A 57671-nucleotide genomic window follows, 5' to 3' on the forward strand; every position below is an offset into this window, starting at 1 on the left:
TTTTAGTTAAATTATTAAAACCATGTAATTTTAGTTTTTGCAATTTAATTACTCTCCTATAAAAGGATTTTAACTTTTGTCTAATGCATTAAGAATATATTGAGGTAAACAAAAACTGCTTATATGAATTTTGGCATTATAGTAATTAAAAGCTAGTTTTGTATATTTTATGCGTGATTTTAGGTTTTCAAGACTATTTTTATATAATTCTATATTATTAGTACCCCAAGCAAACATCATGATTCCTCCATAATAACTAGGAATAGTAGCTTGATAAAATTTTACGTCATGAAAATATTTTTTAAGGTTTTTATAAGTAAGAATAGTTTCTTGTTTTTGAAGAAAAAAAACACCATTTTGCGCTACAAAAACACCATTTTCATTAAGACAGTTTTTACAATTAAAATAAAATTCTGAGCGAAATAAATTTTTTCCGTGATTAATAGGATCAGTGGAATCTGATATTATTAAATCGAATTTTTCTTTTGTTGTTTTTGTGAAATTAAAAGCATCATCGATAATTAATTCTAAACGAGAATCCTGATAAGCTTTGTTATTATGAAGAGGAAAATATTCTTGACATAAACGAATAATATTACTATCAATTTCAACCATTGTAATATGTTTGATATTTTTATGTTTACATACTTCTCTTAGTATACCTCCGTCACCTCCTCCTATGATTAAAACATTTTCTACTAGTCCATGAGCAAATATGGGAACATGAGTAAGCATTTCATGATATATAAATTCATCTTTTTCAGTTGTTTGTACAATATCATCTATGGCCATAACTTTACCAAATATAGAATTTTCAAAAATTATCACTTGATGATATTTAGTTTTTTTTTTATATAACAATTTATCAATTAAAAAATATTGTCCAATATGACAATAAAGTTTTTCATTCCATGTTTTTTGATCAGCCATGGTTGTATTTATGTATCCTATAAAAATATAACGTTATAGATTTTTTTGCGGTTGATAAAAAATTACGAATATATTGAAATAATAGATTTTTTTAGATTTTTTAAAAGAAGGAAAATAATTTTATAAAAATATATTACTTTTTTATAATTAATCTTATTTTTTCTAAAATAAATTTTTTAATGCGTATTTAAAAATATTATTTCTTATAATATATTTTTTTCATAAAAAAATTCTATTAAAAATAATATAGTTATTGATTAAATTCATTCTAGATCATTGATATTTTCTATAATTGTTTTTAAAAATCTCGCAGATTGCAAAGACGCAATTGAAATATTTTTATTAAAGTTTACAGTAGCATTTTGATCAGATAAATCAGATATAGATTTGACAATAAAAAGAGGAATTTTAAATTGATAACAAACTTGAGCAATTGCAGCAGATTCCATTTCAACAGCTATTGCAGAAGAAAAATTTTTTTTTAGTTTTTTTATTAACAATCCACCCCTTATAAATTTATCTCCACTAATAATCAGTCCTGTTGTAAATTTTAAATTATTTTGAATGTATTTTTTTTTAAAAAAACTAAAAATATTTTTATTAACTATAAATTTTTTTGGATATCTAGGTACTTGTCCTATAGCATATCCAAAATTTGTCAGATCTACATCGTAATAACATATTTCTTTAGGAAGAACAATATCTCCTATTTTTAACAATGAGTTTAAACTACCAGCAGAACCACTATTAATAATAATATCAGGTTTATATAAATTAATAAGAATCATAGTAGAAATACTAGCAGAAACTTTTCCAATTCCTGATTGTATTAAAAAAATATTATTTTTTCTAAATTTTCCTGTAGATAATATATAGTTTTTATGTTTTTTCTCTATGCATGTATGCATCATTGTTTTTATCATATTTACTTCTTCAAGCATTGCACCTATTATTCCAATTTTCATTTTGATATAATTTAAATTTAATTAGAGTACATGATAGAAAAAAATAATATAATTTATTATTGTTTAAATACTAAATGATGAACCGCATCCACATGTATTTTTTGCATTTGGATTAGATACTATAAATTTAGAACCTTCTAGATTTTCTAAATAATCTATCTGTCCACCATATAAATATTGTAAACTAATAGGATCAATAATTAATGAAACATCTGATTGAGTAATTATAATATCATCTTTATTTATTTTTTCGTCAAAAATAAATTGATATTGGAAACCACTACATCCACCACCAGTTATGTATATTCTTAATTTTAAATTATAATTATTTTTTATTATGATAAGATCTTTTATTTTTTTTGCTGCTGTATCTGTAAAATTAAGATAATTTTTAGATTTTTTTTTCATCTTTTTAAATTCTCAAAATATTTTTAAAAATAAATTTTTTCATTTTAATTTTATCATAAATAAATATTTTTGAAATATTTTATATCTATTTTATTTTATATACAATCTAGTCCGTGCGCCGATACATGATTTTATCTTTATTGGCGCAGGCTATTAAATTAAATACAATAATATTGTTAATGAGTATGTAATACACTAATATAAAATATATTAATAAATTTAAAAAATTAATCTGCTTTTTTACGTAGAAAAGATGGAATATCTAAATATTCTGGTTCTTTGTTTTTTTTGTTTTCTTTATCTATTATTTCTTTTTTTATATTTTTTGGATCGATTTTTTTCGGAGAAATATTTAAATATTGATAACGATAATCCATTAATATTTCTCTAGAAGATTTATTTTTTATTTTATTAATATCTTCTCCTAAGTTTTTTTCTATTCCAATACCCGTTGCGACAACAGTCACTCTAAGACTATCGTTCATATCTGGATCTAAAGAGGTTCCTATAACAACAGTCGCGTTATCGGAAGAAAAAGATCTAATAGTATTTCCAACTGTTTCAAATTCATCTAATCTTAAATCAAAACCTGCAGTAATATTGACTAATACACCACGCGCACCAGATAAATCTATATCTTCTAATAAAGGACTAGATATTGCTATTTCTGAAGCTTCTTCTGCACGATTTTCTCCTGAAGAAATACCAGTTCCCATCATAGCATAGCCCATTTCTACCATTACTGTGCGTACATCAGCGAAATCTACATTCATTAAACCAGGACGTGTAATTAATTCAGCAATCCCTTGTACGGCTCCTTTTAAAACATTATTAGCTGCACTAAAAGCATCAAGTAGAGATATTCCTCGACTAAGAACTTTTAATAATTTATCATTAGGAATAGTAATTAAAGAATCTACATATTTTGATAATTCAACAATACCTTGTTCAGCAACAATCATTCTTTTTTTGCCTTCAAAATTAAAAGGTTTTGTTACTACTGCTACTGTTAAAATTCCTAATTCTTTAGCAATTTCTGCTACTACAGGCGCAGCTCCCGTTCCTGTTCCTCCACCCATACCAGCCGCTATAAAAACCATATCAGAACCATCTAATGCAGATTTTAATAATTCTTTGTCTTCTTCTGCTGAAGTTCGTCCAATTTCGGGGTTAGCTCCAGCACCTAATCCTTTAGTGATATTATTACCTATTTGTATAGTTTGTTCTACTTCTATTTTTTTTAATGCTTGTGCATCAGTATTAACAGCAAAAAACTCAACACCTTCAATATGTTCTCTTACCATGTGTTCTACTGCATTTCCACCGCCACCCCCTACACCAATTACTTTTATTATTGCGTTATTACTTAATTCTACAGGTTCAAACATAATTTATTTCCGTAATAGATCTTTATTTTATAAGGTTTTAAGTAGAGTTTATTTTTAAAATTCTTTTTTAAACCAATAGTTAATTTTTTGAAACCATTTTTCAATAAAAGAATTTTCTTTTTGTTTTTTATTAACATTAATATAAAGTTCTTTTCCATAATGCAATAAACCGACTACGGTTGCATAATTTGGTTCCATTATATCTTCTATTAATCCTGATATGTTTAAAGGCTTGGCAATTCGTACTTTTTTATGAAATACTTTTTCTGCACATTCAGTCAGAAATGCAATATTTGACCCACCTCCAGTAAGTACTATACCACTTAATAAATCATGTTTTTCTCCATTTTTATAAAGTTTTTTTTGTATAGATAAAATATTATTTTTAACTAAAGATAACAATTCAATATATCTTGATTCAATTACTTCTATTAATGCATCTTGTTGTAAATTTTTTTGAAAATTTCCATTTATATGAGAACAATCAATATTTTTTGATTCACCTAAAATTGGCTTGATTGCAGATCCATATTTGATTTTCATATTTTCTGCATCAGTATAAGAAGTACTAAAAGCATATGAGATATCACGAGTTACAATATTACCTCCATATGGAATTACTTGACTATATTGTATAGCATCATCAATATAGACAGTGAAATCTATTGTTCCTCCACCGATATCAATCATACAAACACCAAGTTGACGTTCATCTTTAGTTAAAACAGCTTTACTAGAAGCCAGTCCTGAAAAAATAACTTGATCAACTTTTAAATCACATTTTTCTACTGCTTTAATGATATTTTTAGACATATTTTCATGACAAGTAATCAAATGAGCTTTTACTTGCATACGTACTCCGGATAAACCTATAGGATTTTTGATTCCAGATTGTTGGTCAATAGAATATTCTTTTGGAATGACATGTAAAATATGATGTTCATTGAGAATTTTAACAGATTTTGCAGTATGGATTACATTTTCTACATCTTCTTTTGTCACTTCATCTTCAGAAATTGGAACTATACCGATTTCATTTTGACAATTGATATATTTATTAGATAAAGATAAGTATACAGAAGTAATTTGACAATCAGCCATTATTTCAGCTTTATTAATTGATTCTTGTATACATGAAACTACTGTATTAAGATCATTGATTCTTCCTTTATTGATTCCTTTAGATATACAAGTTCCATATCCGATAATTTTAATTGTGCTATCTATTAATATTTCTCCTACCAAAGTGACAACTTTAGTAGTACCAATTTCTAATCCGACTACTAATTTTCTATCTTTTGATATAATCATTGTTCTTTGGCCTGTACTATATTACTTTAATTGTTTCTTTTTTAAATAAAATCTAATTTTATTTTTTGATACTTATTTTTATTTAAATGTTTTTTCTGTATCAAAAAATTAATTGCTCATCTTTAAAATTAATAATACCAATTCGTCAAATGATATTCCTACTTCTTTTGCTGCTATTGGTACTAAACTACGATTTGTCATTCCAGGTATAGTATTAACTTCTAATAACCAAAATTTTTTCTTTTGATCTAATATTACATCAATTCTACCACATCCACTACATCCTAATATTTTCCATGCAGAAATTGCTATTTCTTTTAATTTATTCTCTTCTATTATATTTAATCCACTTGGACAAAAATATTCGGTAGAAAGAGATTTGTATTTAGCATTGTAATCATAGAAATTATTTTTTGTTACAATATGAATAGAAGGTAATACTTGTTCTCCAAGAATAGAAATTGTATATTCTTGTCCTTTGACAAATTTTTCAATTAAAACATGATTATCATATTTAAAAGCTATATCGATAGCATCGTGAATATTTTTTATATTAGAAACAAATGTAATACCAATGCTAGATCCTTGATTATTTGGTTTAACTAAAACAGGGAAACCTAGTTGTGAGACTTTTTCCATTGCAAGAGAGTATGAAGATTCTTTCATATTATTTTTTATATAAACATCAGGTACTATTGGAAGATGGACAGACTTCCATAATAATTTAGTTCTAAATTTATCTATAGAGACTGATGAAGACATAATGCCACTTCCTGTATAAGGAATCTTTAAATATTCTAGAACACCTTGAATACTACCATCTTCACCACCTTTTCCATGTAATGCAATATATGCTTTATCAAAACCTTCTTTTGCTAGTTTTATCATTGAGTAATCAGATATATCAATTGGATATGCTTGAAAGCCAGATTTTAACAAACTTTCAAGAATAGCACGACCTGATTTTATTGATATTCTTCTTTCAGAAGAAGTTCCACCTAATAAAACTGCTATTTTTTTATTCATTTTATCACTTTTTATATTATTTTTTTTTAATTAATATTTTAGATATTATTTGATCTATATTTCCTGCTCCTTGTATTAAAATAATATTTTTTTTATTTAATTTAGAAACAAGAGTATCTAATATCAAGTTATTATCTACAATTAAAGTGGCATGAGTTGTCCTTTTTTTTTGTATGTCTCGACATAGTGACAAGCTATCTGCTCCAGGAATAAATTTTTCATTCGCAGAATATACATTTAATATTAAGAGAACGTCAACTTTAGATAAAGTATTAACAAAATCATTATATAAATGATATGTTCTTGTATACCGATGAGGTTGAAATATCATTATTAAATTTTTATTTGGCCAACTGATTCTAATTGTCTTAATAGTTTCGTGTAATTCTGTAGGATGATGTCCATAATCATTTATTAACATAACACTAGTGTTTTTTCTAATATTGTTTTTAATTTTAAAAGAACCAAGATATTCAAATCTTCTATAAGTACCTTGAAAGTTTTTTAATGCTTCAATAATATCTGAATTTTTTATACCTTGGCTAATGGCTAAAGCGGTAGCAGCTGCTGAATTTAGAGCATTATGTTTACCAGGAATGTTTAATTTGATATTTAATTGAGTTTTATTTTTTATAATTAATTGAAAATATCCAAAAAAAGAACGTTGTTGATATCGGAAAATACGAACATCTGCTTTTTCATTAAATCCATATGTTATGACTTGACATTTGATTTCATTTAAAATTTCACAAATAGTATGATCATCTATACATATTATAGCAATTCCATATAATGGAATTTTATTTAAAAAACTAAGAAAAGTTTGCTTTAATTTTTGAAAATTATTTTTGTAGTAATCCATATGATCAGCTTCAATATTAGTTATAATTCCTATTGTTGGATTTAAACATAAAAAAGAAGCATCACTTTCATCTGCTTCAACAATAAAGTAACAAGAGGTACCAAGTTCTGCAGAAGAGTTTGTAGATTTTATTAATCCTCCGTTAATAAAAGTTGGACTTAATCCACTTTTGTTGTATATATCTACGATCATGGAAGTAGTAGTAGTTTTTCCATGTGTTCCAGAAATAGCTATACCAAATTTAAATTGCATTAATATTTGTAGCATCTCAGCTCTTAATAATATAGGAATATTATATTTTTTAGCTGCAATTAACTCTTTATTATTTTCTTGAATAGCACTAGATTTAATTATAAAATCAGCATTTTTAATATTTTTTACAGAATGCTGGAAATATATAATTGCTCCTAATTGAATTAATTTTTTTGTAATTGAATTTTGTAATAAGTCAGAACCACTTATGTTATATCCTAATTTTAATAAAATTAAAGCAATTCCTCCCATTCCTATTCCGCCTATTCCAATAAAATGAATATTTTTATTTTTTTTTTATCAGGAATGAAAAAGTTTGTTTTTTTTATATTTTTAATACTCATGATTTCTTCTTTTTATTGAGGTTTTAATTTTTAAATTTTTATTTTTCACAGTATAGTATTCATTTTTTATTAATTATTTTTTTGATGATTTTAAATATTTTTAATGTGGAATTGCGAATTCCTAAAGAATATGCTTTTTCTGCCATAATTAAAAGCTGGTTTCGATTTAACGAATTAATAATTTTGACTATCAATTTTGTGTTAAAATCTGACTGATCAATTATTTTTGCAGCACCAATTTTTTCTAAATTTTGTGCATTTCGATATTGTTGTTCATCTTTGTGTGGATAAGGTATAAAAATAGCACCTAATCCTACTATAGATACTTCACTAACAGTTAAAGCTCCAGAACGACAAATAATAACGTCAGCCCATTCATATGCAGAAGCTATATTATTTATAAAATCAGTGATAATATAGTTTTTTAATCCTAAATTTTTATAATTTTTTTGTGTTTTTTCTAATTCTAAAGTACCAACTTGATGCCAAATAATAATTTTTTCTTGTAACAAAAATGATACTTTTGGTAAAATAGAATTTAAAATTGAAGCGCCTTGACTACCTCCAACTACTAGTACTCTCAAAGCTCCTTTTCTATTTTTAAAACGTTTTTTAGGTGAAGGAATATTGATAATATTTTCACAAACTGGATTTCCTACTACTTCTGCGTTTATTAAAACATTAGGAAAAGCTTGCATGTTTTTTGTAGATATTTTAGAAAGCCAACGATTTGTCAGACCTGCAATTTTATTTTGTTCGTGTAAAATAAGTGGAATTTTAGTCCGCCAAGCAGCAACGCCACCTGGACCAGATACATATCCTCCCATTCCTAAGATAATATCTGGTGACCAATTCTTGATTATTTTTTTAATTTGATAATAAGAACGTAATATATAAATTGGTGATGAAATTAAATTTTTAAAACTAGAATCACGTAATCCTTTAATTTTTATAAAATGTATTTTAATACCATGTTGTGGTATAATTTTAGATTCTAGATTATTTTCGGTTCCTATCCAATTAACAGACCATCCTTGTTTAATTAAATAATTAGCTATAGCTAGTCCTGGGAAAATATGACCACCGCTTCCACCTGCCATAATTATTATTTTTTTAGAAATCATTTAGAACCTCTAGGAAATGCTTGCGATTTTCTCAATCTTGTTTCAAAATCTATTCTTAAAAGAAAAAAAATAGCTATAAAGTTCATCACTAAACTTGAACCACCATAACTAATTAATGGTAAAGTTAATCCTTTAGTAGGCAAAATACCAGTAACAGCTCCTACATTTATAAATGTTTGAAAGCTGAACCAAATACCGATTGAACATGCTAAAAATCCTTCGAAAATTTTTTTTTTATCCAAAGCTTTTTTACCAATATTCATTGCACGTAAACATATAGAAAAAATAATTAATAATATTATAAAAGAACCTAGATAGCCTAGTTCTTCAGCGATAATAGAAAATATAAAGTCACTATGTGCATCAGGTAAATAGTTTAGTTTTTGTATTGAATTACCTAAACCTTGTCCTAAAAAATTACCGCGTCCTAATGCCATTAAAGATTGTGTTAGTTGATAACCATTACCAAATGGATCTTTCCAAGGATTCCAAAAAGATAATATTCTGTTCATTCGATAAGGTTCTAATAAAATTAATAAAATAACTGTTAATATACTAATAGAAATAATAACTAAAAACTGTCCTATTTTTGCGCCAGAAAGGAATAAAACTGATAAACTAGTAAAAAATAAAACGATAACAGTACCTAAATCAGGCTCTGCTAAGAGAAGAATAGATTCTACTATGATTATAGATATAGGTTTAAAAAAACCCCAAAAATTACTACGAACTTCATTAGATTTTCGTGATAAATAACTAGATATGTAACAAAAAGAAGAAATTTTGCATATTTCAGAGGGTTGTATATGTAGCAAACCTATATTTATCCATCGATAAGAACCATGTATCGAATGGCCAACTAGAAATACTAAAAAAAGCATTATAATTGAAATTATTAATATAATATTACTATTATTTTGCCAAAAAATTATTGGTGTACGTAAGAAGACAAAAGATAAAAAAAATATCAAAAAAAAATATAATATTTCTCTTTTTACAAAAAAAAATGCATCGTGATATAAACTTTGTCCTATAGGAATAGATGCAGAAATTACCATTATCAATCCAATAGAAGATAAAATTAAACTCAACCATACTAATGTACGATCATATAATATAATATAGTTTTTTTTTACATTGAATGGTACTTCGATATTTTTTTTTTGCAGATTTTTCAAGTGACTTCCTTTATTAATTTTATAAAAAAATTACCTCTTTCTTCAAAATTAGAAAATTGATCTAAACTACTGCAACCCGGAGATAAAAGTACTGTATCACCTGATACTGCTTCTTTTGATATTAATATTATTGCTTCTTTTAAAGTATTTACCAAAATAGATTTTTTTTTACATATATTTGATAAATAGATACGATCTTTTCCAAAACAATAAATTTTTATTTTTAATTTTTTAAAATAATTTTTTAATACATTAAAATTTGCAAATTTTCTATCACCGCCTAGTAACAATCTTATTGTACCTTTAGAATTTAAAGAATCTAAAGCTACTTTAGTACTATTTACATTTGTAGATTTAGAATCATTGATCCAACTGATTCCTCTACTATAATGTATAGTTTGTAATCGATGAGGTAAAGTTGAAAAATTTTTTAGTATATCTATAGTTTTATTTCTAGGAAATTTCATGATATCGCTGATAGCAAGAGATACTAATGCATTATCATAATTATGATGACCGTGTAAGAATGTGTGACGCATATTTAATACATGATTATTTTTATAGCATAAAATTGCATTTTTTTGATCGCAATAAATTTGATAATGACTTTTTTTTGTTCCTATACTGATATATTTTTTAAAAGTATTTTTAATCAGATCTTTTTTTTGAACATAGCGATTAATTATACAAAATTCGGCGCCATTATATATAGAGAATTTAATTTTTTTATATTGTGCGAATCCGTTAGGATAACGATTAATATGATCTTCACTTATATTAAGAACAACAGCTATTTTTGATTTTAAAGTAAATGTATTTTCTAGTTGAAAACTAGATAACTCTATGATGTATAAATTAGCTTTTTTATTAAGCATGTTTAATGCTGGAAAACCGATATTACCACCCAAGCAAGCATTATAACCTGCATTTTTTGCAATTTTTTGAATCATGGTAGCTACAGTACTTTTCCCATTAGTGCCTGTGATAGAAATGATTGGAAATATTGCTTCTCTAGTAAATAGTTCAATATCACTAATAATTTCAATGCCTAATATACGAGCTTTTATTAAAATAGGTCTAAATGAGGAAATTCCTGGGCTAATAACAATTAAATCTGATTCTAAAATCCATTTATGTTCTAAGGTTCCAAATTTATATTGAATATTTTTAGGCATTTTATCTAGGTGTAAGGGATCTACAGATTCATCAATAACTTTTGGTGTAATTCCTTTTTTTAAAAAAAAATTGATGCAGGATATTCCAGTTAAACCTATACCTAAAATTAATATTTTTTTGCCAAAATAATTATATGACATTAACAGACCTTTAAAGAAATAAGACTAATTAAGAGTAATATTAATGCTAAAATCCAGAAACGTACAATAATTAAAGGTTCAGGTAGTCCTTTTATTTCATAATGATGATGAATAGGCGACATTTTAAAAATTCTTTTTTTTCTTATTTTAAAAGAGATTATTTGTAATATAACAGATATAGTTTCCAAGACAAAAATACCACCCATTATTATGAGTAATAATTCTTGATGTAACAGTATTGCGATTATACCTAAAGCTCCTCCTAATGATAATGATCCCACATCTCCCATAAATATTTGAGCTGGATAAGTATTAAACCATAAAAAACCTAATCCCGATCCAATAATTGATGAACATAATATCACTAACTCGCTTGCATTTTTTATATAAGACAGATTTAAAAAATTAGAACTATTTAAATTTTCACTAAAAAAAGAAATTAATAGAAAACCGCATGTTAAAAAAATAACTGGCATAATAGCTAAACCATCTAATCCATCTGTTAAATTCACTGAATTACTAGTACCAACAATAACTAAATAAAATAGGAATATTATATATATATAATTTATTTCCAAGGATTTTTTTTTAAAAAAAGGGATTATTAATTGATTATAAAAAATATCTTTATCATGATTTTCTATTATAAAAATAAGACCTAAAGCGAAAATAGATAAAAAAAAATATTTCCATATTACACTTAATCCTCGACTGTTTTGATGTTTAATTTTTTTGTAATCATCTATAAATCCAATTAAACCATATCCTATTAAAATACTAATTACATACCAAATATAAATATTTGATAAATCAGAATATACTATAGTTGAAAGTATTATGGAAATAACAATAAAAAATCCACCCATAGTAGGTGTTTTATTTTTTAAAAAATGTTTTTTAGGTCCATTGTTACGTATTATTTGGTATGTTTGTAATTTTTTCATATATTGGATAAAATGAGGTCCAATATATAAATTAATAAAAAAAGAAGTTAATAAACTGAATATTGCACGATATGGTAGATATACAATAAAGTTTAAAGAATATAAATATTTATGAAGTAATATCAGCATTTTTTTGATACTCTTTTATAAGAAACTCTACTATTTTTTCCATTTTTGTATTGCGAGAACCTTTCACTAATATTGATATTTTATTTTTTTCTAAAAATATTTCTTTTAAGTGATTTATTAATGTTTTTCTATCTAAAAAATGTGTACCATTATTAAATAGTTTAGTAATTTCATAGCTAACACTACCAATACTAAAAATTTCATCAATTTTAGATAAATTAGCAGTATTTCCTATCATTTTATGGTATAAAACACTTTTATCTCCTAATTCAGCCATATCTCCTGTCACTAGTATTTTATAACCTGGCATTTTTTCTAATACTTTTATTGCTGCAATCATTGATGAAACATTTGCATTATAAGTATCATTAATTAAAATTTTATATTTATCTAATTGAATTAGTTCTAATCGTCCAGATAAAATCGGAGTCTTTAATAATCCAATTTTTATTTTTTCTAAAGAGATATGAAGAGAAAAAGAAAGAGCACTAGCTGCTAATGCATTAGATATACTTTGATATCCTAGGAAAGGTAATGAAATATTTATCTTTCCCAATGGAGTATGCATTGTAAAAGATGTGCCATGTATATTAGTATGAATATTACTAGAAAAAAAATTACTATTTTTTTTTTTTTTAATAGAAAAATATAAAATATTTTTATTTTGTATATTTTTTTCCCATTGTGAAAGATGATGGCTATCTAAGTTTATTATAACTGTACCATTTGGTTTAATACCAGAAAATATTTCTGATTTTGCTTTAGAGACTCCTAGTAATGATTTAAATCCTTTTAAATGAGCATGATAAATATTATTAATTAATATAATTTCTGGTTTGCAGATATTACTACTATAAGCAATTTCACCTGGTTGATTAGCACCTAATTCAATTACAGCATAGTGGTGTTGTTTCGTTAATCTCAACAATGTCATTGGTACACCAATATTATTATTTAAATTATCAATCGTTGAGATAGTGTTGCCATTTTTACTTAGTATTGATGCTGTCATCTCTTTTACTGACGTTTTTCCACAAGAACCAGTAATGGCTAATATTTTTGCATTAGTGATTTTACGAATACAACTAGCAATTTGACCTAAAGCGATGAATGTATTTTCAACTAAAATATAAGAAATATTAGAAAATTTGATATTTTTTTGAGTGATAATTGCAGCACAACCTTTCTTGATAGCATCTTTTATAAATATATGAGCATCGAATCTTTTTCCTATTAAAGCAATAAAAAGACAATCTGGAACAATTTTTTTAGTATCAATAACAATTGTATCGATAAATAAATCTATTCCATACAATTTGCCATTAGTCATTATAGCAATTTTTTTTAGAGATAAAGAAATCATATCTTTTTTTCCAATAAGTCTAATACTATTTTTTTATCTGAATAGTTAATATTTTTGTTTCCAATAACTTGTTTTTCTTCATGACCTTTTCCAGCTATAAAAATTATATGATTATTTTTTGATTGAAAAAAAGCATAACATATTGCTTTTTTTCTATTTTTTATGATTAATATTTTTTTTTTCTCTCTACATCCGCTTAAAATATCATTGATAATTTGCATTTCTTTTTCATTTCTTGGATTATCATTAGTAATAATAATGTTATCTGCTATTTCTTCTGCAATCGCTCCCATAATAGAACGTTTTTTTGAATCTCTTTCACCTCCACATCCAAATATGCACCATATATATTTTTGACGATAATGCAAACGAATTGCAGAAAGTGTTTGTTTTAATGCATCAGGAGTATGTGCATAATCAATAATAAATATTGGTTTTTTAGGAGCATTAAAAATTTGCATTCTACCATCAATAGGTATGATTTGAACAGAAGTGTTAATTAAATCAGATAAATTATAGTCTAGTTCTAAAAGACAAGCTAATGATAACAATAGATTTATTACATTGAATCTTCCAATAAGAGAAGATGACAGTTGACCTGTTCCCCAACTAGACTCAAATTTTATATGCATCGAATTATTATGTAATTTAATATGCGTAGCGTTTATCCATTTTGTAGAATATTTTTTTTGTGTACAATCTTGGATTGTAACAGCTATTGTATACTTATTAACTAATTTTTTTAGCCAAATTTTACCATATTGATCATCAGCGTTTAATATAATTTTTTTGACTTTATACTTACTGAACAATAACCACTTTGCTTTTTCATATTTTTCCATATTTAGATGGTAATCTAAATGATCTTGGGTTAGATTCGTAAATATCGCAATATAAAAAGGAATTCCTTTCACCCGATTTTGTATTAAACCATGTGAAGAAATTTCCATGGTTACTAATTTAATTTTTTTTTCTAATACAGTTTGTAAAAATGATTGAATACAAATAGCTGAAGAAGTCGTGTTTTTTGTTTTGTATAAAGAATTATAAAAACCATTTCCTAAAGTACCCATTGTAGCGCTTGTATTACCTAGAATATTATTCCATTGATTAATTAATTGTGTTACAGTAGTTTTCCCATTAGTACCCGTGACACCTATTATTTTTAATTTTTTTGCTGGCTCTTGGTAAAAACGACTAGCTAATATAGATATATTTTCAGATAGTTTAAAAAAAAATATTATAAGAACATTTTTAATATATTTAAATATGCCATGTTCTTTTGTTTTTTTAGTTTCACATAAAATAGCTGCTACTTTTTTATTAATAGCTTCATCAATAAAATCACGTCCATCTTTTTTTGTTCCAGGAATAGCTATAAATAAATCTCCTGTAGTTAACTTTCTACTGTCTATTTGTAATCGTATAATATTTTTTTTTGGAATGTTTTTCATCCATGGTAATAGTAAATGTTTCAAGCAATGATAATTCATTTAATACCTTTTATTTAATCTTTTAATTAGATAAGTCATCTGGTTGTATCTTCATTTCTTTCAATATTAACTTCATAATACTGCCAAAAACTGGAGCAGAAACTGCACCTCCATAATATTTTTTTCCTTTAGGGTTATCAATCATGATAATTAATGAAAATCTTGGATCACTAGCAGGTGCAATTCCTGCAGTATAAGCTACATATTCTTTAATATAATGTCCATGAATGCTAACTTTTTTTGCAGTACCTGTTTTGATAGCAATTCGATATCCTTTAACTGCAGCTTTTATTCCACCTCCACCTGGTTTAGCAACACTTTCCATCATATGAAGTACATTTTTGACATATTTTTTAGGGAAAATTCTTTTCCCGGGTACAGGAAGATTAATTTTTATTATTGAAAGAGGACGATAGATTCCATAGCTACCAATAGTGGCATATACTCTAGCGAGCTGAAGTGGAGTAACCATTAACCCATATCCAAATGAGAAAGTAGCTTTTTCTAGATTAGACCAATTTTTTTTTTTAGGAAAAATACCATTTTTTTCGCCAATCAATCCTAGTTTTGTTGGTTTTCCTAATCCAAATTTAATATAACTTGCCATTAATTTTGAAATTGGCATTGATAATGCAATTTTTGATACTCCTACATTACTTGATTTTTGTAATATTCCAGTAGTACTTAATTGATCATGATATGAAACATCTTTTATTTGATGTTTATTTAGGTAATAGGGTTGTGTGTTTATAATTGAATTTTTTTTAATAATTCCAAGTTTTAATCCTTCCATAATTACTATTGGTTTGACCGTTGAACCAGGTTCAAACATATCTGTAATTGCTCTATTCCGAATGTTATTTTTGTTCACATGATGGATATTATTAGGATTATATGAAGGACTATTTACCATAGCTAATACTTCTCCAGTTTTAATATCTATTAAAACTGCAGTTCCTGAATCAGCATTATTTTTCTTAACTGCTTTATCCAATTTATGATATACAATAGTCTGTAGTTTTTTATCAATACTTAGTGTTAAGCTATTAGATACAGATCTATTAATTAAAGATATATTTTCAATAATATCTCCTTTTTTATCTTTTCTTATTTTTCTTTTACCTGGTTTTCCTGTTAAATATGTATTAAAACTTTTTTCTACTCCTTCAATTCCTACTCCATCTATATTAGTTAGACCAACTAGTTGAGAAGTAATTTTACCAGAAGGATAATATCTTTTAGTTTCTTCTAGTAAAAAAATTCCAGGTAATTTTAATTTTTTAATATATTGTCCAAGTTCAGGAGTAATTTGACGAGCTAAATAAATAAATTTTGATTTTTGATGTTTATAAATATGAAAAATAATTTTTTTTAAGGGAATAGAAAGTACTTCTGATAAAGCTTTCCATCGTATATCTTTTTTAATATTTTTTTTATTTTTAATTATTGTGGGATCCATACAAACTGCATTAACTAATACCGTGACTGCTAAAGGATATCCTGAGCGATCATTAATAATTCCTCTGGTACTTTGAAAAGATTGTATTCTTAATGTTCTACGATCTCCTTCATGTATGAGTGGATCTGGATTAATTATTTGTAAAAAAAATACTCTCAGTGTTAAAATAAATAAAGATAATAAAATGAAAATACATAATGTAAAAAAACGCCAATTTATATAAATATTTTTTTTTGTTTTTTTTTCTTTAAAAAAATTGATTTTTTTAATTTTGTACATTTTTTAGATAATATCCATTAATTTATATTTGTTTTATCAAATATTTTTTATATTTAATTAATAGAAAATATTTTATGATCTGTAGAATGAATAGATAAAGCGTTTTTTTCAATTATTAAATTTCTCCATTCATCATTTTTTTTTTTTTTTTTAAAATGAGCTGTTCTTCTTTAGCAATTAATAAACGAGTTTCATAAACTATAATGACTAAAGAACTAGCAGAAAATATAATTAAAATTAATAAAATTAAATGAATTTTTCCATGTAAAAAAAAATCATTTTTAATTATTTGAGGTAAATCATAACGTTGAATTTTCATGTTTATTCTTGTAATTCTGCGATACGTAATATAGAGCTCCGAGCTCGAGGATTATTTTTTATTTCATTTGGGTTTGGTAATATACGATTAATAATTTTTAATTTACAATTTTGTAATGCGTTTAATTGTTTTTCTGTAATCGGCATACCATATGGTACAATCATTTTAGTGCTGTTTTTGATCATAAATTTTTTTACTATTCTATCTTCTAAAGAATGAAAACTAATAATTGATAGACGTCCTCCTGGTTTTAATATTTTTAATGTATCTTCTAATGCTTGTTTTATTTCTTCTAATTCTTGATTAATGTAAATTCTAATTGCTTGAAAAGTTCTTCTTGCCGGATGCTTAAATCTATTTTTTATTGGTGTAGCTTTTTTAATAATATCAGCTAATTCTAAAGTACTTGTTATTTTTTTGATATTATTATTATTTTTGATTGCATAAGCTATTTTTTTTGAAAAACGCTCTTCTCCAAAATTTTTTAGAACAAAAGAAATTTCACGAACATTACTTTTAAATAACCAATCTGAAGCAGTAATACCATCATTAGGATTCATTCGCATGTCTAAAGGGCCATCATTTTTAAATGAAAATCCTCTTTTATAATTATCAATTTGTAATGAAGAAACTCCTAAATCAAATAAAATTCCATTTACTTTTCCTATTATTTTTTTACTTTTTGCATAATTTAATAATTTAGAAAAGTTTTCATTTACGATATGAAAACGTGAATCTTTAATACTCTTACCTATTGAAACAGAAAAAGGATCTCTATCAAGAGAAAATAGTTTTCCATCTTTTCCTAATTTCTTTAAAATTTCATTAGAATGTCCACCAAATCCAAATGTACTATCTATGTAAATACCATTTTTTTTTATTTTCAAAGATTTAATTAATTCTTTTTTCATTACTGGAATATGTTCGATTTTACTTTTCATAATGGCATTTATATCTATATAAAATAAGAAAATAAGATACATGGTCATTTTTGAATAAATCATGACCATGTTTTTATTGTTATGTTTTAAAAATTATTTTTTGAAAGATTATTGAGATAAATTTATTTTTTAAAATATTTACGTAAAAATATTAAAAATTTTGTGAGTGCATGAAAATTTTTGGTCAATATGAATTTATTTTCTATATAGATTATTTTTTATAAATATGAAATTTTATCCGCGAGAAATACCCACAATACCAGATCGAGTTACTTCAATTACTTCTGAAATATTACGTATTATTTTTAGAAAAGAGTCTAGTTTTTTTGTAGTTCCAGATAATTGTAATATGTATGTCGTAGATGTAATATCTACAATTTGACCTCGGAATATTTCTGTAACATGTTTTATATCATCTTTCCTATAGTTATTCATTTGAACTTTCAACAACATAATTTCTCGTTCTATATATGAAGACTGATTAATTTGTACTACTCTTAATACATCTATTAATTTATGAAGTTGTTTTTCGATTTGTTCAATTGCTTTTTCATCACCTACTGTTTGTATAGTCATTTTTGATAAAGTAGCATCTTCAGTTGGTGCTACTGTGATAGTTTCTATATTATATCCTCTTTGTGAAAAGAGTCCGATTACTCGTGATAATGCACCTGATTCATTTTCTAACAGAATAGATAAAATTCTTCGCATTTTTTTAGGAAACCTCTTTTTTCCTTAACCACATTTCATTCATACCACCGCCTTGGATTTGCATAGGATAAACATGCTCAGAATTATCTATTTGGACGTCTACAAAAACTAAATTACCATCAGATAATTTATTCAATGCTAATTTTAATTTTTTTTCTAGTTCTTCAGGATTAGTGATTTTAATACCAATATGTCCATAAGATTCTGCTAATTTGACAAAATCAGGAAGTGAATCCATATAAGAATGAGAATGCCGTCCAGAATAAATCATATCTTGCCATTGTTTAACCATACCTAAAGAAGAATTATTAAGATTCAATACTAATACTGCTAAATTATATTGTCGTGCTGTCGATAGTTCTTGAATATTCATTTGAATACTCCCATCTCCAGTTATACAAATAACAGTTTCTTGAGGTAGAGCCAACTTAACACCTAATGCTGCAGGTAATCCAAATCCCATGGTGCCTAATCCACCTGAATTAATCCAGCGTCTAGGTTTATTAAATTGGTAATATAATGCAGTGAACATCTGATGCTGACCAACATCTGAAGTAATATAAGATGTGCCTTTTGTTAATTTAAAAAGTGTTTTGATAACAGTTTGAGGTTTGATTTTTTCGCTATTTTGATTGTACTCTAGGCTATTAACTTTTTTCCATTCTTCTATAGAATTCCACCAATTTTTTAAGCATTGAATTTTTTTTTCTTTTTTTAGTAATTCTAACATTTTTTGTAAAATATGTTTTGCATCTCCGACAATAGGTATATTTGCTGAAACAGTTTTAGAAATAGAAGTAGGGTCTACATCAATATGTAAAATAACAGCGTCTGGACAATATTTCTTTAAGTTATTTGTTGTTCTATCATCAAATCGTACACCAATTGCGAAAATAAGATCGGCGTGATGCATCGTCATATTTGCTTCATAGGTACCGTGCATACCCAACATAGAAATATTTTGAGGGTGATTACCTGGAAATGCGCCTAATCCCATCAAAGAGGTTGTAACAGGACAATTTATTTTTTCTGCAAATATACGTAATTCTTCACTGCTTTCAGAACTAATGATTCCACCACCTGCATAAATAACTGGTTTCTGAGCTTTTAATAATGTATCGAGAGCTTTTTTAATTTGTCCTTTATGTCCTTTAGTAGTTGGATTATAGGAACGTATATAAATATTTTCTGGCCATTGATAAGAATATTTATTTTCTTTTTTTAAAATGTCTTTAGGCAAATCAATTACTACAGGTCCTGGACGTCCGCTGGACGCCAACCAAAACGCTTTTTTGAAAATTACTGGTATATCTTCAGTTTTTTTTACTAAAAAACTATGTTTTACTACTGGACGAGAAATACCAATCATATCGCATTCCTGAAAAGCATCATAGCCAATTAAGGAAGAAGCAACTTGACCAGATATAACTACCATAGGAATAGAATCCATATATGCTGTAGCAATACCAGTAATAGCATTCGTAGCACCTGGTCCAGAAGTCACTAATACGACGCCTGTTTTACCAGTAGATCGAGCATATCCATCAGCCATATGAGTTGCTGCTTGTTCGTGTCTGACTAAAATATGTTCAATTCCACCAATGGTTTTTAAAGCATCATAAATATCTAGTACGGCTCCTCCAGGATAACCAAATATATGCTGTATTCCCTGATTAATTAATGATCGAATGACCATTTCAGCCCCTGATAATATTTCCATTTTTCCTCCAGGATACTCATTTATTAGGTTTTATTTCCTATTTGATTATTTATCAGTTTATCCTGTAGTTTATCTCGATAAAACTACCGCTATTATAGTAATTTTGAAAATTATTTTTTTAAAGTATTTTTAACCGATCAATTTTGAATAAACAATTAATTGTGATTTTTATTATTACAAATATATTAGATATTATCAATATAATAGAACGTATTAAATATAATTTAATATTTAAATGTTCATTAATAAAAAATTATTATTTTTCTCTAACTAAATATCTTTTAAATTTAGGGGAAATCCATGTTGAAAAAATATTTTTTTCTTGTGTAATTAGACAAACTGCTAATTCTTCTTTTAGAGCTAGTTTTTTAGCTTTTTTAAATCCTAATATTAATAATCCTGTATCCCAACTATCTGCTTCTAAAGCTGTAGAAGAAATTACACTAACTGATACTAAATTATGCATTACAGGTGTTCCAGTAGTAGGATCAATTAAATGTGAAATACGATGTTTTTTAAGATAATAATAATTACGATAAGTCCCTGCAGTACTAATTGAAGAATTTTTCAGATGTATAAGTAAATGTATCGCCTGTTTTTGATCAATAGGTTTTTGAATAGCAATTATTTTAGGTTTATTTAGCTTATTATCAACTTTTACTAACACTGTTCCACCAATTGATATGGTATAATTTTTAATGCCTTTTTTTTTAAGTAAATATGATACATGATCTGCAGCAAAACCTTCTCCTAAAGTAGAAAGATTAATTTTTATTCCATTTATATCTTTTGTTAAATATATTCCAAAAGAATTTTTAATAATTTTTAAATGTTGACTGCCTGTAAGAATCATATTTTTTTTTATTTTTTCGATAGAAGGATAATTATTTGGTTTTTTATGTACACCAAATCCCCATATATCAATTAATGAACTGATAGTTACATCTAACTTTCCATGAGTTTTTCTGTTTGTTTTGAGTGCTGCAGAAATAATATGATAGAAATTTTTATTTATAATTTGGAGTTGATTTTTCTTAAGTTTATTAAATTGAGATACTACAGAAGTCTTCTTCCAAGAAGAAAGCATTTTTTCGTCTTTATCTAAACATTTTTTTATTAAACTTTTTATATATTTTTTATTTTTTAAATCAGGAATTTTAACTTGCCAATATGTACCCATAGTTTTTCCTTTAAAGATTGTATTTTTTTCTGTTTTTTTATTTAAAAAATGATTATAAAAATTAGTTGATATAAATATCATGAAAAGAAAAATGTTAAAAATAATATAAAAATATACAAACAAGGCAGTTCTCCTAGTTAATAAAAAATATTTTGATTAAAATAAATATTATTACAGTTTATTTTTTGTCTGGTATGACTCATATATAAAATTTATATTTAACTATGAACAAGGAATGGAGTTAAAGAGTGATGGAGTGTATAATATAAAATTATCTTGTAAAAAACCTGTATTGTAAAAATAGTTTCATTTACGGATTAGATTGTAATGATGAGAAAGAAATAATGAAAAAAACAGCTATAGTATTTGGTGAAGTAATAATCATTTTAACATTGTTATTTAGTTTTGGAATGTCTTGGGGTGATATTACTCCTCCTACAAAAAATAAAATTTTTTCTAAAGAATCTGCTCCTAGCTTAGCACCTATGTTAGAAAAAGTAATGCCATCAGTAATTAGTATTAATATTGAAGGGAGTACGGTAGTACATACTTCTCGTTTACCTAATCAATTTCAACCATTTTTTGGTGATAATTCACCGTTTTGTCAAGGTAATTCACCATTTAGAAATTCTCCTTTTTGTCGTTCAAATCCAAATTCTAATAGTACAAGTGAAAAGTTTCGTGCATTAGGTTCTGGTGTTATTATCAATGCTGAAAAAGGATATGCTGTAACAAATAACCATGTTGTAGAACACGCGAATAAAATTCAAGTGCAACTCAGCGATGGACGTCGATATGAAGCCCAAATAATTGGTAAAGATCCTCGTTCTGATATTGCTTTAATACAGTTAAAAAATGCAAATAATTTGCGTGAAATAAAAATTGCTGATTCTGATTCTTTACGTGTTGGAGATTATACTGTAGCTATTGGTAATCCATACGGTCTTGGAGAAACTGTGACTTCAGGTATTATTTCCGCTTTAGGAAGAAGTGGATTAAATATTGAACACTATGAAAATTTTATTCAGACTGATGCTGCAATAAATAGAGGAAATTCTGGTGGAGCATTAGTAAATTTGAATGGTGAATTAATTGGAATTAATACAGCTATTTTAGCACCAGATGGTGGAAATATTGGAATAGGATTTGCCATTCCTGGTAACATCGTAAAAAATTTAACTGCACAAATGGCTCAATTTGGACAAGTGAGACGAGGAGAACTAGGTATAATAGGTATGGAGTTGAATTCAGATCTAGCTCAAATTATGAAAATAAATGCACAAAAAGGTGCGTTTGTAAGTCAAGTTTTACCTAATTCTTCTGCTTTTGAAGCTGGAATAAAAGCTGGTGATATTATTATTTCTTTAAATAAAAAACCTATTTATAGTTTTGCAGCTTTACGTGCTGAAGTAGGATCTTTACCAGTTACTACTAAAATGGAATTAGGAATATTCCGAGAAGGAAAAATCAAAAATATTATTGTTGAACTAAAATATTCTTTGAAACATAACTTAAATTCGGAAAATCGTTATATAGGAATAGAAGGAATAGATTTGAGTAATTATTTATCAGATAGAGAAAAAGGCATTAAAGTAGAAAGTGTTAAATCAAATACATTAGCAGCAAAAATTGGTTTTAAAAAAGATGATATCATAATAGGAGTTAATCAACAATTAGTAGTAAACATAGAAGAATTAAAAAAAATTTTGGATGCTAAGCCTAAAATATTAGTCTTTAGTGTGAAAAGAGGAAGCGATAATATATATTTAGTAAGTGAGTAATTATTATATATTTATCCCGCCCGAAAAAAACACGGGCGGATTTTCTTGTATTTTTTATGAGATACTTCTTAAAAGCTGGTTAATTTCTATTTTTCCCAATGTTTTTGTATCTACTTTTTTTACAATTATTGCAGCATAAAGATTATAATTTTTATTTTTATCTGGTAAACTACCAGAGACTACTACAGAATGAGCTGGAACTTTCCCATAAAAAATTTCTCCACTTTCTCTGTCATAGATTTTAGTACTTTGTCCAATAAAAACACCCATAGAAATAACTGAACCTTCTTCAACAATAACGCCTTCTACTATTTCTGAACGTGCGCCAATAAAACAATTATCTTCAATAATTGTCGGATTGTTCTGTAAAGGTTCTAGAACGCCTCCTATACCGACTCCTCCAGATAAATGTACATTTTTACCAATTTGAGCGCAAGAACCTACAGTAGCCCAAGTATCTACCATTGTACCTTCGTCAACATATGCACCAATATTTATATAAGAAGGCATAATAATTACATTACAATTAATAAAGGAACCATATCTTACTGTTGCTGGCGGAACTATTCGAATTTTTTCTTTTTTAAATCTAGCTTCATTATACTCTTTATATTTTAACGGGATTTTATCGTAATAATTTGTTTCGCTACCTAAAATAAGATTATTTTTTTTTATATACATATATAATAAAACAGCTTTTTTTAACCACTCATGAGTGATCCATATATTATTTTTTTTTTCTGCAATTCTAATTTTTCCATCATTTAATAATTGAATAATATGCTCAATAGTTTCTAGAAGATTAGAATTAATGTTATTAATATTAATTTCATGTTTTTTTTCATATGCTTCTTCAATAATTTTTTTTAATAATTGCATCTTTTTTAATTTAACCTAATGTATAATGGGGAATAATCTTGTTCAAATTTTTTTATTTTTTATTAAATAATGTAGGTGAAATTCTTTCATTTTTTTGCCATGTTAAAATATCGCATCCGTATTCTGTTACTAATATAGTATGTTCGTACTGTGCTGATAAAGAACGATCTTTAGTTTTTACAGTCCATCCGTCTTTCATGCACTTGACTTGAGAATGACCAGAATTAATCATTGGTTCAATAGTGAAAATCATACCTTTTTCTAAAATAACGTTATTTTCTTTGTTTTTATAATGTAATACATGAGGTTCTTCATGAAAGTTACGTCCAATACCATGTCCGCAATATTCTTTTACTATAGAAAAATTATTTTTTTCAACATAATTTTGAATCACTTCTCCAATTTTATATAAAGGTATACCTGGTTGAATTATTTTTAAAGATCGATACAGGCTTTCTTGAGCGACTTGGCATAAACGTTTAGACAAAATACTTGTTTTTCCTATTAAAAACATTTTGGAAGTATCACCATGATAATTATTTTTAATAATTGTAATATCTATATTAATTATATCTCCTTCTTTTAAAATTTGTTTTTTACTGGGAATTCCATGACATACAACATCATTAATAGAAGTACAAATTGATTTTGGAAAGCCATGATATCCTAAACATGCTGAAAGAGCTTTTTTCTCATAAAAAATATAATCGTGACAAATTTGATTAATATCTTCTGTACTAATATTGGGTTTAAGATGCTTTTCTACCATTTCAAGTACTTCAGCTGCTAATTTTCCAGATATTCTCATTTTTTTTATTTCTGATTCTGTTTTAATGATACAACTCATAATATTTAGCCGTTTTTTTATATCAATTTGTCAAATTTAAGATATATTTAAATTATACTTTAAAATATATTTTTTTTAAATTTAATTGTTAATTTGTATGAAATATAAAATATTTAGATAATTATTCAGATTTCTAATAAGAAAATGTGATATAAATTATTTTAAAGTGTAAAAACGATATGAATAAAGTGTAAAAACGATATGAAAAATAGAATATTAATATATTAATATTTTTTTTTCTTTAATATAATACTTATCAAAGTTTTTCATATTTTCCAATGTATATTTAAATTTTTAAAACTGTTTTTTTAAATAAGAGGTTATTTTTATGGAAATAGTATCAATGCGAGATATGTTAAAAGCAGGAGTTCATTTCGGTCATCAAACGCGTTATTGGAATCCGAAAATGAAACCTTTTATTTTCGGTACTCGTAATAGAGTTCATATTATTAATTTAGAAAAAACTCTTCCTATGTTTCACTTTGCTCTTAATGAATTAAAAAAAATTGCTTTAAGAAAAGGTAGAATACTTTTTGTAGGTACAAAGCGAGCCGCAAGTAAAAGTATAAAAGAAGTTGCTATTAATTGTGATCAATTTTTTGTAAATCATCGTTGGTTAGGAGGCATGTTAACTAACTGGAAAACTGTACGACAGTCTATCAAACGTTTGAAAGATTTAGAAATGGAATCTAAAGATGGTACTTTTTCTAAATTAACTAAAAAAGAAGCTTTAATAAGATCACGAGAATTATCTAAATTAGAAAATAGTTTAGGAGGAATCAAAAATATGGGCGGATTACCTGATTGCTTATTTGTTATTGATGCTTCACATGAACATATTGCTATAAGGGAAGCAAATAATTTAGGTATTCCTGTGTTTTCTATAGTTGATACTAATTCAAATCCTGATGGTGTCGATTACGTTATACCAGGTAATGATGACGCTATTAGGTCAGTAACATTATATTTGAAATCCGTATCTCTTAGTATTTCAAAAATAAATAATCCAATTTTATCAAGCACAACATTAATCAATTCTAATAAATAAAGACTTAAAATAGATATTTTGATTTTTTATTTTAAGAAAAATAAATACGATCTAATCAAAGTAAAATGATTTATAGTAAAAAGAGGATTAAAATGACAGTTAACATTACTGCTGATCTTATTAAAAAACTGAGATCTCGTACAGGAGTAGGATTTCTAGAATGTAAACGAGCATTATTAGAAGAACATGGAGATATAGAATTATCAATTGATAATTTACGAAAATCAGGAAAAATGAATGCTGAAAAAAAGATAAATAATATTACTAATCAGGGTGTGATTTTTTCAAGAACTAAAAATAATATTGGTGTCATGCTTGAATTAAATTGTGAAACTGATTTTGTTTCTAAAGATAATTCATTTAGAATGTTCGGAGAAGAGCTAGTTTTAACAGCATTAGAAAAAAATATACAAGATATTCAAATATTAAAAAAAATATTCGAAGATAAAAGAACAGATTTAGTTTTAAAAGTAGGTGAAAATATTAATATACGTCGTTTCCATTTTATGCAGGGCGAAAATATTATTGCATATATTCATGGTGTTCGAATTGGCGTACTAGTTGATGCTAATCTTTTAAATCCGATTATACTAAAAAATATTGCAATGCATATAGCGGCAAGTAAACCAGAATATGTGGATCCAAAAAATGTACCAGATACGGTTTTTCAACGTGAATATCAAGTTCAATTAGAACTAGCAAAAAAACTTGGTAAATCTCATAATATATTGAATAAGATTCTAGAAGGAAAGATGAATAAATTTATTAATAACATTTCTCTTGTTACTCAAAATTTTATAATGGATTCTAATAAAACAGTAGGAAATATATTAAGCGAACACCATATCCATATCAATTCATTTGTTAGATTTGAATTAGGTGAAGTTATTTTCTAAAGAAATTATACATTGAAATAAGATGTAAATTTTTTCTAAAAATGAAAGATTTTATTAGATATGTTGATATTAATATAAAAATATATTTAGGTTGAGAAATATGTCTACGAATAAAAGATTTATATATCGACGTATTTTATTGAAAGTAAGTGGAGAAGTGTTGCAAGGAATTAATGAATTTGGTATTGATATAGAATCTTTAAAAAGAATAGCAAAAGAAATTAAATCTATAGCAGAAATTGGTATTCAAGTAGGTTTAGTAATTGGTAGTGGTAATTTATTTCGTGGTGCTAGGTTATCTCAACTAGGTTTAAATCGAGTAGCTGCTGATCATATAGGTATTCTATCCACAGTGATTAATAGTTTAGCAATGAAAGACACAATAAATTCTATTTCTTCTATTAAAACTTGTTTAATGTCTGCAATACCTCTAAATGGTATTTGTGAAATATATAGTTGCGAACGAGCTATGAATTTATTATCTAATAATTTTATTATTATTTTTGCTGCCGGTACAGGAAATCCCTTTTTTACAACTGATTCAGCTGCTTGTTTACGTGGTATTGAAATAGAATCTGATATTATTTTAAAAGGAACTAAAGTCAATGGAGTATATTCAACAGATCCAAAAAAAGATTCTAGTGCTATTCTTTACAAAAAATTAACTTATAAAGATGTTCTTAAAAAAGAACTAAAAGTAATGGATTTATCTGCTTTTACTTTAGCTAGAGATTATCATCTCCCCATTCGGGTTTTTAATATAAACAAACCTGGATCTTTATATCGTATTATCATGGGAAAAGACGAGGGAACACTGATTACTGAATAAATATTTGAATTACAATTTTAAAATATTTATCATCAAAAAACGTTTGAGTTAATTTTAAAATATATAGTAAAGGTAATGATGTGATCAATCAGATAAATACAAAAAATTATGAAAAAATGGAAACCTGTATACAAATATTTCAAAATAATGTTAATAACATGAGAACTGGTCGAGCATCACCAACGCTGCTTCATGGTATTTATATTGAATATTTTGGTTCTAAAACTTCTTTACGTGAAGTTTGTAATATAGTGGTTGAAAATACAAATACTCTGAAAATTAACGTTTTTGATTCTTCTATTACTACTTTAATTAGGAAAGCTATTTTAAACTCAAATTTAGATTTAAATCCTATTGTACATGGTAAAGATATATTAATACAAATACCAACATTAACCGAAGAAAGAAGAATGCAATTAATTAAAGTAATTCGTATTGATGCAGAAAATAGTCGTATTTGTATTAGAAATATTCGTAGAGATGCTAATGATAAAATTAAAAAACTTCTAAAAAGTAAAATGATTAGTGAAGATGAAGAACGTACTGAAGAAGTTAAAATACAAAAAATGACAGATAAATATATTAAAAAAATTGACTCTATTTTATCAAAAAAAGAAATAGAACTGATGAAATTTTAAAATTATACTTGTCAAGTATATGTTTGTATTAATTGTATAGTGAAAATTGATTGTTGTTTAAAACAAGAATATTTATGAAAAAAATAACCATTTTAGGATCAACTGGTTCTGTTGGGATTAACACTTTATCTATTGTTGAAAAGAACCCAAATTTATTTAAAATAATTGCTTTAGTAGCTAATACAGATGTTGCTACTATGTTAAAGCAATGTAAATTATTTTCTCCTGAATGGGTGGCAATGAAAAATGAAAAATCTGCTAATATATTAAAAATAGAATTAAAAAAAAGAAAAATAAAGACTTATGTTTTGTACGGAGAGCAAGCTATTTGTCAATTAGCTGCATTACCAGAAACTGATCAAGTAATAGCTGCTATTGTTGGAATGGCAGGTTTGTTACCTACATTAGCTGCAATAAATGCTGGAAAAACAATATTATTAGCTAATAAAGAATCTTTAATTACTTCTGGTTCTTTATTTATGAAAGCACTATCTTTTAGTGGAGCTCAAATACTTCCTATTGATAGTGAACATAATGCTGTCTTTCAAGCTTTACCTTCAAATATGCAGAAAAACTTAGGTGTATCTAATTTAAAAAAAAATGGAATAAAGAAGATTGTTTTAACTGGTTCAGGAGGTCCTTTATATAATTTTTCTTCCTCTGATTTATCGAATGTAACTCCAAGACAAGCGTGTTCTCATCCCAATTGGAAAATGGGAAAAAAAATATCTATAGATTCAGCAACTATGATGAATAAAGGTTTGGAATATGCTGAAGCAAGATGGTTATTTAATACATTAGAATCAGAAATAGAAATTTTAATTCATCCTGAATCAATAATTCACTCTATGGTTCAATATTATGATGGAGCTGTATTAGCACAATTATCAGTTCCAGATATAAGAATTGCTATTTCATACGCTATGTCTTGGCCAGATCGTATTAATTCAGGGGCAGATTTTTTAAATTTTTCAAAAATAAATAATCTATCTTTCTTTGAACCTGATTTTGTTCAATTTCCATGTTTGAAATTAGCTATTGATGCTTTTTCTGAAGGTCAAGCTGCTATGATAGTATTAAATGCTGTTAATGAAATTGTCGTTTCTGCTTTTCTAGAATATAAAATTTCTTTTAATAAAATTTTTGAGATCAATTTTGAAGTATTAATGTCTTCTTGTTTTTCAGAACCTACATGTATTGAAGATATTTTAGAAATTGATAAAAAATCAAGAACATTAGCTAGAAAAAAAATATTATCCCTGATTCCTTAAAGATATATAATTTTTTAATTATATTTTTATTCATTATTTTATTTAGAATTTTTAAAAACATTCTATTTTTAAAGAGAAAATTATATATATTATGTTGCATAGTTCTTCATTGAAATATAAAAAAAGAATGGAAGAAACAAATCTTCGTCATGTAGCAATTATCATGGATGGAAATGGGCGTTGGGCGAATAAAAAAGGAAAAACGCGTGTTTTAGGTCATAAAGCAGGTTTTGAAGCAGTAAAAAAAGCAGTAAAATTTGCTATTATAAATAATTTTAAAATATTAACTTTATATGCTTTTAGTAGTGAAAATTGGAATCGTCCATTATTTGAAGTTAAATCATTAATGAAATTATTTTTATTTGCATTACATAGTGAAATTAAAAATTTAAAAAAATATAATATTAGATTAAAAGTGATTGGAGATATTACATATTTTGATGAAAAATTGCAATATAATATTCATCAAGCAGAAAAGATCACTTTGGAAAACAACGGTTTAATTTTAAATGTAGCTATCAATTATGGTGGACGGTGGGATATAATCCAAAGCGTAAAAAAAATTGTGAATCAAGTCCAAAAAGGATTCTTGAATGTAGAACAAATTAAAGAAAATACTCTTTCTCAGTTTTTATCTACTAGTGATCTTTTTCCAGTAGATTTAGTAATTAGAACAGGAGGAGAAAAAAGAATTAGTAATTTTTTATTATGGCAAATAGCTTACTCTGAATTATATTTTACTGATGTTTTATGGCCTGATTTTAATCGACATATTTTTCAAAATGCTATAGATTCTTTTATATCTCGCGAACGTCGTTTTGGAGGGTTTAAAAAATATGAAGAATAATATTTTTTAATATATGATTAGAATTTTTATAAAAGACGAAATCTATTGTAGGAAAAATAGTAACAATGTTAATAAAAAAAATTTTTTTATCTTTTTTCTTGTTTTTTAGTCTTACTGTTTGCGCTAAAAATACATGGACCGTAAAAGATATTCAATTTCAAGGATTGAAAAACTTTTCAAAAAACGAAACATTAAAAAATATTTTTTTTAGTATAGGAAATAAAATATCTGAATATGATGTAAAAAACAGTATTAAGTCTTTATTCCAAACTGGTAAATTTGAAGATATCAAAGTTATTTATTCAGGTAAAACAATTATTTTTAATGTTAAAGAGAGACCTATTATTTCGAATATTATTATATCTGGTAATAGTTTGATTAATAATACTATTTTAGAGAAATATTTAAAAAAATTAAACATTAAAAAAGGTGATGTATTTAATCCTTTTTTTGTTAATATTTTTATTAAAACAATAGAAGATTTTTATTATAATCTTGGAAGATATAAAGCAAATGTAAAAATATTAAAATTTTTTTCTAAAGAAAATAATATAACTTTAAAAATACTTATTGATGAAGGTGTGATAACAAAAATTAATAGTATAAAAATATTTGGAAATAACGCTTTTTCTGAAGAAAAAATAATGTCGTTATTTAAACTAAAAAGTCATAGTGCTTGGTGGAATTTTTTAGATAAGAATATTTATTCTCCTAAAGAATTTAATAAAGATTTAGATAGTCTGAGTAGTTTTTATTTAAACCAGGGATATTTTTATTTTAAAATAGATGAAAAAAAAATAAATTTTTTTCAAGATAAAAATTATGTGGATATTGTAATTAATATTTTTGAGGGGAAAAAATATAAAATCTCTCATTTTTTTCTCAATGGTAATTTCTTTCCATATGAAAAACATATTAAAAAAATTGTTAATATAAGTATCAATGAATTATATAATCAAGAAAAAATTGATTTTATTAAAAAAGAAATAACAAGATTATTATCTGAATTTGGATATATAAATGCTGAAGTGACAGTTAACCCACGCATTAATCATGAAAAAAAAACAATAACATTAGATTTTAATATAAATATTAAAAAACGTTATTTTGTAAAAAGAATTCATTTTAGAGGAAATGAGTTGACTCAAGACGAAGTTTTACGTCGTGAGATCAAACAAATGGAAGGAAAATATTTTAATGCAACATTAGTAGAATCTGGTAGAGAATCATTAGAAAAAACAAAATATTTTAGTGAAGTTCAAATCATAAAAAATATAGATTCTCATAATTCTAATCAAGTAAATATTACTTATATAGTGAAAGAAAAATCTACTGGATCCATAAATTTTGGTTTAGGATATGGAATAGATAGTGGCGTGAGTTTTAATACTTCTTTTTCTCAAAAAAATATATTTGGCTCTGGAAATTCCCTAAAAGCTAGTGCTATTAAAAATAAAAATCAAAAATATACTGATTTGTCAATTAATTATCCATATTTCATTTCTAATAACATAGATTTAAATACTAGATTATTTTATAATGATTTAAAATATAATTTAAATAATATTTCTAATCTAACGAAGAATACTTATGGTTTTGAGAGCAATTTAGGATTTTTAATTAATGATACTAATAAAGTTAATTTGGGAATAGGATATACTCATAATGGTATTATTAATACAGAAAAAAAAGAAAAAATTATTCCCTTAATAAAAAAATCATTAAATAAAAATTTTTTAGAAGATAGTTTAGTGAATGACTTTACTTTAAACTATTCTTGGATATATGATAGTTTAAAATATTTTTATTTTCCTATTTCTGGAAATCAGACATATATAAGTGGAAAAAATACAATTCCTGGTTCTGATAATAATTTTTATAAAATAATATTAGATAGTGAAGAGTATATTCCATTAAATAAAAAACACAATTTTATTTTTTTAAGCCATATTCATTTAGGTTTAGGAAATAGTTTTAATGAAGAAAAACTGCCTTTTTATGAAAATTTTTATGCTAATAGTATTAATAATATTCGCGGTTTTCGTGTTAATAGTATCGGTCCTAAAAAAAATTATAATAATTCTGATTTAAAAAATTGTATTAAAGATCAAAATAATCAGTTATGTGAATCTGTTGATTCTATTGGTGGAAATTCAATTTTTATCACTAATTTAGAATTAATTACACCTCTTCCATTTATAAACCATCAGTATTCTGAATTTCTTCGATCTTCTTTTTTTTTAGATGCTGGTAATATTTGGGACGTTAAGTGGAATAATATAAACAGTATTAGTTCATTAAAATTTTTAAAAAATAATAGTCTAAATGATATTTATGCATCATATGGTTTTTCATTACAATGGTTTTCTCCTATCGGTCCGTTAGTTTTTTCTTATGCTTTTCCTATTCAAAAAAATAAAAATCATCAATTAGAAGCATTTCAATTTAATTTTGGTAAAAACTGGTAATTTTAAAATAATTCTATAAATAAGATATTTTTTATTAATGACTGTAAAATTATATTTATTCAAAAATATTACATATTTTTAATCTATCTAAAAATAGTAATTATATATTTTAACACTATTAATTTTAAAAAAAATAAGGTAAATGTTTTGAATTGTATAAATCAAACTTTAAATATTAAAGAAATTTTAAAAATTTTACCTCATCGTTACCCTTTTTTACTTATAGATCGAGTTTTAAATTTTCAAAAATTTAAATATCTAAAAGCAGTAAAAAATTGTACTATTAATGAACCATATTTTCAAGGTCATTTTTTGACAGAATCAGTTTTTCCTGGTGTGTTAATTATTGAAGCAATGGCCCAAGCATCAGGTATTTTGATATATAAAAGTACAGGTTTATTAGATATAAACAAGTTACATTATTTTGTAGGAATTGATAATACTCGTTTTAAGAAAAATGCTATTCCTGGGGATCAAATATTTATAGAAGTAACTATTTTAAAATCTGATAGAAATATTTTACGATTTAAAAATATTGCTATAGTTGATGATGAGATTGTTTGTAAATCTACAATAATTTTTGCTAAAAAATCTTTTTTTTAATGAAAATATATATTTATATAAATTTCGGAAAATATATGAATGAACCAAAATTTGTTCATCTTAATGTACATAGTGACTATTCAATTATTGATGGATTATCTAAACCTGAAGATTTAGTTAAAAAAGCAGCATTTTTTGGTATGTCTGCTCTTGCAATAACAGATTATAACAATTTGTATGGAGTAATTAAATTTTATAATGCTGCACATAGACTTGGTGTCAAACCTATTATTGGTATTACAGTAAATTTTTTTTCTAATTTATTAAATAACGAATTAACAAAATTAACTTTATTAGCTTCGACTGAAATAGGATATAAAAATTTAATTTTATTAATTTCTAGAGCATATCAAAAAGGATATATTAATAATTATAATGTCACTATTGAAAAAAGATGGTTATTAGAAATTAATAAAGGAATAATACTATTATCTGGAGGATCTCAAGGTGAGATTGGAAAAATCTTACTAAATGGAGAATTATCATTAGTTTATAATTGTTTATCTTTTTATCAAAAATATTTTCCTAATGCTTATTATTTAGAATTATTTCGTACAGATCGAGATAACGAAGAAAAATATTTAAATTTAGCAATAGATTTGTCTTTTTCTAAAAAAATTCCTGTTGTAGCGACTAATGATGTTTGTTTTTTAAGTAAAGAAGATTTTAAAGTTCACAAAATTAGAATTGCTATTAATGAAGGTGAAATATTACAAGAATCGAAAATTCAACATAATTATAGTAATGAGCAATTTTTAAAAAGTGAAGAAGAAATGTGTCGTCTTTTTTCTGATATTCCAGAAGCTCTTATTAATAGTGTAGAAATTGCAAAACGTTGTAATGTTTTTATTTGTTCTGGGAAATATTTTTTACCACAGTTCCCAACAGGAAATATAAGTGTTGAAAATTATTTAATATTAGAAGCATATAAAGGTATGAAAAAACGTTTAAATTTATTTAATTTAAATGATAAAAAAAGTCAATTTATATATGAAAAATATAAAAATCGTCTGGATATGGAATTAAATGTAATTAATGAAATGAAGTTTCCTGGATATTTTTTAATTGTAATGGAATTCATAAAATGGGCTAAAGATAATAATATACCAGTAGGTCCAGGACGAGGTTCTGGTGCAGGTTCTCTTGTCGCTTATGCATTAAATATTACGGAAATAGATCCTTTATTTTTTAATCTTTTATTTGAAAGATTTTTAAATCCAGAACGTGTTTCATTACCTGATTTTGATATTGATTTTTGTATGGATAAACGTGATAAAGTCATTGATCATGTTTCAGATATATATGGTAGAAATGCAGTCGCTCAGATTATTACTTTTGGTACTATGACAGCAAAAGCTGTGATTAGAGATGTTGGTCGAGTCTTGGGATATCCATATGGTTTTATAAATAAATTATCTAAATTAGTACCATTAGATCCTGGTATAACATTAAATGACGCTTTTTCTAAAGAACCAGAATTATATAATCTTTATAAAAATAATGAAGATGTTAAAATTTTGATTGATTTAGCTAAAAAATTAGAAGGAACAAATAGAAATGTGGGTAAGCATGCAGGAGGTGTGGTTATTTCTCCTACTAAAATTACTGATTTTTGTCCATTGTATTGTGATGAAAATGGAAATAATCCAGTAACTCAGTTTGATAAAAATGATATAGAATATATAGGGTTAGTAAAATTTGATTTTCTTGGCTTACGTACTTTAACTATAATTAGTTACGCTATGGAAATGATTAATTTTAAGTTAAAAATTAATAAAAAGAAATCTATCAATATTAATTCTATTCCTCTTAATGATGATAAATGCTTTAATTTATTAAAAAAATCTGAAACTACTGCTGTCTTTCAATTAGAATCTTATGGTATGAAAGAGCTAATTAAAAGATTAAAACCTGATTGTTTTGAAGATATAATTGCTTTATTGGCACTTTTTAGACCTGGTCCTTTGCAATCTGGTATGGTTGATAATTTTATTAATAGAAAACATGGACGTGAGAAGATTTCATATCCTGATCACAAATGGGAACATATATTATTAAAACCAATATTAGAATCCACATATGGTATTATTTTATATCAAGAACAAGTGATGCAAATTGCTCAAGTTTTAGCAGGTTACACTTTAGGTGGTGCAGATATTTTAAGACGTGCAATGAGCAAAAAAAATCTTAAAGATATGGGTAAACAACGAGCTATATTTCAAGAAGGAGCTTTGAAAAACGGTATTAATCAAAAATTAGCAATAAAAATTTTTGATTTATTAGAAAAATTTGCAGGATATGGATTTAATAAATCTCATTCTGTAGCTTATGCCTTAGTTTCTTATCAAACTTTATGGTTAAAATCACACTATCCTGCTGAATTTATGGCTGCGGCTATGACTTCTGATATAGATAATACAGAAAAAATTGTAATTTTAGTTAATGAAAGTTTCAAAATGGGTATTAAAATTATACCTCCTAATGTCAATTTAAGTAGATATCAATTTTACGTTAATGATGAAAATAACATAGTTTATGGTATAGGAGCTATTAAAGGTATAGGAGAAAATTCAGTATTGAATCTTATTAAGGAAAGAAAAAAAAATGGATTTTTTGTTGATTTATTTGATCTTTGTATTCGTATGGATTCTAATAAAATTACACGTCGAGTATTAGAAAAATTAATAATGTCTGGAAGTTGTGATTGTTTTAACAAACCTAGAAATTATTTACTTAGATCGATTGATGATGCTATAAAAGCGTCAAAAGAGTTTATTAAAATTAAATATTTTAAACAAGAAAGTCTTTTTGGTTCTTTTTCAAATGAATTAAAACAAGTTAAAAAAAATAATTTTATTAATCTAGCATATTCTGAAGTCGATCAATTAGAGGATGAATATCAAGTATTAGGATTTTACCTAACTGGGCATCCTATTAATCAATATAAAACAGAATTAAAACATTATTTAAATGGTATTACATTATCAAGTTTAGAACATTTGATCAAAAATAAACAAGTTTTAGTAGCAGGAATAGTAGTTTCTATCAAAATTAAATTAACTAAAAATAAAAATCGTATAGCTTTTTTAATATTAGACGATAACACTAGCCGATTAGAAGTAGTCATTTTTACTAGTTTATTAGATATATATGAACCCTTATTAAAATTAAATAAAATTTTACTTGTAAGAGGAATATTACATACTAGTGTTGTTAACAAAAATATTAAAATGACTGCTTCTGAAATTATGAGTTTAGATATAGCACGTGAAAAATACATACAAAAATTAACTATTATATTAGAAGAAAAAAAAATAGACACTTTGTTTTTAAAAAAATTATATAGATATTTAGAAAAACAACCTAAAGGAAATGTTTCTATTCATATTTCTTACTATAATAAAACAATCTGTTTAAATTTTAAATTAAATGAAAAATGGTTTGTTAAAATTACAGATGTTTTTTTAAATAAATTAAAAGAATTAGAAAGATCAAAAAAAATAAAATTAAAATTTTGCTAAAAAATAGTATGTATATTATTTCTCAAATATAACTATTATTTGAATTTATTTTTTTCAAGAAATAAAAAATTTATATTTGTAGAATATATACTATTTAAATATTAAATAAACTATTTTAAAGTTATTATATAACTCGCAAAAATATTAATTATAATAAAAAGATAATGCGAGTTATTTTATATAATATTATTACTTTTTTTTAGCGTAATATTTAATAAAGAAAAAATAAATCTATAGTCGGTTCCAATATATCTAAAAAAATTTTTATATTTTACTTTTTAAGTTTTTGAGAGATAAAATTGATAGTTTCTTTTATACCAATGAAAATAGATTTTTTATTTTTTCTTTCTCGATATTCCACATTATTATTAATGATAGAATTTTTTCCAATTATAATCTGATGCGGAATACCAATTAAATCCATTTCGTTAAACATGATTCCTGGTTGTTGATTTCGATCATCTAAAATAACATCTATTCTTTTTTCTTTAAGTTTATTATATAAAAAATTTGCTATATTTTTAATTTCAAGAGATTTATGTATATTTATAGGCATAATGACTACTTGAAAAGGTGCGATAGAAGTAGGCCAAATAATACCATTTTTATCATGATTTTGTTCGATGACAGCTGCTACAATTCGTGTGATACCGATACCATAACATCCCATATATAAATTTTTTTCACTGCCATTGCTTGCTTTAATACATGCTTTCATTTTTTTCGAATATTTTGTGCCTATCTGAAATATATGACCTAATTCAATACTTTTTTTAACATTCAAATATCCTGTACCATTAGGATTTAAATCATTTTTTACTACTTTTCGAATATCTTGAATTACAGGTATTGATAGATCAATATTCCAATTGACATTGATAAAAAACTGGCTTTCAATATTAGCACCAATAGTAAAATTTTTCATTTTATAAGTAGATATATCTGCAATAATGGGTATTTTTAATCCTAAAGGTCCTAAAAATTTTTTTGTTACACCTATTAAAGAAATAATTTCTTTTTCATCAAGAAATACTACAGGTTTTTCAAGTATGTCAATTTTTTCTATTTTAAATATATTTAGTTCATGATCTCCACGTATTAACAACGCGGCTATTGGATGAATAGAATTTTTCTTAGTACGAACTAAGATAGTTTTGATTTGATCTCTTAAAGGAGTGTTTAATTGTTCAGAAGATATTATAGATTTTTTAGTTTTAAGTAATTCATTAATATTTTTTGAATTATTTTTATTTTTTAAAAAGTTTATTACTTCCATAGATTCAGCTGTATTCATATTGGAAGAATATGATAAATCATTTGAAAATACTATTTCATCTTCTCCATTTTCAGATAAAGCTTGAAATTCATGAGAAAGATTTCCGCCCATAGAACCTGAATCAGCTTGTACTACGCGAAAATTTAATTGCATTTTTTTAAATATATTTATATAACTATCATAAAATATTTGATAAGTTTTTTTTAGACAGTTTTGGTCGATATGAAAAGAATAAGCATCTTTCATTGTAAATTCACGTGTTCTAATAATCCCAAAACGGGGTCTTATTTCATCTCTAAATTTTGTTTGTATTTGATAGACGATTAATGGTAATTCTTTGTATGAATGAATTTCAGTATTAATAAAATTTGTTACAATTTCTTCATTAGTAGGTCCTAAGATAAACTTTTTTTTTCGACGATCAGAAAATTGTAATAGTTCTTCTCCATATATTTTTAAACGTCCACTTTCTTTCCATAAAGATTCAGGCTGTATAATTGGCATTGATACTTCTAATGCATTTATTTTCCTCATTTCTGTTTGAATTATTTTTATTATTTTTCTTAGTACTCTAACACCAGTAGGAAGCCAAACATATAAACCAGATGATATTTTTCTAATCATGCCACTTCTTATCATCAGTTGATGACTGATAATTTTTGCATCGTAAGGTATGTCTTTTAAAGTTGATAATAAATATTTACTTGTACGCATGGATTGATATCTCAAAAATAGAGGTTTTTATTAAAATATGAATGTTAAAGTTTAAAATTTTGGTTTTAATCATAAATATTTTTTTATTATATAATAAAATCTTATGTTAAATAATTTATTTCAAAATAATAGATTTTAATAAAATTAATATTAATATATTTTTCTTTTTAAAATCTAAAAGTTTGACATATTTTAAAATATTTTTTTTTAAAATAAATACTAATATTGAGTATTTTTATATTTTTAAAAATGTATATGATTTATTTAAAGGATTAATAAAATTAGCTTGTTTTTTTTTAAAGAGAGAGGTTTAATAAATTTTTTATAAATAAAATAGTGGTTGAAATTATTCAAAATGAATCATAATGTAAATGAAGAAAAAACAGAAAATCCTACTGAACATAAGATTAAAAAATTTCGTCAAAAAGGAAAAACAAAATATTCTCGTGAATTAAATTCTTTATTGATTTTATTAGTTGGATTTATCAGTTTATGGTACTTCAAAGAAACTATTTTTTTGAGTGTTAGTGAAGTAATGTTGAATAGTTTTTGTTTTAATAATAATCTTATTAATGACAAAAACAATTTGTTGAAAATATTTACAGTTATAAAAAATGTATTTTTTATTTTTTTACCTTTTTTTATATCTTTATTAATTATAGTTATAGTTCCTTCAATTTTTTTGAGCGGTATCAAATTAAATTTAAAATCATTAGAGTTTAATTTTAAAAAATTAAATCCTTTTCATGGTTTGAAAAGAATTTTTTCTTTTCAAATCCTAGTGGAATTTTTTAAAATAATATTAAAGTTATTTGTTGTGAGTAGTATATCTTTTTGGTATTTATATGTTTCTTTTTATGAAATTTTATTCTTAATAAAAGAAAGATCTATATCTTCATTATTACATGGATTCAATATTATTGCTATCTGTTGTGTTTTAGTTATATTAGGTCTTGTTCCTATTGTTTTCTTTGATATTATTTTACAACAATTTTCTTACTATAAAAAATTAAAAATGACTCATCAAGAAATAAAAGATGAATTAAGAGAGAAAGAAGGAAATCCAAGTATTAAGATGCGTATCCGACAAGAAATGAGAGCAACTATACGCAGACGAATGATTTCAGACATACCTAAAGCTGACGTAATTATAACAAATCCTATACATTATTCAGTCGCTCTACAATATGATGAAAAAAAAATGCATGCTCCTAAAGTGATAGCTAAAGGAATAGGTGAAATTGCTGTTAAAATACAAATTTTAGGTTCTAAAAATAATATTTCTATTATTTCTGCTCCATCATTAGCTCGAGCTTTATATCGTTATTCTGAAATAGGACAATATATTCCAGGTCCTCTTTATAAAGCTGTTTCAGAAGTTTTAGCATGGGTTTGGAAAGTACGAAAATGGAAAAAAGAAGGTGGTATTTTTCCTGAAAAACCCCAAAATATAATAGTTCCATCAGAATTTACTTTTATAAGAGAGCATAAAAAATAATGATTAATTTTTCTTCTTTTTTTCGCATTATAAAAATTTTCAAAACAACTCAATGGCAGATACTTGCAGGTCCAATACTTATTTTAATGATTTTATCAATGATGGTTTTACCATTAGCTCCTTTCGTTTTAGATGTTTTTTTTACTTTTAATATTGCGTTATCAATAATAATTTTACTTGTTTCTATGTTTACTCGCCATACTTTAGAATTTACTGCTTTCCCAACTATTTTGCTTTTTTCTACGTTATTACGTTTAGCATTAAATGTAGCTTCTACTCGTGTTATTTTTTTAAATGGTCACATTGGAACTAATGCTGCAGGAAAAGTAATTGAATCATTTGGTCATTTTTTAGTTGGAGGTAATTTTGCTATTGGCATAGTTGTTTTTATCATTTTAGTTATTATTAATTTTATAGTTATTACAAAAGGAGCTAGTCGAATAGCAGAAGTTGGTGCTAGATTTATATTAGATGCGATGCCTGGAAAACAAATGGCTATTGATGCTGATTTAAATGCAGGCTTAATTGGTGAAGAAAAAGCAAAAAAACGTCGTGCAAAAATAACACAAGAAGCAGATTTTTATGGTTCTATGGATGGTGCTAGTAAATTTGTTCGAGGGGATGCAATTGCTGGAATTTTAATTATGATTCTTAATATATTTGGGGGATTGATTATTGGTTTAATACAGCATCAGATGCCTTTAAATAAAGCTGCAGAAGTTTATACTTTATTAACTATTGGAGATGGTTTAGTAGCTCAAATTCCAGCTTTAGTCATTTCTACTGCAGCAGGTGTTATCGTAACACGAGTAAGTACTAATCAAAATGTTGGAGAACAGATGGTTAGTCAATTATTTTATAATCCTCAAGTAATTTTATTAAGTGCTATAGTATTAGGTGTTCTTGGGTTAGTACCAGGTATGCCAAATATTATCTTTTTGTTTTTTACAGTTTTATTGTTTATTTTGTCTTGGTGGTTGTATGAAAAAAAATATCTTTTAGATAATGATTTTTCAAATAAAGAATATCAATTAATACAAGATTCTATTTTAGAAGAAGCTTCTTGGAATGATATTTCACTTGAAGATCCTATAAAAATAGAAATAGGTTACAATTTAACACCTATGATTGATATTAATAAAAAAGATAATTTATTAAATAAAATAAAAATGATACGAAAAAAAATTGCTCAAGAAATAGGTTTTTTACCTCCATTAATACATATTAAAAATAATATAAATTTATCTGAAAATACTTATCGAATTTTAATAAAAGGTGTAGAAATAGGTAAAGGAAAATGTCTATATGATTGTTTTTTAGCTATTAATTCAGGAAGAGAAACAGAATCTTTACCTTTTGATAAAGTATATGAACCGACTTTTGGTTTATCTGGTTATTGGATTAACAAAGAATTTAAAAATGAAGCTCAAAAAAAAGGTTATTCTGTAGTCGAATCTAGCACTGTAATTTCTACTCATTTAAATTTTGTGATTTCTAGTAATATACATGAGTTATTTGGTCGTCAAGAAGCTCAACAATTGATAGAATATATAGCTAGAGACATGCCAAAATTAACTGAGGATTTAATTCCGAATATAATTACTTTGACAGTTTTTCATAAAATTCTTAGAAATTTATTATTAGAACATGTTCCAATACGTGATATGAGAACTATTCTAGAGACGTTATCAGAATATGCAGGAATCCAAAAAGATCCTGATGAATTAACTGCTATTGTTCGTATAGCCTTAAGTAAAATTATTACACAAAAATTATTTTATAAAAAAAATATCATTGAAGTTATAGGTTTGGAATCAAATTTAGAACAATTATTATTAAATAGTTTAAAAAACAATACCAATACTATAGAACCTATTTTATCTGAAACTTTATTAATAAAAACAAAAGAAGCTATTCAAAACCAATTATTAATAGGTTCTCCTCTTGTCTTATTGGTAAGTCATCGTCTTCGACATTTCTTATCTCAATTTTTACGTCAAAGTTTTCCAGAATTAACAGTTTTATCTCAATTTGAGATTACAGATATGAAAAAAATAAAAATGACTAGTATTATTGGAAATTAATTAATTTATTATTTTCAATACAGGTTGGTGTGGTTGTAAGTGGTACGTTGATGGTACTACATTATTTCCTCACCTTGCTGATTGTTTTTATTATAAAATAAATCATTTAAAATTTTTTACATTTTTTTAACTGTTTTAATACCAAGCATATTTAGTCCTTTTTTTAATGTTTTTGCTGTTAGAATAGATAATTTAAGTCTGCTTTTACAAATTTTGATTCTTTGAGCAAAGAGTATTGAACAACTTTCATAAAAGATAGAAAAATAAGTTGCAAGTTGATAAAGATATTGACACATAATATGTGGGGTTCCTTTTTGAGAAATTAATAAAACAATTTCTTCAAATTCTAATATTTTAATAGCTAATTTAATTTCACTTTCTTTTTCTAAAATAATTCTTGCTTTTAATTTTCTTATAGGAAACGTTGATTTTTTTATAATGGAAAGTATTCTTGTATAAGCATACTGTATATAAGGTGCTGTATTGCCTTCAAAACTGAGCATTGTATCCCAATTAAATACATAATTAGTATTTCTATTTTTAGATAAATCTGCATATTTAACTGCACTAATTCCAATTACTTCAGCTAATAAAATTAGTTTTTTCTTAGATAAATTTGGTTTTTTCTTTTTAATTAATTTTATTGCTCTTTCTATTGCTTCATCTAGAAGTTTAGAAAGTTTTATATTATTGCCATCTCGAGTTTTAAATGGACGTTTGTTTTTTGATAACATCATACCAAACATATGATGTTCTAATAATAAATCGTGTGGTATATAATTAGCTTTTTTTGCTATAGTCCATGCTTGCATTAAATGTTGATGTTGACGAGCGTCGGTATAGTATATGATACGATCAGCATGTAATCTTTCATATCTATATTTAAAACAAGCTATATCAGTTGTAGAATATAAAAACCCCTTATCTTTTTTTTGAATAACAACTCCCATCGGTTCTCCTGATCTATTTTGAAATTCTCTTAAAAAAACAATGGTGGCACCGTTTTTTTCAGTAGCTATTTTTTTATTTTTAAGATCTTCAATAATATCAGGTAGCATTTTATTATATAAACTTTCCCCCATAATATCATTTTTTTTTAATGTAACGTTAAGTTTGTTATATATTTTTTGATTTTCAAGCATTGTAATATGAACTAATTTTTTCCAAATATTGTAGCAGTATTGATCTCCATTTTGTAATTTAACAACATATTCTCTAGATTTTTTTGCAAATAATTTATCTGAATCATATTTTTTTTTTGCTTCACAGTAAAGTTTTTCAAGTTCTTCTAAAGAAGTGGTACTATTTTTTGATATACTTGTTAATTTTATATCTTCTAAATATGCAATCAACATACCAAATTGCGTTCCCCAATCACCGATATGATTTGCTCTAATTACATTATGACCTAAAAAATGTAATATTCTTACTATTACATCACCAATAATAGTAGATCGAAGATGTCCAATATGCATTTCCTTAGCAATATTTGGAGAAGAATAGTCTATAACAATATTTTTTGGCGTAGTCACCTTTATCCCAAGACGATATGAAATAAAAATTTTTTCTAATTCTATAGATAACCAATTATGACAAATAAAAATATTAATAAAACCAGGTTCAGAAAATGTTATTTTTTTATATATATATTTTTTTTTTATATTATAGATAATTATTTTAGATAATTTATATGGTTCTAATTGTAATGTATTTGCTATTTTAATTAGATTGTTCAGTTGATAATGACCTAATTGTATTTTTTTGTTTAATATAACAATAGGATGACAGTATTTTATAGGATTAATTCGAATTAAAACATTTTTAATATCTTTTTCTAGTATATCTTTTAAATTCATGCTAAAACCTTTTTAAAATAAATTGAAATGATTTTTTTATTTAACACTTCAATAAAAAATATATATTTAATAAAATTTTATTAAATATAGAGTTTATTTATTTTTTATAATATATTATATTTTTTTTATTATTTATTAAATATCATTTTATTAAAATTATATAAAAAAATATTTTATAAAAAAGGTTGACAAGGTAATTAAAAAAATGTAAGCTCTACTCTAAAGTTTCAAAAATATAAAAACGCTCTTTAAAAAAATATTAGATAATCTGTGTGGGCACAGACAATTAAGTACAAAAATTATTTTTTGTTATTTGATAATCTCTTAGAGATTAATTTCTTTAAGAAAAGTTTTTTCAATTGAAGAGTTTGATCATGGCTCAGATTGAACGCTGGCGGCAAGCCTAACACATGCAAGTCGAGCGGCAGCGAAAGAAAGCTTGCTTTCTTGTCGGCGAGCGGCAAACGGGTGAGTAATATCTGGGGATCTACCCAAAAGAGGGGGATAACTACTAGAAATGGTAGCTAATACCGCATAATGTTGAAAAACTAAAGTGGGGGACCTTTTAGGCCTCATGCTTTTGGATGAACCCAGACGAGATTAGCTTGTTGGTAAGGTAATGGCTTACCAAGGCTACGATCTCTAGCTGGTCTGAGAGGATAACCAGCCACACTGGAACTGAGACACGGTCCAGACTCCTACGGGAGGCAGCAGTGGGGAATATTGCACAATGGGCGAAAGCCTGATGCAGCTATGCCGCGTGTATGAAGAAGGCCTTAGGGTTGTAAAGTACTTTCAGCAGGGAGGAAAGAAATAAAACTAATAATTTTATTTTGTGACGTTACCTGAAGAAGAAGCACCGGCTAACTCCGTGCCAGCAGCCGCGGTAATACGGAGGGTGCAAGCGTTAATCAGAATTACTGGGCGTAAAGAGCGCGTAGGTGGTTTTTTAAGTCAGATGTGAAATCCCTAGGCTTAACCTAGGAACTGCATTTGAAACTGAAAAACTAGAGTATCGTAGAGGGAGGTAGAATTCTAGGTGTAGCGGTGAAATGCGTAGATATCTGGAGGAATACCTGTGGCGAAAGCGGCCTCCTAAACGAATACTGACACTGAGGTGCGAAAGCGTGGGGAGCAAACAGGATTAGATACCCTGGTAGTCCATGCCGTAAACGATGTCGACTTGGAGGTTGTTTCCAAGAGAAGTGACTTCCGAAGCTAACGCATTAAGTCGACCGCCTGGGGAGTACGGCCGCAAGGCTAAAACTCAAATGAATTGACGGGGGCCCGCACAAGCGGTGGAGCATGTGGTTTAATTCGATGCAACGCGAAAAACCTTACCTGGTCTTGACATCCACAAAATTTTTTAGAAATAAAAAAGTGCCTTCGGGAATTGTGAGACAGGTGCTGCATGGCTGTCGTCAGCTCGTGTTGTGAAATGTTGGGTTAAGTCCCGCAACGAGCGCAACCCTTATCCCCTGTTGCCAGCGGTTCGGCCGGGAACTCAGAGGAGACTGCCGGTTATAAACCGGAGGAAGGTGGGGACGACGTCAAGTCATCATGGCCCTTACGACCAGGGCTACACACGTGCTACAATGGTTTATACAAAGAGAAGCAAATCTGCAAAGACAAGCAAACCTCATAAAGTAAATCGTAGTCCGGACTGGAGTCTGCAACTCGACTCCACGAAGTCGGAATCGCTAGTAATCGTGGATCAGAATGCCACGGTGAATACGTTCCCGGGCCTTGTACACACCGCCCGTCACACCATGGGAGTGGGTTGCAAAAGAAGCAGGTATCCTAACCCTCAACGGGAAGGCGCCTACCACTTTGTGATTCATGACTGGGGTGAAGTCGTAACAAGGTAACCGTAGGGGAACCTGCGGTTGGATCACCTCCTTAAAAATTTATACTTATTGAAAGTGCCCACACAAATTATCTAATAAAAAATTAGAAGGCTTGTAGCTCAGATGGTTAGAGCGCACCCCTGATAAGGGTGAGGTCGGTGGTTCAATTCCACTCAGGCCTACCATGAAACAATCATCTGGGGCTATAGCTCAGCTGGGAGAGCGCCTGCCTTGCACGCAGGAGGTCAGCGGTTCAATCCCGCTTAGCTCCAATAAAATAATTTTTTCTTAATCTTAATTGAATAAAAACTTCTAAATCCGTTAAACTATTTTTCAATCCCATAAATTTTTTTAATATTTTCTCATCTGTTCTTAAAAATAAATTTATTTTTTTCTCAAAAAAGATATAACAAGGTAAACTAGATTTATTTAAATACCTTAATTTTTTGATTTTTTTATAATAAATTTTAATCATATTATCTTCTGGTAAAATAAATTTAGCAAAAGACAAATTAGATAAAGTGTATTCATGAGAACAACATAGCATAGTATTATCAGGAAAAGATGATATCAGCTTTATTGAATTGTACATTTCTAAATATCTTTCCTTATAAACACGGCCACAACCTCCTGAAAAAAGAGTATCTCCACAAAAAAAATATGGTTTCATATAATATGAAACATGACCTAATGTGTGTCCTGGAGTTGGTAAAACATAAACTGTTTTGTTTAATAAAAATAGTTTTTCTCCTCCTGATACAATCCTATTTACACTATTTTTTCTGGTTTCTTTCGGTCCAAAAATAGTTACACTTGGATAATTTTGAATAATTTCAGACACTCCTTCTGTATGATCAGAATGACTATGAGTTAATAAAATAGCTACAGGATTCCATTTTTTTTTCTTAATTTTCTCTATGATAGGTTCAGATAAACCAGGATCTATGATTATACAAAAATTATTTGTATCATAAAGAAACCAAACATAGTTATCAGATAATATAGATATATTTTCTAAGATCATGTACTTTTTTCCTTTTTGATATATTTGAAAAATTAAATGCTCTTTTAAAAATTTTTTATAATTTGCTTTTTTCATAATACAAATCTTTAATACAAGGATTTTGAGCTGATTGACGTGCTATAAAATCACATCTTTCATTCTCTAAATGACCCGAATGAGCTTTAATCCAAAACCAAGTAACAATATGCTTTTTTAAAGCATGATTCATACGTAACCATAAATCTATATTTTTTACAGATTTTTTTTTTGCAGTTTTCCATTTTTTTTTTTCCATATAGGCATCCAATCTAAAATTCCTTTTTTAACGTATAAACTATCTGTTGTTATTTCAACAGAGCAAGATTGATTCAGAAATTCTAAACCTGAAATTACAGCCATTAATTCCATTCTGTTATTAGTTGTTAAATAAAATCCTGCAGTCAGTATTTTTTCGTGTAATTTATATTGTAAAATTGTACCATATCCTCCAGTACCAGGATTTCCCAAACAAGATCCATCTGTAAATATTTTAACTAGTTTTAGCATAGTACACCCTTACTTTCAAAAATTATTTTTTTAAAATGATGAATAAAAAAAGAACAGTTATATTAGATACTGAAACAACAGGTATAAATCCGATAGGACTGCCTCATATTAATCATAGAATTATAGAAATTGGTGCAGTTGAAGTCATTGAAAATCATTTTACAGGAAACAATTTCCATGTTTATCTTCAACCTAATAGATTAATAGAATCTGGAGCATTAAAAATTCACGGTATTACTAACGATTTTTTATTAAATAAACCAGTTTTTAGAGATATAGCTGAAACATTTTTAGATTATATTAAAAATTCTGAATTAGTAATTCATAACGCTTCATTTGATCTGGGTTTTATTAATCAAGAATTTTCAATGTTAAATAAAAAAGTAAAAAAAATTGATGATTTTTGTTCTATTATTGACACTCTTAAAATTGCTAGAAAATTATTTCCTGGAAAAAAAAATACTTTAGATGCGCTTTGTGCTCGTTATAAAATAAATAAATCTCATAGAAATTTACATAGTGCAATTATTGATGCTAAACTTTTAGGTAAATTATATCTTTTAATGACGAGTCGTCAAGAATCTATATTTTCTTATAATAAATTTGATCATAAAAAATCACTAAATAAATCAGATACGTTATTTAAATCAAAAAATCGTTCTTTAAAAATAGTACGCCCTACACAAAAAGAATTAGATCTTCATGAAAAATATTTAAAATATATGAAAGAAAAAAATATCTGTTTATGGAAGTAATTTTAAGAAATATTAAAAAGATTATTGACTGATTTTTTTAAAATATGTACAATATTAACAGTATTAAGATGGTGCGGTAGTTCAGTTGGTTAGAATACCGGCCTGTCACGCCGGGGGTCACGGGTTCGAGCCCCGTCCGCACCGAAAAATGTACTTCTTATTATCATAAATTTTATAAAGTACAAACATATAATTATTTTTTAAAAAATTAAGATCGTAAAATCATGTATAAAAAAATAATTCTTTCTGAATTAGATACTGCATTAAAAATATTGAAAAATTTTTTAAAAGATGAAAAACAAATATATAACATTCAAAAATCTGCTATTTTAATTTCAGAAGCTTTTAAAAGTGGTAATAAAGTAATATCTTGTGGTAATGGAGGTTCAAATTGCGATGCAATTCATTTCGCAGAAGAATTGACTAGTTTGTATAGAGAAAAAAGATCTGGATATCCAGCAATTTCTATTTCTGATGCTAGCTATATTTCAGCAGTGAGCAATGATTTTGGATATGATCAAATTTTTTCACGTTTTATTGAAAGTGTAGGATGTCCAAACGATGTACTATTAGCAATTTCTACTTCCGGAAAATCATCAAATATAATAAAAGCAATCAAATCAGCACAAAAAAAAAATATGAAAGTTATTGTTTTAACAGGTAACAATGGAGGACAAATAAAAGGATCATCTGATATAGAAATTTGTATACCTTATTCTGGATACTCAGATCGTATACAAGAAATGCATATTAAAGTTATTCATATATTAATATTAATTATTGAACAAGAAATGAATAAATCATCAAACAAAATATTATCTTAAATTTTTGACTTTACTAAAAATCCTGTAATAATTACAACTTATTTCCACTTTTCTAATAAATACTATTTTATAGTTTCGGAATTTCTTTTATGAGTGAGAAATACATTGTTACCTGGGATATGCTTCAAATTTATACTAGAAAATTAGCTAATCGGTTACTAAAAAAACATTCTTGGAATGGAATAATTGCGGTAAGTCGAGGAGGTCTGGTTCCAACAGCTTTATTAGCAAGAGAACTAGGCATTCGGTGTGTTGATACTGTATGTATTTCAAGTTACAATGACGATTGTTTGAAGAAAAATAGAAAAATAATTAAAAAAGCAGAAGGTAATGGAGAACAAATTATCGTAATAGATGATCTTGTAGATACTGGTGGAACTGCAAAAATTATCCGTAATTTATATCCGAAAGCGCATTTTGCAACTATTTTTGCTAAACCTATGGGTCGTCTACTAGTTGATGACTATATTATAGATATTCCTCAAAATGTATGGATCGAACAACCGTGGGATATGTCAATATCTTATATTCCTCCTCTAGTTCAAAACTAAAAAAATCAAACAAATATCTTAATTCAATTCTGAATCAAATTTTTTAGAATTATTTTCTAAAAAATAAAAAAATAAAAAAGTTTTTTTTTAAATAAACACATACTAAAAAAGGATATTTTTATGATGAATAAAGAAGAGCCAGTAGTAGAAAAAGAGAAAAAAGAAAATAAGAAAAATAATCAATTAATAAAAACAGATTTAATAAGATCTTTGGAAGATCAATTAAAAAAATCTGAAGAAAAAATACTAGAAAAAAAAAATCAAGCTGAACAAGAAATAACAAAAATATTCCATCGAGTAAATCAAGAACTTGAAAAAAATAGAAAGTTTTCTTTAGAAAAGTTACTTATAGATTTTCTTCCAATTTCAGATAGTATTGAACGTGCTTTAAATTCAATTGAAAATAATGAATCTGATAAAATCTTTATAGAAATCAAAAATAAATTAAAAATTATTTCTGATTTATTAAAAGATTTTTTTGTTTTTTTTCATGTAAAAAAAATAGATGATATAAATGTACCATTTGATCCATCTATACACCAAGCTATGTCTATTCAATATACGAATCAAATAGAACCAAATAAAATAGTAACAATTATGCAGCCTGGTTATATTCTTCATGAATCTCGCTTATTGCGTCCAGCTATGGTCGTAGTTTCTAAGAAAAAAATATAAAATATGTTTTTTTAGATTTAATAATTTTATAAAAATTTGTAATTTTTATTAAATCTAAAAGAAAAATTTTTGTTGAAAATATATAAAATATTTATTTTTAAAATGAATTCATTATTTTTTAATAGCAATATATTTTTTTCGTCTCCATTCTTTTGGGTCTATCGACAAATTTCTATAAATTTCAATTCGATCACCATCTTTTATTTTAGTATCTAAATGTACTAATTTATTATAAATACCTACATGAAGATCATGTAATGAAAAATTTTTTATTATATTCAATATCTTTGATTCTAAGATAGCATCTTTTACAGTACTATTTAATTTCATTTTTACTTCATAAATGTACTGTTTATTTGGTAAAGCATAAGCGACTGTTACATGAATGATATTCATATTTTTTTAAATTAATATTGTACTTTATTTTTGGAATAAATTTTATTATGTTACATAAAAAAAATCGTGTAAATTTATCTAAAATTGTTATTAATAAAAAAGCATATCACAACTATTCTGTAGAAAAAATATTTGAATCTGGTTTAGTTTTAGAAGGCTGGGAAGTCAAATCCATTCGCTCAGGAAAAATAAATATTTCAGAAAGTTATGTAATTAATTATCTTAATGAGATGTATCTTTATAATGCTTTGATTCAACCTTTGAATGTATCATCAAATAATAATTATTGTAATCCTATGAGAAAAAGAAAATTGTTATTACATAAAAATGAAATCAATTTTTTATCTATACAAAGAAAAAATATAGGATATACACTCATTCCATTATCTTTATTTTGGAAAAAATCTTGGTGTAAATTAGAATTTGGATTAGCAAAAGGTAAAAATATGAAAGATAAAAGAACAGATGCTAAAAATAAAGAATGGCAAAAAGAAAAATTAAAAATTCTTAAAAAAACTAATACAAATATATAAAATATTTTATGATATATAATAAAGATAAAAATTGGATGAAAATTGCTTTAAAATATGCATATTATGCACAAAAAAAAGGGGAAGTCCCCATTGGTGCAATATTAATTTTTAAAGAGCGTATTATTGGAATAGGATGGAATAGTTCTATTACGAAACACGATCCTACTGGACATGCAGAAATTATAGCATTACGCGATGCAGGAAAAAAAATAAAAAATTACCGATTATTAGATAGTACATTATATGTTACTTTGCAACCATGTATTATGTGTTGTGGAGCTATTATAAATAGTCGTATAAAACGTTTAGTATTTGGAGCTAATTCTCTACAATCAGATCAAAAGTACTCTTTGAGAGATATATTTTTAAATTCTCAAAAAGACTATAAATTAACTATAAAAAAAAATGTTATGAAACAAGAATGTGCTAATATTTTAGTTAATTTTTTTCAAAAAAAAAGAAAATTCAATATTAGTTTTAATAAATAGTTAAAATTAAGATTCTAAAATTACTAAAGCATATGCATATAATTTTTCATCAGATATACTTACATGTATAGATTTACATTTCATTTTTTTAGATTTTTTTGAAGCATTTTTTAAAAAACGTAATTTTGGTTTTCCAAATTTATTATTATAAAATTCTAGTTGATTTAACGTTACTCCATTATTAATTCCTGTTCCTAACGCTTTAGATGCAGCCTCTTTAGCTGCAAATTTTTTTGCTAAAAAACTGATGTAGTTTTGACTAATAATGTATTTTTTCCATTCTATTTTAGATAGAATTTTTTTAGCAAATTTATGTTGATATTTAAAAAAAATATTTTTAATGCGTAAAATTTCTACTATATCTGATCCGACACCTACAATAGACATAATGAAAAAGACCTTTTATTGGAATATGATTATTTTTTAAAATTAGTTAATATGTAAAACATTTAACTAATTTTAAAAAATTAGTAATTATTTTATTTAAACATATGTTTCTTAACCCACAAAAGAAGATGAGTTTTCATATGAAATTCTTTTTCTATATTTTGTCTTGACATTATACTAATTTTTTTTATTTTTTCTCCATTACGACCAATAATAATTTTTTTTTGTCTAATATTTTTTACTAAAATTATTGCTCTTATGTGTAATTCATCTTTTTCTTTCTTTTGATTTTCTTTCTTTTGAAAAGATTCAATTTCAACTTTAATAATAGTAGGCAATTCATCGCCTAAAAATAGTATTAATTGTTGACGAATAATTTCAGAAATTGTAAAAAATTGAGAATTTGTTGTTACATAATTTTTAGAATATATATGTGGATTTTTTGGTAGATAAGACTTGATTACATTATATATTAAAATAACATTTTTTGTTTTTTTTGCACAAATAGGAATAATTTCGATTATATCATTTTTTTTTTTAAGAATATTGATAAAAGGCAATAAAGTATTTTTTTTAGCAATTTTATCGATTTTATTAATAATTATTATAACTGGAATTCTTTTTTTCTTTATTTTATTTAAAATAATTTCATCATTTTCAGTCCAAATAAGTCGATCTATGACAAATAATATCAATGTGGAACTTTTTATAACATTAAAAAAATTATTATTATATTTAATTTTATTGTTTTTTTTATCAAATAAAATTCCTGGAGTATCTATATAAATAGATTGATAACATTGTTCTGTTTTAATTCCTATAATATTTGTTTGTGTTGTATTTTTTTTTCTTGATACAATTGAAATTTTTTTACCGATAATTTGATTGAGCAATGTAGATTTCCCAACATTTGCTTTTCCAATAATTGTTATATAACCACAGTATTTTTGTTTTATATTCACTCTACACCTAATTTAATTAATGCTTTTTGTGCAGCATCTTGTTCAGCTTTTCTTCTACTCGAACCGGTACCAATTAAATATTCTGAAATAACACTAATTTTACAATGAATAGTAAATAATTGATTATGAGCTTCTCCATATATTTCAACTATGAAATATGTGGGTAAAGATAAATGTTTTGACTGTAAATATTCTTGTAACCGTGTTTTGGGATCTTTTTGCGTATCTCCAGGACTTATTTTTTCTAAACGTTTTTCATACCATTTTAATATTAATTCTTCTACTGTTTTTATGTTACTATCTAAATAAATGCTTCCAATAAGAGCTTCTACAGTATTTGCTAAAATAGATTCGCGACGGAAACCTCCACTTTTTAGTTCTCCTTGTCCTAATTTTAAATATTCTCCCAAATCAAATTCATATGCAATTTCTGCTAAAGTATTACCGCGAACTAAAGTAGCTCTCATACGACTCATATCACCTTCATCAATATATGGAAAATGTTGATATAAAGCATTAGCTATTACAAAACTTAGTATAGAATCTCCTAAAAATTCTAATCTTTCATTATGTTTGCTACTTGCGCTTCGATGTGTTAATGCTTGTCTTAAAAGATCTTTATGAGTAAAAGTATATCCCAGCACCTTTTGTATTTTTTTTGTTATGATATAGTTCATTTTATACCAATTTCAATAATATTTTAATTTATTGTACATATAACAGGAAAAACAGAAAAATTTGATAAAATTGAAGATATACGTCAATATATAATAGTAATTATATTTTTCATTAATTATTTTAATATATATTTCCAATTCTATTTATACGTATACCAGTAGGCCATTCATTTTCATTTTTATCAAAACTCATCCATATTTTAACAGCTTTTCCTACTAAGTTTTTCTCAGGTACAAAACCCCAATAACGACTATCTAAACTATTATCACGATTATCTCCCATCATAAAATATTTACCTTGAGGAACAATCCAAGTTAATTTCGGCATGTTTTTTTGTTTATAATAGTCTTTTTTTACACTTTTAATATTGTTTAATAGTAATATATTATGTTTAAAATTGTTAATATTTTCTTCAACAATATTAAAATATAGGGAATTATATTCTTCTTTTTTTTGTAGTAAATTATCTTTATTTAAAAAATATATTTTTTGAATAAAATTATTTTGTTTAGTTTTTGAATAACTAATCAGTAATTTTTCTTGACAATTCTTATTTTCTAAAAAATTAGTACATATTTTTATATGTTTATTTTTTATATTATATTTAATTTTATCTCCGGGTAATCCTATGACACGTTTGATATAATCTATATTATGATCAGTAGGATGTTTAAAAACCACTATATCACCACGTTTAGGTTTGTTAGTTTGTATTAAAGTTGTCTGTGTTATTGGTTCTTTAATACCGTATGAAAATTTTTCTACTAAAATAAAATCACCTACTAATAAAGTAGGCATCATGGAACCTGAAGGAATTTGAAAAGGTTCATAGATAAATGAACGTATGATAAATATTGTTAAAAAAATTGGAAAAAATGATGAGAAAGATTCTAAAAAACGTATTTTATTTTCGATATACAAATCATTTTTTTTAATTATTTTTTTATTAAAAAAGGAATATTGAATACTTTTAATACGATAAAAAATCCAAATTATTCCAGTAAAAAATGTGCTAATTAATAAAAAAATAGTTAATATATTAGCCATATTAATTGCCTTATATTAATTTTTACTAATATTTAAAATTGAAAAAAATGCTGTTTTTGGCATTTTAACATTACCTATTTTTTTCATTCGTTTCTTTCCATCTTTTTGTTTTTGTAATAATTTTTTCTTTCTACTTACATCACCACCATAACATTTTGATAATACATTTTTTCTAAGTTGTTTAATAGTTGTTCGTGCTACAATAGAGTTATTAATAGTTGCTTGAATAGCAATATCGAATTGATGTCGAGGTATTAATTCTTTCATTTTATTAACTATTTCACGTGCGCGATACGGTGCATGTTTATAATAAGAAAGAATTGTTAATGCATCTACTTTTTCTGCATTAATTAATATATCTATTTTTGCTATTTTAACGGGTTTAAAATATTTAAAATCATATTCTAATGAAGCGTATCCACTAGATACTGATTTCAATTGATCAAAAAAATTTAATACTACTTCATTCATTGGAATATTATATTTTAATAATACCTGATGTGTGTGATAAATCATATCAGTTTGAACACCTCTTTTTTCTATGCATAGTTTTATAATTGCACCTAGAAATTGAGGAGGTAATAAAATGTTACATTCAACTACAGGCTCTTTAATTTGTTTAATTTCATTTAAATTAGGAAAATTAGAAGGACTATCTAAATAAATTATTTTACCATTAATCATTTCTATTTCATAAATAACTGTAGGTGCAGTAGAAATTAAATCAATAGAATATTCTCTCTCTAAACGTGCTTGAACAATTTCCATATGCAATAAACCTAAAAATCCACATCTAAATCCAAATCCAAGAGCGGTCGAATTTTCAGGCTCATAAAACAAGGAAGAATCGTTTAAACTAAGTTTTCCTAATGCGTCTCTAAATGTTTCATATTGCTCTGATGTAACCGGAAATAGACCAGCATATATTTTAGGTTTAACTTTTTTAAATCCAGTTAATCTCTTTTTGGCAGGATTTCGTGCTACTGTTAACGTGTCTCCTACTGGAGCAGCATTAATACTTTTAATACCACAAATAATCCAACCTACTTCTCCACATTTTAATTCTTTTTTATTTATTTTTTTAGGTGTAAAAATACCTATTTGATCAACAAAATAATTTTTTCCAGTGCTCATTACTTCAATCTTATCTTTTTCAAATAAAATTCCATTTTTGATTCTTATTAAAGATACTACACCTAGATAATTATCAAACCATGAATCAATAATTAGAGCTTGAAGAGGAGTATCTATTTTACCTGTAGGGGGGGGTATTACAGTTATAATACTTTCTATAAGTTCTTTTATACCTGCTCCTGTTTTAGATGAACATTTAATTATGTTTGACGAAGATATTCCTATTATGTCTTCAATTTCTTTAGTTGTTTTTTCTATGTTTGAATTTGGTAAATCAATTTTGTTTAATACTGGAATTATTTCTAAGTTCATTTCTAATGCATGATAACAATTAGCTAAAGTTTGTGCTTCTACTCCTTGAGTAGAATCAACTACTAATAGTGCTCCTTCACACGCAGATAATGATCTAGATACTTCATAAGAAAAATCTACATGACCTGGAGTATCAATAAAATTTAAATTAAAAATATTACCTGTATTATTTTTATACTGAATCATGACACTCTGAGCTTTGATAGTAATTCCTCTTTCTCTTTCTAAATCCATAGAATCTAAGACTTGATTAGACATTTCTCTTTCAGACAATCCACCACATATTTGTATTAATCGATCAGATAAGGTCGATTTTCCATGATCAATATGAGCTATAATAGAAAAATTTCTTATATTTTTCACGTTTATTTCTTATCACCATATTCATTTTTTATATTTATTTTAACATGCACTAAAAATATTTTATTGTTTTTATTAATTTTTCATAAAAATATTTTTAAAAAAATTAACTTAATATTTCAAACCCATGTATATATAATATATAATAGAATATTCTATTCTAAAGAAAATATATATCCTTAAAAACATTAAAAATTAATATTATTTATGATAATAAGAAAAAATAAAAAAATAATTGTAGCAATGTCTGGAGGTGTAGACTCATCCGTAACTGCATGGATTTTAAAAAATAAAAAATATGAAGTAGAAGGTATATTTATGAAAAATTGGGAGGAAGATGATACAGAAGAATATTGTAATTCTGCCAAAGATTTATTTGATGCCATAAACGTATGTAAAAAATTAAATATATATCTTCACAAAATAAATTTATCTGAAGAATATTGGGAAACAGTTTTTAAAGATTTTTTAAATC

At 25.7% G+C, this 57671-nt stretch carries 49 protein-coding genes, 3 tRNA genes, 1 rRNA gene and 2 pseudogenes (2 of these 55 cut by a window edge); 23 read left to right on the forward strand and 32 right to left on the reverse strand.

What is annotated here, in order from left to right; all coding sequences use genetic code 11:
- From speD to BUMPG002_RS01145, 20 genes and pseudogenes are all read right to left on the reverse strand, one after another.
- Positions 1–43: the beginning of an adenosylmethionine decarboxylase gene (gene speD, locus BUMPG002_RS01050; RefSeq protein ID WP_025368852.1), read on the reverse strand. It extends 761 nt beyond the left edge of the window; 43 of the gene's 804 nt are visible here — the first part of the coding sequence; the start codon lies at positions 41–43; its stop codon lies off the left edge, out of view.
- A gap of 26 nt (positions 44–69) precedes the next feature.
- Positions 70–930, reverse strand: coding sequence for a polyamine aminopropyltransferase (gene speE / locus BUMPG002_RS01055; RefSeq protein WP_025368853.1), 861 nt, complete (start codon positions 928–930; stop codon positions 70–72).
- A gap of 263 nt (positions 931–1193) precedes the next feature.
- Entirely contained in the window at positions 1194–1895 is a 702-nt protein-coding gene (locus BUMPG002_RS01060) for a 5'-methylthioadenosine/adenosylhomocysteine nucleosidase (protein WP_025368854.1), read from the reverse strand.
- 63 nt (positions 1896–1958) lie between these two features.
- On the reverse strand, positions 1959–2303 hold the full coding sequence (gene erpA / locus BUMPG002_RS01065; protein ID WP_025368855.1) for an iron-sulfur cluster insertion protein ErpA: 345 nt from the start codon (positions 2301–2303) through the stop codon (positions 1959–1961).
- A 227-nt stretch (positions 2304–2530) separates the two neighbouring features.
- Positions 2531–3691, reverse strand: a complete 1161-nt coding sequence (gene ftsZ / locus BUMPG002_RS01070; protein ID WP_025368856.1) for a cell division protein FtsZ — start codon at positions 3689–3691, stop codon at positions 2531–2533.
- A 54-nt stretch (positions 3692–3745) separates the two neighbouring features.
- Positions 3746–5002, reverse strand: a complete 1257-nt coding sequence (ftsA, locus tag BUMPG002_RS01075) for a cell division protein FtsA (RefSeq protein WP_025368857.1) — start codon at positions 5000–5002, stop codon at positions 3746–3748.
- Between the two features lie 108 nt (positions 5003–5110).
- The gene (locus BUMPG002_RS01080) at positions 5111–6028 is read right to left on the reverse strand and encodes a D-alanine--D-alanine ligase (protein ID WP_025368858.1); all 918 of its coding nucleotides are present in this window, start codon (positions 6026–6028) and stop codon (positions 5111–5113) included.
- A 16-nt stretch (positions 6029–6044) separates the two neighbouring features.
- Positions 6045–7486: pseudogene (murC, locus tag BUMPG002_RS01085) on the reverse strand (UDP-N-acetylmuramate--L-alanine ligase).
- A 59-nt stretch (positions 7487–7545) separates the two neighbouring features.
- Entirely contained in the window at positions 7546–8610 is a 1065-nt protein-coding gene (murG, locus tag BUMPG002_RS01090; RefSeq protein WP_025368859.1) for an undecaprenyldiphospho-muramoylpentapeptide beta-N-acetylglucosaminyltransferase, read from the reverse strand.
- Complete coding sequence (ftsW, locus tag BUMPG002_RS01095; protein ID WP_025368860.1) at positions 8607–9788, reverse strand: cell division protein FtsW; 1182 nt, start codon at positions 9786–9788, stop codon at positions 8607–8609. The genes murG and ftsW overlap by 4 nt, the downstream gene beginning before the upstream one ends.
- On the reverse strand, positions 9785–11104 hold the full coding sequence (gene murD, locus BUMPG002_RS01100; RefSeq protein ID WP_025384578.1) for a UDP-N-acetylmuramoyl-L-alanine--D-glutamate ligase: 1320 nt from the start codon (positions 11102–11104) through the stop codon (positions 9785–9787). Before murD ends, ftsW begins: the two co-directional genes overlap by 4 nt.
- Positions 11104–12177 (reverse strand): phospho-N-acetylmuramoyl-pentapeptide-transferase, encoded by a 1074-nt coding sequence (gene mraY, locus BUMPG002_RS01105; protein WP_025368862.1) that lies wholly within the window; start codon positions 12175–12177, stop codon positions 11104–11106. The genes murD and mraY overlap by 1 nt, the downstream gene beginning before the upstream one ends.
- Positions 12158–13540, reverse strand: a complete 1383-nt coding sequence (gene murF, locus BUMPG002_RS01110; RefSeq protein ID WP_025368863.1) for a UDP-N-acetylmuramoyl-tripeptide--D-alanyl-D-alanine ligase — start codon at positions 13538–13540, stop codon at positions 12158–12160. Before murF ends, mraY begins: the two co-directional genes overlap by 20 nt.
- A complete protein-coding gene (murE, locus tag BUMPG002_RS01115; protein WP_025368864.1) occupies positions 13537–15033 on the reverse strand; it encodes a UDP-N-acetylmuramoyl-L-alanyl-D-glutamate--2,6-diaminopimelate ligase in 1497 nt (498 codons plus the stop codon). The genes murF and murE overlap by 4 nt, the downstream gene beginning before the upstream one ends.
- Positions 15034–15055: 22 nt before the next feature.
- Complete coding sequence (gene ftsI / locus BUMPG002_RS01120) at positions 15056–16771, reverse strand: peptidoglycan glycosyltransferase FtsI (RefSeq protein ID WP_044006131.1); 1716 nt, start codon at positions 16769–16771, stop codon at positions 15056–15058.
- 115 nt (positions 16772–16886) lie between these two features.
- Positions 16887–17090 (reverse strand): cell division protein FtsL, encoded by a 204-nt coding sequence (locus tag BUMPG002_RS01125; protein WP_044010850.1) that lies wholly within the window; start codon positions 17088–17090, stop codon positions 16887–16889.
- 2 nt (positions 17091–17092) lie between these two features.
- The gene (gene rsmH, locus BUMPG002_RS01130) at positions 17093–18031 is read right to left on the reverse strand and encodes a 16S rRNA (cytosine(1402)-N(4))-methyltransferase RsmH (protein ID WP_025368865.1); all 939 of its coding nucleotides are present in this window, start codon (positions 18029–18031) and stop codon (positions 17093–17095) included.
- Between the two features lie 234 nt (positions 18032–18265).
- The gene (ilvN, locus tag BUMPG002_RS01135; protein WP_025368866.1) at positions 18266–18742 is read right to left on the reverse strand and encodes an acetolactate synthase small subunit; all 477 of its coding nucleotides are present in this window, start codon (positions 18740–18742) and stop codon (positions 18266–18268) included.
- Positions 18743–18746: 4 nt separating this feature from the next.
- Positions 18747–20462 (reverse strand): acetolactate synthase 3 large subunit, encoded by a 1716-nt coding sequence (gene ilvI / locus BUMPG002_RS01140; RefSeq protein ID WP_025368867.1) that lies wholly within the window; start codon positions 20460–20462, stop codon positions 18747–18749.
- Between the two features lie 256 nt (positions 20463–20718).
- Positions 20719–21642 carry an FAD:protein FMN transferase gene (locus BUMPG002_RS01145; RefSeq protein ID WP_235065616.1) on the reverse strand — a complete coding sequence of 308 codons (924 nt, stop codon included), beginning with the start codon at positions 21640–21642 and terminating at the stop codon, positions 20719–20721.
- A 344-nt stretch (positions 21643–21986) separates the two neighbouring features.
- On the opposite strand from BUMPG002_RS01145, the gene degP reads away from it, so the two are divergent.
- Positions 21987–23423 (forward strand): serine endoprotease DegP, encoded by a 1437-nt coding sequence (gene degP, locus BUMPG002_RS01150; RefSeq protein ID WP_025368869.1) that lies wholly within the window; start codon positions 21987–21989, stop codon positions 23421–23423.
- A 54-nt stretch (positions 23424–23477) separates the two neighbouring features.
- Here degP and dapD read toward each other — a convergent pair whose 3' ends face one another.
- Together dapD and map are read right to left on the reverse strand one after the other, a co-directional pair.
- Positions 23478–24302, reverse strand: coding sequence for a 2,3,4,5-tetrahydropyridine-2,6-dicarboxylate N-succinyltransferase (gene dapD, locus BUMPG002_RS01155; RefSeq protein WP_025368870.1), 825 nt, complete (start codon positions 24300–24302; stop codon positions 23478–23480).
- 52 nt (positions 24303–24354) lie between these two features.
- Positions 24355–25149 carry a type I methionyl aminopeptidase gene (gene map / locus BUMPG002_RS01160; RefSeq protein ID WP_025368871.1) on the reverse strand — a complete coding sequence of 265 codons (795 nt, stop codon included), beginning with the start codon at positions 25147–25149 and terminating at the stop codon, positions 24355–24357.
- 328 nt (positions 25150–25477) lie between these two features.
- Between map and rpsB the strand changes: the two genes are divergently transcribed.
- The 9 genes from rpsB (at position 25478) to dnaE (ending at position 37270) form a co-directional block, all read left to right on the forward strand.
- On the forward strand, positions 25478–26197 hold the full coding sequence (gene rpsB, locus BUMPG002_RS01165) for a 30S ribosomal protein S2 (protein WP_025368872.1): 720 nt from the start codon (positions 25478–25480) through the stop codon (positions 26195–26197).
- A 92-nt stretch (positions 26198–26289) separates the two neighbouring features.
- Positions 26290–27093, forward strand: a complete 804-nt coding sequence (tsf, locus tag BUMPG002_RS01170; RefSeq protein WP_025368873.1) for a translation elongation factor Ts — start codon at positions 26290–26292, stop codon at positions 27091–27093.
- Positions 27094–27193: 100 nt separating this feature from the next.
- Positions 27194–27922 (forward strand): UMP kinase, encoded by a 729-nt coding sequence (pyrH, locus tag BUMPG002_RS01175; RefSeq protein WP_025368874.1) that lies wholly within the window; start codon positions 27194–27196, stop codon positions 27920–27922.
- Positions 27923–28002: 80 nt separating this feature from the next.
- Positions 28003–28560, forward strand: a complete 558-nt coding sequence (gene frr, locus BUMPG002_RS01180) for a ribosome recycling factor (RefSeq protein WP_025368875.1) — start codon at positions 28003–28005, stop codon at positions 28558–28560.
- A 74-nt stretch (positions 28561–28634) separates the two neighbouring features.
- Positions 28635–29831 carry a 1-deoxy-D-xylulose-5-phosphate reductoisomerase gene (gene ispC, locus BUMPG002_RS01185; RefSeq protein WP_025368876.1) on the forward strand — a complete coding sequence of 399 codons (1197 nt, stop codon included), beginning with the start codon at positions 28635–28637 and terminating at the stop codon, positions 29829–29831.
- 91 nt (positions 29832–29922) lie between these two features.
- Positions 29923–30678, forward strand: a complete 756-nt coding sequence (uppS, locus tag BUMPG002_RS01190; RefSeq protein WP_025404222.1) for a polyprenyl diphosphate synthase — start codon at positions 29923–29925, stop codon at positions 30676–30678.
- A 65-nt stretch (positions 30679–30743) separates the two neighbouring features.
- A complete protein-coding gene (gene bamA, locus BUMPG002_RS01195) occupies positions 30744–33146 on the forward strand; it encodes an outer membrane protein assembly factor BamA (RefSeq protein WP_025368878.1) in 2403 nt (800 codons plus the stop codon).
- 147 nt (positions 33147–33293) lie between these two features.
- A complete protein-coding gene (gene fabZ / locus BUMPG002_RS01200) occupies positions 33294–33749 on the forward strand; it encodes a 3-hydroxyacyl-ACP dehydratase FabZ (protein ID WP_025368879.1) in 456 nt (151 codons plus the stop codon).
- Between the two features lie 35 nt (positions 33750–33784).
- Positions 33785–37270 carry a DNA polymerase III subunit alpha gene (gene dnaE / locus BUMPG002_RS01205; RefSeq protein ID WP_025384579.1) on the forward strand — a complete coding sequence of 1162 codons (3486 nt, stop codon included), beginning with the start codon at positions 33785–33787 and terminating at the stop codon, positions 37268–37270.
- 271 nt (positions 37271–37541) lie between these two features.
- Here dnaE and BUMPG002_RS01210 read toward each other — a convergent pair whose 3' ends face one another.
- Positions 37542–39260 (reverse strand): proline--tRNA ligase, encoded by a 1719-nt coding sequence (locus tag BUMPG002_RS01210; RefSeq protein WP_025368881.1) that lies wholly within the window; start codon positions 39258–39260, stop codon positions 37542–37544.
- A 355-nt stretch (positions 39261–39615) separates the two neighbouring features.
- Between BUMPG002_RS01210 and flhB the strand changes: the two genes are divergently transcribed.
- Entirely contained in the window at positions 39616–40758 is a 1143-nt protein-coding gene (gene flhB, locus BUMPG002_RS01215; protein WP_025368882.1) for a flagellar biosynthesis protein FlhB, read from the forward strand.
- On the forward strand, positions 40758–42842 hold the full coding sequence (flhA, locus tag BUMPG002_RS01220; RefSeq protein WP_025368883.1) for a flagellar biosynthesis protein FlhA: 2085 nt from the start codon (positions 40758–40760) through the stop codon (positions 42840–42842). Before flhB ends, flhA begins: the two co-directional genes overlap by 1 nt.
- 116 nt (positions 42843–42958) lie before the next feature.
- Here the strand turns inward: flhA and argS are convergent, their stop codons facing one another.
- On the reverse strand, positions 42959–44698 hold the full coding sequence (gene argS / locus BUMPG002_RS01225) for an arginine--tRNA ligase (RefSeq protein WP_025384580.1): 1740 nt from the start codon (positions 44696–44698) through the stop codon (positions 42959–42961).
- 356 nt (positions 44699–45054) lie between these two features.
- Here argS and BUMPG002_RS01230 point away from each other — a divergent pair.
- The 3 genes from BUMPG002_RS01230 (at position 45055) to BUMPG002_RS01240 (ending at position 46817) form a co-directional block, all read left to right on the forward strand.
- A 16S ribosomal RNA gene (locus BUMPG002_RS01230) occupies positions 45055–46600 on the forward strand.
- Between the two features lie 53 nt (positions 46601–46653).
- Positions 46654–46730: transfer RNA gene (locus BUMPG002_RS01235), tRNA-Ile, on the forward strand.
- A 14-nt stretch (positions 46731–46744) separates the two neighbouring features.
- Positions 46745–46817, forward strand: a tRNA-Ala gene (locus tag BUMPG002_RS01240).
- On the opposite strand, the gene gloB is transcribed toward BUMPG002_RS01240, so the two are convergent.
- Both gloB and BUMPG002_RS03275 read right to left on the reverse strand, forming a co-directional pair.
- The gene (gene gloB, locus BUMPG002_RS03155; RefSeq protein ID WP_025368885.1) at positions 46799–47569 is read right to left on the reverse strand and encodes a hydroxyacylglutathione hydrolase; all 771 of its coding nucleotides are present in this window, start codon (positions 47567–47569) and stop codon (positions 46799–46801) included. The genes BUMPG002_RS01240 and gloB overlap by 19 nt on opposite strands.
- A 55-nt stretch (positions 47570–47624) precedes the next feature.
- A pseudogene (locus tag BUMPG002_RS03275) lies at positions 47625–48022 on the reverse strand (RNase H family protein).
- A 110-nt stretch (positions 48023–48132) separates the two neighbouring features.
- Here BUMPG002_RS03275 and dnaQ point away from each other — a divergent pair.
- From dnaQ to BUMPG002_RS01275, 5 genes are all read left to right on the forward strand, one after another.
- Positions 48133–48849, forward strand: a complete 717-nt coding sequence (gene dnaQ / locus BUMPG002_RS01255) for a DNA polymerase III subunit epsilon (protein ID WP_025368888.1) — start codon at positions 48133–48135, stop codon at positions 48847–48849.
- A gap of 70 nt (positions 48850–48919) precedes the next feature.
- A tRNA-Asp gene (locus BUMPG002_RS01260) sits at positions 48920–48993 on the forward strand.
- Positions 48994–49073: 80 nt separating this feature from the next.
- A complete protein-coding gene (lpcA, locus tag BUMPG002_RS01265) occupies positions 49074–49673 on the forward strand; it encodes a D-sedoheptulose 7-phosphate isomerase (RefSeq protein WP_025368889.1) in 600 nt (199 codons plus the stop codon).
- An 89-nt stretch (positions 49674–49762) separates the two neighbouring features.
- Positions 49763–50224 (forward strand): xanthine phosphoribosyltransferase, encoded by a 462-nt coding sequence (gpt, locus tag BUMPG002_RS01270; protein WP_025368890.1) that lies wholly within the window; start codon positions 49763–49765, stop codon positions 50222–50224.
- Between the two features lie 123 nt (positions 50225–50347).
- Positions 50348–50899, forward strand: coding sequence for a nucleotide exchange factor GrpE (locus BUMPG002_RS01275; protein ID WP_235065617.1), 552 nt, complete (start codon positions 50348–50350; stop codon positions 50897–50899).
- Between the two features lie 111 nt (positions 50900–51010).
- Here BUMPG002_RS01275 and BUMPG002_RS01280 read toward each other — a convergent pair whose 3' ends face one another.
- A complete protein-coding gene (locus tag BUMPG002_RS01280; RefSeq protein ID WP_025368892.1) occupies positions 51011–51295 on the reverse strand; it encodes an RnfH family protein in 285 nt (94 codons plus the stop codon).
- A gap of 47 nt (positions 51296–51342) precedes the next feature.
- Between BUMPG002_RS01280 and smpB the strand changes: the two genes are divergently transcribed.
- On the forward strand, positions 51343–51828 hold the full coding sequence (gene smpB / locus BUMPG002_RS01285) for an SsrA-binding protein SmpB (protein WP_025368893.1): 486 nt from the start codon (positions 51343–51345) through the stop codon (positions 51826–51828).
- An 8-nt stretch (positions 51829–51836) separates the two neighbouring features.
- Complete coding sequence (tadA, locus tag BUMPG002_RS01290) at positions 51837–52316, forward strand: tRNA adenosine(34) deaminase TadA (protein WP_025368894.1); 480 nt, start codon at positions 51837–51839, stop codon at positions 52314–52316.
- A 6-nt stretch (positions 52317–52322) separates the two neighbouring features.
- Here the strand turns inward: tadA and acpS are convergent, their stop codons facing one another.
- From acpS to lepA, 5 genes are all read right to left on the reverse strand, one after another.
- A complete protein-coding gene (gene acpS / locus BUMPG002_RS01295) occupies positions 52323–52703 on the reverse strand; it encodes a holo-ACP synthase (protein WP_025368895.1) in 381 nt (126 codons plus the stop codon).
- A 92-nt stretch (positions 52704–52795) separates the two neighbouring features.
- Positions 52796–53665 carry a GTPase Era gene (era, locus tag BUMPG002_RS01300; protein ID WP_025368896.1) on the reverse strand — a complete coding sequence of 290 codons (870 nt, stop codon included), beginning with the start codon at positions 53663–53665 and terminating at the stop codon, positions 52796–52798.
- Entirely contained in the window at positions 53662–54342 is a 681-nt protein-coding gene (gene rnc, locus BUMPG002_RS01305; RefSeq protein WP_025368897.1) for a ribonuclease III, read from the reverse strand. Before rnc ends, era begins: the two co-directional genes overlap by 4 nt.
- Positions 54343–54463: 121 nt before the next feature.
- Entirely contained in the window at positions 54464–55390 is a 927-nt protein-coding gene (gene lepB, locus BUMPG002_RS01310) for a signal peptidase I (protein WP_025368898.1), read from the reverse strand.
- A gap of 15 nt (positions 55391–55405) precedes the next feature.
- Positions 55406–57199, reverse strand: coding sequence for a translation elongation factor 4 (gene lepA / locus BUMPG002_RS01315; protein ID WP_025368899.1), 1794 nt, complete (start codon positions 57197–57199; stop codon positions 55406–55408).
- Between the two features lie 204 nt (positions 57200–57403).
- On the opposite strand from lepA, the gene mnmA reads away from it, so the two are divergent.
- A protein-coding gene (mnmA, locus tag BUMPG002_RS01325; protein WP_025368901.1) for a tRNA 2-thiouridine(34) synthase MnmA crosses the window boundary here: on the forward strand, positions 57404–57671 show its beginning. Its footprint extends 842 nt past the window's final position; the window shows 268 of its 1110 coding nt (coding positions 1–268); the start codon lies at positions 57404–57406; the stop codon falls past the right edge of the window.

Source organism: Buchnera aphidicola str. G002 (Myzus persicae), assembly GCF_000521565.1.
GTDB classification, from domain to species: domain Bacteria; phylum Pseudomonadota; class Gammaproteobacteria; order Enterobacterales; family Enterobacteriaceae; genus Buchnera; species Buchnera aphidicola_C.

Excerpts from the sequence above, each read along its gene's own strand:
- speE (WP_025368853.1), bottom strand. The coding sequence starts at position 930 with ATGGCTGATCAAAAAACATGGAATGAAAAACTTTATTGTCATATTGGA.
- BUMPG002_RS01060 (WP_025368854.1), bottom strand. The coding sequence starts at position 1,895 with ATGAAAATTGGAATAATAGGTGCAATGCTTGAAGAAGTAAATATGATA.
- erpA (WP_025368855.1), bottom strand. The coding sequence starts at position 2,303 with ATGAAAAAAAAATCTAAAAATTATCTTAATTTTACAGATACAGCAGCA.
- ftsZ (WP_025368856.1), bottom strand. The coding sequence starts at position 3,691 with ATGTTTGAACCTGTAGAATTAAGTAATAACGCAATAATAAAAGTAATT.
- ftsA (WP_025368857.1), bottom strand. The coding sequence starts at position 5,002 with ATGATTATATCAAAAGATAGAAAATTAGTAGTCGGATTAGAAATTGGT.
- BUMPG002_RS01080 (WP_025368858.1), bottom strand. The coding sequence starts at position 6,028 with ATGAATAAAAAAATAGCAGTTTTATTAGGTGGAACTTCTTCTGAAAGA.
- murG (WP_025368859.1), bottom strand. The coding sequence starts at position 8,610 with ATGATTTCTAAAAAAATAATAATTATGGCAGGTGGAAGCGGTGGTCAT.
- murD (WP_025384578.1), bottom strand. The coding sequence starts at position 11,104 with ATGTCATATAATTATTTTGGCAAAAAAATATTAATTTTAGGTATAGGT.
- mraY (WP_025368862.1), bottom strand. The coding sequence starts at position 12,177 with ATGCTGATATTACTTCATAAATATTTATATTCTTTAAACTTTATTGTA.
- murF (WP_025368863.1), bottom strand. The coding sequence starts at position 13,540 with ATGATTTCTTTATCTCTAAAAAAAATTGCTATAATGACTAATGGCAAA.
- murE (WP_025368864.1), bottom strand. The coding sequence starts at position 15,033 with ATGAATTATCATTGCTTGAAACATTTACTATTACCATGGATGAAAAAC.
- ftsI (WP_044006131.1), bottom strand. The coding sequence starts at position 16,771 with ATGTACAAAATTAAAAAAATCAATTTTTTTAAAGAAAAAAAAACAAAA.
- BUMPG002_RS01125 (WP_044010850.1), bottom strand. The coding sequence starts at position 17,090 with ATGAAAATTCAACGTTATGATTTACCTCAAATAATTAAAAATGATTTT.
- rsmH (WP_025368865.1), bottom strand. The coding sequence starts at position 18,031 with ATGAAAAGTAAAATCGAACATATTCCAGTAATGAAAAAAGAATTAATT.
- ilvN (WP_025368866.1), bottom strand. The coding sequence starts at position 18,742 with ATGCGAAGAATTTTATCTATTCTGTTAGAAAATGAATCAGGTGCATTA.
- ilvI (WP_025368867.1), bottom strand. The coding sequence starts at position 20,462 with ATGGAAATATTATCAGGGGCTGAAATGGTCATTCGATCATTAATTAAT.
- BUMPG002_RS01145 (WP_235065616.1), bottom strand. The coding sequence starts at position 21,642 with ATGGGTACATATTGGCAAGTTAAAATTCCTGATTTAAAAAATAAAAAA.
- degP (WP_025368869.1), top strand. The coding sequence starts at position 21,987 with ATGAAAAAAACAGCTATAGTATTTGGTGAAGTAATAATCATTTTAACA.
- dapD (WP_025368870.1), bottom strand. The coding sequence starts at position 24,302 with ATGCAATTATTAAAAAAAATTATTGAAGAAGCATATGAAAAAAAACAT.
- map (WP_025368871.1), bottom strand. The coding sequence starts at position 25,149 with ATGAGTTGTATCATTAAAACAGAATCAGAAATAAAAAAAATGAGAATA.
- rpsB (WP_025368872.1), top strand. The coding sequence starts at position 25,478 with ATGGAAATAGTATCAATGCGAGATATGTTAAAAGCAGGAGTTCATTTC.
- tsf (WP_025368873.1), top strand. The coding sequence starts at position 26,290 with ATGACAGTTAACATTACTGCTGATCTTATTAAAAAACTGAGATCTCGT.
- pyrH (WP_025368874.1), top strand. The coding sequence starts at position 27,194 with ATGTCTACGAATAAAAGATTTATATATCGACGTATTTTATTGAAAGTA.
- ispC (WP_025368876.1), top strand. The coding sequence starts at position 28,635 with ATGAAAAAAATAACCATTTTAGGATCAACTGGTTCTGTTGGGATTAAC.
- uppS (WP_025404222.1), top strand. The coding sequence starts at position 29,923 with ATGTTGCATAGTTCTTCATTGAAATATAAAAAAAGAATGGAAGAAACA.
- bamA (WP_025368878.1), top strand. The coding sequence starts at position 30,744 with ATGTTAATAAAAAAAATTTTTTTATCTTTTTTCTTGTTTTTTAGTCTT.
- dnaE (WP_025384579.1), top strand. The coding sequence starts at position 33,785 with ATGAATGAACCAAAATTTGTTCATCTTAATGTACATAGTGACTATTCA.
- BUMPG002_RS01210 (WP_025368881.1), bottom strand. The coding sequence starts at position 39,260 with ATGCGTACAAGTAAATATTTATTATCAACTTTAAAAGACATACCTTAC.
- flhB (WP_025368882.1), top strand. The coding sequence starts at position 39,616 with ATGAATCATAATGTAAATGAAGAAAAAACAGAAAATCCTACTGAACAT.
- flhA (WP_025368883.1), top strand. The coding sequence starts at position 40,758 with ATGATTAATTTTTCTTCTTTTTTTCGCATTATAAAAATTTTCAAAACA.
- argS (WP_025384580.1), bottom strand. The coding sequence starts at position 44,698 with ATGAATTTAAAAGATATACTAGAAAAAGATATTAAAAATGTTTTAATT.
- gloB (WP_025368885.1), bottom strand. The coding sequence starts at position 47,569 with ATGATCTTAGAAAATATATCTATATTATCTGATAACTATGTTTGGTTT.
- dnaQ (WP_025368888.1), top strand. The coding sequence starts at position 48,133 with ATGAATAAAAAAAGAACAGTTATATTAGATACTGAAACAACAGGTATA.
- lpcA (WP_025368889.1), top strand. The coding sequence starts at position 49,074 with ATGTATAAAAAAATAATTCTTTCTGAATTAGATACTGCATTAAAAATA.
- gpt (WP_025368890.1), top strand. The coding sequence starts at position 49,763 with ATGAGTGAGAAATACATTGTTACCTGGGATATGCTTCAAATTTATACT.
- BUMPG002_RS01275 (WP_235065617.1), top strand. The coding sequence starts at position 50,348 with ATGAATAAAGAAGAGCCAGTAGTAGAAAAAGAGAAAAAAGAAAATAAG.
- BUMPG002_RS01280 (WP_025368892.1), bottom strand. The coding sequence starts at position 51,295 with ATGAATATCATTCATGTAACAGTCGCTTATGCTTTACCAAATAAACAG.
- smpB (WP_025368893.1), top strand. The coding sequence starts at position 51,343 with ATGTTACATAAAAAAAATCGTGTAAATTTATCTAAAATTGTTATTAAT.
- tadA (WP_025368894.1), top strand. The coding sequence starts at position 51,837 with ATGATATATAATAAAGATAAAAATTGGATGAAAATTGCTTTAAAATAT.
- acpS (WP_025368895.1), bottom strand. The coding sequence starts at position 52,703 with ATGTCTATTGTAGGTGTCGGATCAGATATAGTAGAAATTTTACGCATT.
- rnc (WP_025368897.1), bottom strand. The coding sequence starts at position 54,342 with ATGAACTATATCATAACAAAAAAAATACAAAAGGTGCTGGGATATACT.
- lepB (WP_025368898.1), bottom strand. The coding sequence starts at position 55,390 with ATGGCTAATATATTAACTATTTTTTTATTAATTAGCACATTTTTTACT.